The organism is Phreatobacter stygius (genome assembly GCF_005144885.1).
Classification (GTDB): domain Bacteria; phylum Pseudomonadota; class Alphaproteobacteria; order Rhizobiales; family Phreatobacteraceae; genus Phreatobacter; species Phreatobacter stygius.
The window spans coordinates 3281289-3336707 of the sequence record NZ_CP039690.1 but is presented as its reverse complement, the minus strand read 5'-3'; the positions used below and the strand labels follow the sequence as shown (position 1 = coordinate 3336707).

Annotated in this window: 54 protein-coding genes and 2 pseudogenes (2 of these 56 running past the window's edge); 21 read left to right on the top strand and 35 right to left on the bottom strand. The window is 66.3% G+C overall.

Features of this window, described 5'->3' with window-relative positions; genetic code table 11:
- A protein-coding gene (gene gor, locus E8M01_RS15590; protein ID WP_136960949.1) for a glutathione-disulfide reductase crosses the window boundary here: on the top strand, nt 1–1204 show its 3' portion. Its footprint begins 173 nt before the window's first position; the window shows 1204 of its 1377 coding nt (coding positions 174–1377); its start codon lies beyond the left edge, outside the window; the stop codon is at nt 1202–1204.
- An 8-nt stretch (nt 1205–1212) separates the two neighbouring features.
- Here gor and E8M01_RS15585 read toward each other — a convergent pair whose 3' ends face one another.
- Complete coding sequence (locus tag E8M01_RS15585) at nt 1213–2100, bottom strand: LysR family transcriptional regulator (protein WP_136960948.1); 888 nt, start codon at nt 2098–2100, stop codon at nt 1213–1215.
- A 71-nt stretch (nt 2101–2171) separates the two neighbouring features.
- On the opposite strand from E8M01_RS15585, the pseudogene E8M01_RS35995 reads away from it, so the two are divergent.
- From E8M01_RS35995 to E8M01_RS15570, 4 genes and pseudogenes are all read left to right on the top strand, one after another.
- A pseudogene (locus tag E8M01_RS35995) lies at nt 2172–2372 on the top strand (YjiS-like domain-containing protein); the annotation flags it as partial.
- 93 nt (nt 2373–2465) lie between these two features.
- On the top strand, nt 2466–3047 hold the full coding sequence (locus tag E8M01_RS15580; RefSeq protein WP_246088817.1) for a GNAT family N-acetyltransferase: 582 nt from the start codon (nt 2466–2468) through the stop codon (nt 3045–3047).
- A 174-nt stretch (nt 3048–3221) separates the two neighbouring features.
- Nucleotides 3222–3560, top strand: a complete 339-nt coding sequence (locus E8M01_RS15575) for an ArsR/SmtB family transcription factor (RefSeq protein ID WP_136960946.1) — start codon at nt 3222–3224, stop codon at nt 3558–3560.
- The gene (locus E8M01_RS15570; RefSeq protein WP_136960945.1) at nt 3560–4090 is read left to right on the top strand and encodes an SRPBCC family protein; all 531 of its coding nucleotides are present in this window, start codon (nt 3560–3562) and stop codon (nt 4088–4090) included. Before E8M01_RS15575 ends, E8M01_RS15570 begins: the two co-directional genes overlap by 1 nt.
- A gap of 6 nt (nt 4091–4096) precedes the next feature.
- On the opposite strand, the gene E8M01_RS15565 is transcribed toward E8M01_RS15570, so the two are convergent.
- Nucleotides 4097–5803, bottom strand: coding sequence for a methyl-accepting chemotaxis protein (locus tag E8M01_RS15565; RefSeq protein ID WP_136960944.1), 1707 nt, complete (start codon nt 5801–5803; stop codon nt 4097–4099).
- 372 nt (nt 5804–6175) lie between these two features.
- Between E8M01_RS15565 and E8M01_RS15560 the strand changes: the two genes are divergently transcribed.
- The 4 genes from E8M01_RS15560 to E8M01_RS15545 all read left to right on the top strand — a co-directional run bounded on the left by E8M01_RS15560 (nt 6176) and on the right by E8M01_RS15545 (nt 10677).
- Entirely contained in the window at nt 6176–8200 is a 2025-nt protein-coding gene (locus tag E8M01_RS15560) for a diguanylate cyclase domain-containing protein (RefSeq protein WP_342778709.1), read from the top strand.
- A 94-nt stretch (nt 8201–8294) separates the two neighbouring features.
- Complete coding sequence (locus E8M01_RS15555; RefSeq protein WP_136960943.1) at nt 8295–9182, top strand: arginase family protein; 888 nt, start codon at nt 8295–8297, stop codon at nt 9180–9182.
- A gap of 325 nt (nt 9183–9507) precedes the next feature.
- The gene (locus E8M01_RS15550; RefSeq protein WP_170181911.1) at nt 9508–9948 is read left to right on the top strand and encodes an SgcJ/EcaC family oxidoreductase; all 441 of its coding nucleotides are present in this window, start codon (nt 9508–9510) and stop codon (nt 9946–9948) included.
- A gap of 75 nt (nt 9949–10023) precedes the next feature.
- A complete protein-coding gene (locus E8M01_RS15545; RefSeq protein ID WP_136960941.1) occupies nt 10024–10677 on the top strand; it encodes a glutathione S-transferase family protein in 654 nt (217 codons plus the stop codon).
- Nucleotides 10678–10728: 51 nt separating this feature from the next.
- On the opposite strand, the gene E8M01_RS15540 is transcribed toward E8M01_RS15545, so the two are convergent.
- The 6 genes and pseudogenes from E8M01_RS15540 to E8M01_RS15520 form a co-directional block, all read right to left on the bottom strand.
- On the bottom strand, nt 10729–13158 hold the full coding sequence (locus E8M01_RS15540) for a penicillin acylase family protein (protein WP_215908895.1): 2430 nt from the start codon (nt 13156–13158) through the stop codon (nt 10729–10731).
- 94 nt (nt 13159–13252) lie between these two features.
- Entirely contained in the window at nt 13253–14149 is an 897-nt protein-coding gene (locus E8M01_RS15535) for a 50S ribosomal protein L11 methyltransferase (protein WP_136960939.1), read from the bottom strand.
- 56 nt (nt 14150–14205) lie between these two features.
- Nucleotides 14206–14502 (bottom strand): type II toxin-antitoxin system HicB family antitoxin, encoded by a 297-nt coding sequence (locus E8M01_RS15530; RefSeq protein WP_136960938.1) that lies wholly within the window; start codon nt 14500–14502, stop codon nt 14206–14208.
- A 153-nt stretch (nt 14503–14655) separates the two neighbouring features.
- Nucleotides 14656–14718, bottom strand: a pseudogene (locus E8M01_RS35990) (hypothetical protein); the annotation flags it as partial.
- A gap of 217 nt (nt 14719–14935) precedes the next feature.
- Nucleotides 14936–17371, bottom strand: coding sequence for an ATP-dependent helicase (locus E8M01_RS15525; protein ID WP_136960937.1), 2436 nt, complete (start codon nt 17369–17371; stop codon nt 14936–14938).
- A gap of 141 nt (nt 17372–17512) precedes the next feature.
- Nucleotides 17513–18136, bottom strand: a complete 624-nt coding sequence (locus tag E8M01_RS15520) for a L,D-transpeptidase (RefSeq protein ID WP_425467728.1) — start codon at nt 18134–18136, stop codon at nt 17513–17515.
- A 376-nt stretch (nt 18137–18512) separates the two neighbouring features.
- Between E8M01_RS15520 and E8M01_RS15515 the strand changes: the two genes are divergently transcribed.
- Complete coding sequence (locus E8M01_RS15515; protein ID WP_136960936.1) at nt 18513–19487, top strand: Hsp33 family molecular chaperone; 975 nt, start codon at nt 18513–18515, stop codon at nt 19485–19487.
- A 31-nt stretch (nt 19488–19518) separates the two neighbouring features.
- Here E8M01_RS15515 and E8M01_RS15510 read toward each other — a convergent pair whose 3' ends face one another.
- The 3 genes from E8M01_RS15510 to E8M01_RS15500 are packed head-to-tail and all read right to left on the bottom strand — an operon-like array spanning nt 19519 to nt 22259.
- Nucleotides 19519–19953, bottom strand: a complete 435-nt coding sequence (locus tag E8M01_RS15510) for a PaaI family thioesterase (RefSeq protein WP_246088815.1) — start codon at nt 19951–19953, stop codon at nt 19519–19521.
- Nucleotides 19954–19955: 2 nt separating this feature from the next.
- Nucleotides 19956–21470 carry a 3-hydroxyacyl-CoA dehydrogenase gene (locus E8M01_RS15505; protein WP_136960934.1) on the bottom strand — a complete coding sequence of 505 codons (1515 nt, stop codon included), beginning with the start codon at nt 21468–21470 and terminating at the stop codon, nt 19956–19958.
- Nucleotides 21471–21473: 3 nt separating this feature from the next.
- Nucleotides 21474–22259, bottom strand: a complete 786-nt coding sequence (locus tag E8M01_RS15500) for an enoyl-CoA hydratase-related protein (RefSeq protein WP_136960933.1) — start codon at nt 22257–22259, stop codon at nt 21474–21476.
- A gap of 238 nt (nt 22260–22497) precedes the next feature.
- Here E8M01_RS15500 and E8M01_RS15495 point away from each other — a divergent pair, with 238 nt between their 5' ends.
- Nucleotides 22498–23373 (top strand): transporter substrate-binding domain-containing protein, encoded by an 876-nt coding sequence (locus tag E8M01_RS15495; RefSeq protein WP_136960932.1) that lies wholly within the window; start codon nt 22498–22500, stop codon nt 23371–23373.
- A gap of 77 nt (nt 23374–23450) precedes the next feature.
- Nucleotides 23451–24692, top strand: a complete 1242-nt coding sequence (locus tag E8M01_RS15490; RefSeq protein WP_136960931.1) for a hypothetical protein — start codon at nt 23451–23453, stop codon at nt 24690–24692.
- A gap of 3 nt (nt 24693–24695) precedes the next feature.
- Here the strand turns inward: E8M01_RS15490 and E8M01_RS15485 are convergent, their stop codons facing one another.
- The 6 genes from E8M01_RS15485 to E8M01_RS15460 all read right to left on the bottom strand — a co-directional run bounded on the left by E8M01_RS15485 (nt 24696) and on the right by E8M01_RS15460 (nt 29217).
- Nucleotides 24696–25106, bottom strand: coding sequence for an SRPBCC family protein (locus E8M01_RS15485; protein ID WP_136960930.1), 411 nt, complete (start codon nt 25104–25106; stop codon nt 24696–24698).
- A gap of 39 nt (nt 25107–25145) precedes the next feature.
- Entirely contained in the window at nt 25146–25508 is a 363-nt protein-coding gene (locus tag E8M01_RS15480) for a VOC family protein (protein WP_136964659.1), read from the bottom strand.
- A gap of 28 nt (nt 25509–25536) precedes the next feature.
- Complete coding sequence (locus E8M01_RS15475; protein WP_136960929.1) at nt 25537–26388, bottom strand: helix-turn-helix transcriptional regulator; 852 nt, start codon at nt 26386–26388, stop codon at nt 25537–25539.
- 2 nt (nt 26389–26390) lie between these two features.
- A complete protein-coding gene (locus tag E8M01_RS15470) occupies nt 26391–26987 on the bottom strand; it encodes a methylated-DNA--[protein]-cysteine S-methyltransferase (RefSeq protein ID WP_136960928.1) in 597 nt (198 codons plus the stop codon).
- Between the two features lie 82 nt (nt 26988–27069).
- On the bottom strand, nt 27070–28326 hold the full coding sequence (locus E8M01_RS15465; RefSeq protein ID WP_136960927.1) for an MFS transporter: 1257 nt from the start codon (nt 28324–28326) through the stop codon (nt 27070–27072).
- A 99-nt stretch (nt 28327–28425) separates the two neighbouring features.
- Nucleotides 28426–29217, bottom strand: a complete 792-nt coding sequence (locus E8M01_RS15460; RefSeq protein ID WP_246088748.1) for a PhzF family phenazine biosynthesis protein — start codon at nt 29215–29217, stop codon at nt 28426–28428.
- A 193-nt stretch (nt 29218–29410) separates the two neighbouring features.
- Here E8M01_RS15460 and E8M01_RS15455 point away from each other — a divergent pair, with 193 nt between their 5' ends.
- Complete coding sequence (locus E8M01_RS15455; RefSeq protein ID WP_136960926.1) at nt 29411–31066, top strand: lysine--tRNA ligase; 1656 nt, start codon at nt 29411–29413, stop codon at nt 31064–31066.
- 10 nt (nt 31067–31076) lie between these two features.
- On the opposite strand, the gene E8M01_RS15450 is transcribed toward E8M01_RS15455, so the two are convergent.
- Nucleotides 31077–31703, bottom strand: coding sequence for a S24 family peptidase (locus tag E8M01_RS15450; RefSeq protein WP_136960925.1), 627 nt, complete (start codon nt 31701–31703; stop codon nt 31077–31079).
- Between the two features lie 210 nt (nt 31704–31913).
- Here E8M01_RS15450 and E8M01_RS15445 point away from each other — a divergent pair, with 210 nt between their 5' ends.
- The 3 genes from E8M01_RS15445 (at nt 31914) to apaG (ending at nt 33103) form a co-directional block, all read left to right on the top strand.
- Complete coding sequence (locus E8M01_RS15445; protein ID WP_136960924.1) at nt 31914–32261, top strand: DUF952 domain-containing protein; 348 nt, start codon at nt 31914–31916, stop codon at nt 32259–32261.
- Nucleotides 32262–32430: 169 nt separating this feature from the next.
- Nucleotides 32431–32595 (top strand): hypothetical protein, encoded by a 165-nt coding sequence (locus tag E8M01_RS35060; RefSeq protein WP_170181910.1) that lies wholly within the window; start codon nt 32431–32433, stop codon nt 32593–32595.
- A gap of 115 nt (nt 32596–32710) precedes the next feature.
- Nucleotides 32711–33103, top strand: a complete 393-nt coding sequence (apaG, locus tag E8M01_RS15435) for a Co2+/Mg2+ efflux protein ApaG (RefSeq protein ID WP_136960923.1) — start codon at nt 32711–32713, stop codon at nt 33101–33103.
- Here apaG and E8M01_RS15430 read toward each other — a convergent pair.
- The gene (locus E8M01_RS15430; protein ID WP_342778708.1) at nt 33100–34605 is read right to left on the bottom strand and encodes a multidrug effflux MFS transporter; all 1506 of its coding nucleotides are present in this window, start codon (nt 34603–34605) and stop codon (nt 33100–33102) included. The genes apaG and E8M01_RS15430 overlap by 4 nt on opposite strands.
- A 20-nt stretch (nt 34606–34625) precedes the next feature.
- Nucleotides 34626–34967, bottom strand: coding sequence for an ArsR/SmtB family transcription factor (locus E8M01_RS15425; protein ID WP_246088747.1), 342 nt, complete (start codon nt 34965–34967; stop codon nt 34626–34628).
- Between the two features lie 127 nt (nt 34968–35094).
- On the opposite strand from E8M01_RS15425, the gene E8M01_RS15420 reads away from it, so the two are divergent.
- Nucleotides 35095–36321 (top strand): MFS transporter, encoded by a 1227-nt coding sequence (locus E8M01_RS15420; RefSeq protein WP_136960922.1) that lies wholly within the window; start codon nt 35095–35097, stop codon nt 36319–36321.
- Between the two features lie 66 nt (nt 36322–36387).
- On the opposite strand, the gene E8M01_RS15415 is transcribed toward E8M01_RS15420, so the two are convergent.
- The 14 genes from E8M01_RS15415 to E8M01_RS15350 form a co-directional block, all read right to left on the bottom strand.
- On the bottom strand, nt 36388–37167 hold the full coding sequence (locus tag E8M01_RS15415; RefSeq protein ID WP_215908894.1) for an SDR family NAD(P)-dependent oxidoreductase: 780 nt from the start codon (nt 37165–37167) through the stop codon (nt 36388–36390).
- Nucleotides 37167–38201, bottom strand: coding sequence for a phosphotransferase family protein (locus E8M01_RS15410; RefSeq protein ID WP_246088746.1), 1035 nt, complete (start codon nt 38199–38201; stop codon nt 37167–37169). The genes E8M01_RS15415 and E8M01_RS15410 overlap by 1 nt, the downstream gene beginning before the upstream one ends.
- The gene (locus E8M01_RS15405) at nt 38198–39433 is read right to left on the bottom strand and encodes an acyl-CoA dehydrogenase family protein (RefSeq protein WP_136960920.1); all 1236 of its coding nucleotides are present in this window, start codon (nt 39431–39433) and stop codon (nt 38198–38200) included. Before E8M01_RS15405 ends, E8M01_RS15410 begins: the two co-directional genes overlap by 4 nt.
- A gap of 51 nt (nt 39434–39484) precedes the next feature.
- Nucleotides 39485–40180, bottom strand: coding sequence for an ABC transporter ATP-binding protein (locus tag E8M01_RS15400; RefSeq protein WP_136960919.1), 696 nt, complete (start codon nt 40178–40180; stop codon nt 39485–39487).
- Nucleotides 40180–40941 (bottom strand): ABC transporter ATP-binding protein, encoded by a 762-nt coding sequence (locus E8M01_RS15395; protein ID WP_136960918.1) that lies wholly within the window; start codon nt 40939–40941, stop codon nt 40180–40182. Before E8M01_RS15395 ends, E8M01_RS15400 begins: the two co-directional genes overlap by 1 nt.
- Complete coding sequence (locus tag E8M01_RS15390) at nt 40938–42188, bottom strand: branched-chain amino acid ABC transporter permease (RefSeq protein WP_136960917.1); 1251 nt, start codon at nt 42186–42188, stop codon at nt 40938–40940. The genes E8M01_RS15395 and E8M01_RS15390 overlap by 4 nt, the downstream gene beginning before the upstream one ends.
- Nucleotides 42185–43126 carry a branched-chain amino acid ABC transporter permease gene (locus E8M01_RS15385; RefSeq protein WP_215908932.1) on the bottom strand — a complete coding sequence of 314 codons (942 nt, stop codon included), beginning with the start codon at nt 43124–43126 and terminating at the stop codon, nt 42185–42187. Before E8M01_RS15385 ends, E8M01_RS15390 begins: the two co-directional genes overlap by 4 nt.
- A gap of 73 nt (nt 43127–43199) precedes the next feature.
- Complete coding sequence (locus E8M01_RS15380; RefSeq protein WP_136960915.1) at nt 43200–44447, bottom strand: branched-chain amino acid ABC transporter substrate-binding protein; 1248 nt, start codon at nt 44445–44447, stop codon at nt 43200–43202.
- Nucleotides 44448–44589: 142 nt separating this feature from the next.
- The gene (locus E8M01_RS15375; RefSeq protein WP_136960914.1) at nt 44590–45780 is read right to left on the bottom strand and encodes an acetyl-CoA C-acyltransferase; all 1191 of its coding nucleotides are present in this window, start codon (nt 45778–45780) and stop codon (nt 44590–44592) included.
- Nucleotides 45781–45805: 25 nt separating this feature from the next.
- Nucleotides 45806–46732, bottom strand: coding sequence for an SDR family NAD(P)-dependent oxidoreductase (locus E8M01_RS15370; protein WP_136960913.1), 927 nt, complete (start codon nt 46730–46732; stop codon nt 45806–45808).
- A 10-nt stretch (nt 46733–46742) separates the two neighbouring features.
- The gene (locus tag E8M01_RS15365; RefSeq protein WP_136960912.1) at nt 46743–47204 is read right to left on the bottom strand and encodes a MaoC family dehydratase; all 462 of its coding nucleotides are present in this window, start codon (nt 47202–47204) and stop codon (nt 46743–46745) included.
- A 5-nt stretch (nt 47205–47209) separates the two neighbouring features.
- Complete coding sequence (locus tag E8M01_RS15360) at nt 47210–48028, bottom strand: SDR family oxidoreductase (protein ID WP_136960911.1); 819 nt, start codon at nt 48026–48028, stop codon at nt 47210–47212.
- A 79-nt stretch (nt 48029–48107) separates the two neighbouring features.
- Nucleotides 48108–49244 carry an acyl-CoA dehydrogenase family protein gene (locus E8M01_RS15355; RefSeq protein WP_246088745.1) on the bottom strand — a complete coding sequence of 379 codons (1137 nt, stop codon included), beginning with the start codon at nt 49242–49244 and terminating at the stop codon, nt 48108–48110.
- Between the two features lie 15 nt (nt 49245–49259).
- Nucleotides 49260–50450 (bottom strand): acyl-CoA dehydrogenase family protein, encoded by a 1191-nt coding sequence (locus tag E8M01_RS15350; protein ID WP_136960910.1) that lies wholly within the window; start codon nt 50448–50450, stop codon nt 49260–49262.
- Nucleotides 50451–50689: 239 nt separating this feature from the next.
- On the opposite strand from E8M01_RS15350, the gene E8M01_RS15345 reads away from it, so the two are divergent.
- The 3 genes from E8M01_RS15345 (at nt 50690) to E8M01_RS15335 (ending at nt 53568) form a co-directional block, all read left to right on the top strand.
- Entirely contained in the window at nt 50690–52330 is a 1641-nt protein-coding gene (locus E8M01_RS15345) for a long-chain-fatty-acid--CoA ligase (protein ID WP_136960909.1), read from the top strand.
- Nucleotides 52331–52384: 54 nt separating this feature from the next.
- On the top strand, nt 52385–53032 hold the full coding sequence (locus E8M01_RS15340; RefSeq protein WP_136960908.1) for a TetR/AcrR family transcriptional regulator: 648 nt from the start codon (nt 52385–52387) through the stop codon (nt 53030–53032).
- 110 nt (nt 53033–53142) lie between these two features.
- Entirely contained in the window at nt 53143–53568 is a 426-nt protein-coding gene (locus E8M01_RS15335; protein ID WP_136960907.1) for a GFA family protein, read from the top strand.
- Nucleotides 53569–53632: 64 nt separating this feature from the next.
- On the opposite strand, the gene E8M01_RS15330 is transcribed toward E8M01_RS15335, so the two are convergent.
- Nucleotides 53633–54424, bottom strand: a complete 792-nt coding sequence (locus E8M01_RS15330) for a HugZ family pyridoxamine 5'-phosphate oxidase (protein WP_246088744.1) — start codon at nt 54422–54424, stop codon at nt 53633–53635.
- Nucleotides 54425–54557: 133 nt separating this feature from the next.
- Here E8M01_RS15330 and hisD point away from each other — a divergent pair, with 133 nt between their 5' ends.
- On the top strand, nt 54558–55419 hold the 5' portion of the coding sequence (hisD, locus tag E8M01_RS15325) for a histidinol dehydrogenase (protein WP_136960906.1). The gene runs 434 nt beyond the window's last position; only the first 862 of its 1296 coding nucleotides appear in the window; the start codon lies at nt 54558–54560; its stop codon lies beyond the right edge, outside the window.

Here is a 55419-nt window from a genome sequence, read left to right as displayed (position 1 = left end):
ATATCACGAGCATATCGAGGACGCGCGGGGCTTCGGCTGGACGATCGACGGCGCGCGCTTCGACTGGGCAACCCTGATCGCCAACAAGGACAAGGAAATCGCCAGGCTGGAGGCGGCCTACCGGGCCAATCTCGACCGGGCCGGCGTGGAGATACTGCCCCAGCGTGCCGTGATCACCGGCCCGAACAGCGTCCGGCTCGCCGACGGCACGACCGTCACCGCGCGTTATATCCTGATCGCCACCGGCGCCCGCCCGTCGACCGACGAGGCGCTGCGTGGCGGCGAACACATGATCTCGTCGAACGAGGTGTTCCAGCTGGCCGAATTGCCCAAGCGCATCGTCATTGCCGGCGGCGGCTATATCGCGGTCGAATTCGCCGGCGTGTTCGCCGGCCTCGGTTCCGAAGTCACCCTGGTCTATCGCGGCGAGAAGATCCTGCGCGGCTTCGACGAGGACCTGCGCGACCATCTGATGGCCGAATATGCCAAGAAGGGCATCAAACTCGTCATGGGCGACGTCTTCACCGGCATCGACAAGGCAGCCAGCGGCCTGACCGTCCATTTCAAGAACGGCCATGCGCCGGTCGAGGCCGATCAGGTCCTGGCCGCGATCGGCCGCAAGCCGAATACGGCCCGGCTCGGGCTTGAGGCCGCCGGCGTCGCCGTCGACGAGATCGGAGCCGTCAAGGTCGACGCCCGCAGCCGCTCGTCGGTCGCCTCGATCTATGCGGTCGGCGATGTCACCAACCGGGTGAACCTGACGCCGGTGGCGATCCGTGAAGGCCACGCCTTCGCCGACACGATCTTCGGCGGCAAACCCTGGTCGGCGGATCATTCGACCATTCCGACGGCGGTCTTCTCCGAGCCTGAAATCGGCACGGTCGGCGTGACCGAACAGGTCGCGCGCGCCAGCGGCCATGCCGTCGACATCTATCGCGCCGTGTTCAAGCCGATGAAGCACACCTTGAGCGGCCGGGACACCAGGACCCTGATGAAACTGGTCGTCGACGGCGAGACCGACAAGGTGCTGGGTGTGCATATTTGCGGACCCGATGCCGGCGAGATGATCCAGATGGCCGGCATTGCGGTGAAAATGGGCGCCACGAAGGAAGACTTCGACGCGACCATGGCGGTGCATCCGACCGCGGCGGAAGAGCTGGTGACGATGCGGACCCCGAGCGCCAGGCACGCCAAGGCGGCCTGAGCGACGGCTTATGCCGCCGCCGCCCGCAACGCCTCGATCATCGCTTTCAGGGCCCGCCCCAACGGCTTGTCGCGCCGGATGACCAGAACGAGTTTGCGCGACAGCCGCGGCGTCAGCGAGCGCGAGACGAGGCCCGACGGACCGCCGCGTTCAGGCACGGACATGCGCGGCAGGATGGCCGCGCCAAGTCCTGCCGCGACCAATTGCTTGATGGCTTCGACGCTGCCGAGCGACATGACCGGCTTGAGCCGGACATTGGCGCGGGCGAACCACTCGTCGGCAATCCGCCGGGTATTGGCGCCGGGCTCGTAAAGCAGCAGCGGCAGGCGCGACAGTGCCTCGGCGGTGACCGCATCGGGCAAGGCCGGGCCGTCGCTCGACTGGATCGCCACGAACTCGTCGTCCAGCACCGGGATGATCTCCAGCATGCGGCCGGAAACCGGCATGGTGACCAGGCCAATGTCCAGAGTGTTGTCCTCCACCGCCTTGACGACATCGACGGTGTTGCCGGTGCTCACCGTGATCTCGATCGAGGGCAGGCGCTGGCGCAGGCCGCGCAGGATCGGCGGCAGGAGATAGATGCAAGCCGTGGCGCCGGTGCCGAGCCTGACCCGGCCGACCGCGCCGGAGGCATGGCGCGCCATGCTGTCGAGGATGGCAGCCACGACATCGTCGAGCTGGGCGACGTGCAGGAGAAGCTCGCTGCCGGCCGCCGTCGGGGTTGCGCGCCGACCGACCCGCTCGATCAGGCGGCTGCCGAGCCGGCTTTCGAGCTGGCGGATCTGCAGGCTGATGGCTGGCTGGGAGAGCCCCGCACGCTCGGCGGCAGCCGAGAAGCTGCCCAGCTCGACGACATCCGCGAAACTGCGCAGGTGGTCGAGATTGAGGCCGCGCATGGCAAAGATTTCCTCATGCTTCGCATAATCTCCAGAAGCTTCCATTATGGAGCGCATGACCGCAAGATCCAATGACCGGCATGTCATCAGCACTTGGCGCCGGGTTCGGATCGGCTGGACGAGACATGGTTCTGCGGCACATCTTGGCGTTGGAATTGCTGAAGGAGGTCTCCCGCTATCTCCTCGCCTCACCCCATTCCCGGATCCTTCAGCGTCGGGCGCTGAATGAACTGGACGACCGGATGCTGACCGATATCGGCCTGACACGCGCCGCGATCACCGCGGGACGACGGGGCCGCTTGCGGGGCATGATGCATAGCCATGGCGGCGCGGATGCCAGGGGAACATGGATGAGCAAGGTGGATATGGCCAAGGCCGACGGAGTGCGAACGGACGGATCGGCGCGTGGCATCATCGTGCGTGAGGCAACCGTCGCGGACATGACCGCGGTGCAGGCGATCTATTCACACCATGTGCTGCATGGCCTGGCGACCTTCGAGGAAACGCCGCCTTCGGTGGAGGAGATGTTGTCGCGCCGCGCCGCCGTGCTCGGTGCCGGCCTGCCCTACCTGACAGCCGAACGGGACGGACGCATCGTCGGCTACAGCTATGCCACCGCCTACCGGCCGCGCCCGGCCTATCGCTACGCCATCGAGGATACCGTCTATGTCGCCGATGGCCTCGGCGGCCAGGGCATCGGCACGTGCCTGCTGACCGATCTGATCGCGCGCTGCGAACGCGGGCCCTGGCGGCAAATGCTGGCGGTGATCGGCGACAGCGGCAATGCGGGATCGATCGCACTCCATCGCAGCCTCGGCTTCGCGCCGGCGGGAACCTTGCGGTCGGTCGGCTTCAAGCTCGGGCGCTGGGTCGATACCGTTCTGATGCAGCGGGTGCTGTCCCAAGGCGCCGGCGTGGCGCCGGAGCCGTCCACACAGGCTCGTTGAGCCTTCCAGGTCCCGGCCACCGTCTCGGATCAAGCGGATAGGCTCGTCCAAGGCGGTGGCGCTGGCGCTTTCGCGATCGTCCTTTCAATGTCCGGTCGGTGTCGCGCCGGGTCGCCAGGGCATCCCAATAATTTCGTCATTGACTTAATTAAGTGAATGACGAATTCTATCGTCATGTCAGCTTTTGCCGCCCTGTCCGACCCGACCCGCCGCGCCATCGTTGCCATGCTGTCGCAAGGCGAAAGGGCGGTGGCCGACATCGTCGAGCGTTTCGACATCAGCGCGCCGGCCATTTCGCAACATTTGAAAGTTCTGCGCGAGACCCGCCTCGTCAGCATGCGGGTCGACGGGCAGCGGCGCATCTACCGCCTCGACCCGACCGGCCTCGACGAGATCGACGCCTGGCTTGGCGAAGTCAGGGCGTTCTGGAGCGGCAAGCTCGATGCGTTGGAACGCGAGCTGAGAAAACCCCAGGCCGATCAAGGCACACCGAAGAAGCCCAGGAGCAAGTGATGAGTGACCATGGCATTGTGACCGAAGCCGGCGTGGTGGTATTCCGCCGCGTCCTGCCCGGCCCGATCGAGCGGGTGTGGGCCTACCTGACCGAAGCCGACAAGCGCGGCACCTGGCTCGCCTCCGGCGAGATGGATTTGCGCGTCGGCGGCAAGGCCGAACTCTTCTTCGACCATCAGACCCTGACGCCGCACAAGGAGACCATCCCGGAGAAATATGAGGGACTGGAGAAAGGCCATGTGAACCACGGCCGGATCACCCGGGTGGACCCGCCGTATCGGCTGAGTTTCTTGTGGGACAGCCCGGAGCCGACCGGTTCGGAGGTCAGTTTCGAGCTGGCCGAACAGGGGCCGGACGTCCTCCTCGTCCTGACCCACCGGCGGCTCAAGGACCAGGCCGAGATGTGCAGCGTGGCGAGCGGCTGGCACACCCATCTGGGCATCCTGGTCGACAAGCTGAACGGACGCGTGCCGCAGCCGTTCTGGGCCACCCACGCGGTGGTCGAGCGGGATTACGAGAAGCGGATCTGAGCCGCCTCAGGCGGCCCTGACGGTCGCCAGGAACCTGGCCATCTCGCTGCGCAATTGGCCGGCCTGGGCGGCCAGCCCTTCAGCCGAAGACAGGACCTGGGCGGCAGCCGCCCCGGTCTCGGAGACCGCCTGGGAAACACCCGCGATATTGGCGGAAACCTCCGAAGAGCCGGCCGAGGCCTGCTGGACATTGCGGGCGATCTCCTGGGTGGCCGCGCTCTGCTCGTCCACCGCCGCGGCGATGTCGCCGGCCACCGCGCTGATCTCGCGGATCGTCTTGGCAATGCCGGTAATGGCGCTGGCCGACTCGCTGGTGGCGGACTGGATGCCACCGATCTGGTTGGCGATCTCGGTGGTCGCCTTGGCGGTCTGATCGGCCAGGCTCTTGACCTCCGACGCCACGACCGCGAAGCCCCGGCCGGCCTCTCCGGCACGCGCCGCCTCGATCGTGGCATTCAGCGCCAGGAGGTTGGTCTGCGCGGCGATCGCATTGATCAGCTCGACGATTTCGCCAATCTTCTGCACCTTCTCGGACAGGTCCTTGACCCTGACTGCGGAGAGATCCGCCCCGGAGACGGCACCGCTCGCCATGTGTGCCGAGCGCTCGACCTGCGCGCCGATCTCGCGCACCGAAGCGGCCATCTCTTCGGTCGCCGAGGCGACCGTCTGGATGTTGCCGGAGCCCTGTTCGGAGGCGGCCGCCACGGCGCCCGACTGGGCGGCCGCTTCCGCGGCCGTGCCCGACAAGGTCTCGGCTGCCGCCTTGAGCTGTTCGGACGAGGCCGAGACATTGGCGACGATTCCACCGACAGCCGCATCGAATTCATCGGCCATGCGGTTGAGCAGCGCCTTCTGCTCGGCGGCGGCGCGGGCCTTCGCCGCCTCCTGGGCCTCGCGCAGGTCCCGGGCCTCGATGCCGTTCTGTTTGAAGGTCGCGGCCGCCCGGGCGATATCGCCGATCTCGTCCTGACGCGCGGTGCCGTCGACATCGACATCGAACCGCCCCTTGGCCAGAGCATTGAGCAATGCCGTCAGCCTGGTGATCGGCACGGCGATACCGAAACGGCCGACAGCGATGCCCAGCCCGATGCCGGCCAGAAGGCCAAGTCCGCCCAGGATCATCAGCAGCCGCGACATGTCCGTGCCGAGCGCCTCGACCCCTTGAGCGAATTCGTCGACGCGATTGGACTGCATCTCCGTCAGTTCACGCATGGCGTTGCGCACATCGAGGAATGGCTGCCGGGTGGCGGAGAGCACCTCGGCCAGCTGCTTCTGCTGTTCGGCCGTGGCGGTGCCGCTAATGGCGCGGGCGCGATCCTGCAGTGGTCCGAGCGCCGTCTTGTAACGATCCAGCGCGGCCTCGACCTTGGTGAGCGTCTCCCGGGCGGGCTGCCAGGGGCTGGAGCGGATGAGCGCTGCGCGTTCTCCGAAAGTCTTCAGCTCAGCCCGGATGCCGGCGAGACTGGTGTTGACAATTTCGGCTGTCGGGCTCGCGGCCATAACCGCTTCCAGCCGCCCGATCATCATTGCATTCTGGCCCATCCGTGCGGATGTCGTGGCGCGCTTGGCGACATTGGCCATGCGAGCGGTCTCCTCTCCGACGCGCTTCAAGGCGTAGTAGCCGACCCCGGCCATGGTAACGGCCACCAGGTTCAACGCCAGGATGATGATCATCAGCTTTGAAGTGATGCGGATGCGCGCGAGAACCGACATGATCTGCCCCGTGAAACAACTTCAGCCCGGGCCAATATCTTCAATATCAGGCTTAATTTTCCTTTAAGGCGCAAACCGCACCCAGGTTTCGTTCAGCACACTCAAGTGCATTCTTATCGGCATTTCCCACAAGATAGAAAATAGACAACGAAAATAGTTTCGACGGAATCACAGGAGCGAAAAATCGCAGCAGACAACATCAAAGCACCAAGACGAAACATTCGACCCCCGGCCTCTGATTGCTGTCGGCAAATTTATTGCCGGGCGCGAAAACCACAGACCGAAAACGCGCTTTTGATCGTCGAGCATTCTCCCTCCGCTACGTCAACACCGACGCGGGTTCATTCTCGCTTTCCTCCGACAGGGTTTGCCGTGGACGCTCGGCTCACCGGCAAAGCTCATTCTAAACGAGAATTAACGTCTTCCCATTTGTTAAGGTGGGCATGGGATCGTCGCCGCAACGGTCCCATGCCCATGTCCTATATGTCACGCCCCGTCTCGACCTCGATGAAGCGGCACCTGCCCGGTATCGCCGCGGCCTTCGTCATGCTGGTCTGCGGTGCCATCCTGGCCATGGGAGCGCTCAGGGAATGGTCGGCCCGCGACCAGGATCTGCGTGCCGCCGAAGTCGACGCGGCCAATCTGGTGCGCTCCCTGCTCCAGCATGCCGAGGACAGCATCGAGCTCGTGGACAATGCGGTCATCGGCGTCGTCCATCGCCTGGAAACGGAGGGCACCACACCGGCGGCGATGGCGCGGCTGCAGGGCGTCCTTCATTTGCGCAAGGCGACCATGCCGCGGTTGCGCGGCCTGTTCGTCTATGGCGCGGACGGGGCTTGGCTCGCGACGAGCGAGCCGGTCGACGTCGCACGCTTCAACAACAGCGATCGGGACTATTTTGCCCATCACCGCAGTTCGACGGAACGCGGCGCGTTCATCGGGCGACCGGTCAGAAGTCGATCCGGCGGCCAGTGGATCGTCACCGTCTCGCGCCGCGTCCAGACGCCCGAGGGCGAGTTTGCCGGCGTCGTTCTGGCCACGGTGGACATCGCCTATTTCGAGACATTCTACAGCCAGTTCGACATGGGCAAGCAAGGCTCGCTCGCCCTGATCGCGGCCAATGGCACCCTGCTGGCCCGTTTCCCCGTCGATGACAGCTTCATCGGACGCGATGTTTCGGCCTCGCCGGTGGTCCACCATGCCGCTCGCCAAACCGCCGGCACATTGGCCTTCACCTCGGCGCTCGACGGCATCGAACGGCTGAGTGCCTATCGACGCAGCGAACGCTTCCCGTTGATCGTGGTCGCCTCGAGGGGACGTGCCGACGTGCTGGCAAGCTGGCGCGTCGCCGCAGTCGAGCGGATGACCTTCGTCGCCGGGTTGACCATGCTGATCGCAATGCTCGGTCTGTTCCTGGTGCGGCAGATGATCGAGCGGCAGCGGATGGCCCATGTCGTCGAGGCCCGCGAGGCGGATTTCCGCCTGCTGGCCGAAGCCTCCAGCGACATGGTCAGCCGCATCGGTTTCGACGGTCAGCTGATCTATGTCTCGCCATCGGCGGTCCGGGTGGTCGGCTGGAGCGCCGCGGACCTGATCGGCACGCCGGCGCTGAACGGGATCAACCCGGATGACAGGCCGGCAGTCGACCGAACGGTCGAGGCGCTCCGGCGCGGCGACCTGGCGGAAGCAAAACTGACCTATCGCACGCGCCATCGGGAGAAGGGCGAGATCTGGGTCGAGTCCTCGCTCAATGTGACACGCGATCCGCAAACCGCCGAGATCGACGGTGTCGTCGCAGTGTCCCGCGACATGACCGAGCACAAGGAACTGGAGACCCAGCTTGCCGCGCTCGCCACCCGCGACGGACTGACGGGCATCGCCAATCGCCGGTGCTTCGATGAGGTTTTCGAAGCGGAATGGCTCCGGTGCCAACGTGACGGCGACCCCGTATCGCTGCTGTTGATCGACGTCGACCAGTTCAAGAAGTTCAACGACGGCTATGGCCATCAGTCTGGCGACGAATGCCTGCGCCGGGTCGCCGTCGCCATATCTCAGGTCGCCCGGCGTCCCGCCGACAGCGCCGCCCGCTATGGCGGCGAGGAATTCGCCCTGCTCATGCCGAGCACCGATCCGGCCGGGTGCGAACGCATGGGCGAGCGGGTCCGCTTGGCCATCCAGGAGCTCGGCCTGGCGCATCGCGGCAATCCGCCGGTGCATGTGGTGACGGTCAGCATCGGCTGTGCGACCGTCTATCCGAGCGCGGCAACGCCTGACCGAAGCGCGCTGATCGAAGCCGCCGACATGGCGCTTTACGCTGCCAAGCGCGCCGGCCGGAATGTCATCAAGCTCGCGCCGGTGGTCCACCGGCTGTCACCGGCGACACGAAAGACCGCCTGACCGGTGCACTTGCGCAGCCAGCCCACGATGCTTTCATCGCAGCAAGGGCTGGGCTGCCTTGGCGCCGGTCCCCAAAAGCACTGGGCAGGTAATCATGGCCGGTCCCCGCTTCGCGATCATTGAGGCCCCATCGGCGCTCGGGTTGTTTCCGGCCGGCGTCGAGACGCTGCCCGACGCCTTGCTGACGGCGGGGCTCGCCGAGCGGCTCGGCGCGCGACGCGCCGGGCGCGTCACGCCGCCGCCTTACGATCACCGCCGCGACCCGGAAACCCTGCTGCTCAACCCGCAGGGAATCGCCAACTATTCGGTGACGCTCGCCGACGCCGTCGGCTCGGTCCTCGATGCCGGCGAATTTCCGGTGGTGCTCGGCGGCGATTGTTCGATCCTGCTCGGCTGCCTGCTCGCGCTCAAGCGTCGCGGACGCTACGGCCTCATGTTCCTCGACGGCCACGCCGACTTCTACCAGCCGGACGCCGAGCCGAACGGCGAGGCGGCATCGATGGAGCTTGCGCTCGCCACCGGCCGCGGACCCAGGGTGGTAACCGTGCTCGAGGGCAGGCACCCTTTGCTGCACGACGAGGATGTCACGGTATTCGGGCGGCGCGACGCCGCCGAGGCCGAGGTGCATGGCAGCCAGCGCATCGAGGACACTGCGATCAGGCTGATCGATCTGGCTGGCGTCCGCCGGCTCGGGGCCGCCGCGGCGGCCGGCCAGGCCGTCAGCTATCTGTCGCAGCCCGAACGCGCCGGCTTCTGGCTGCATCTCGATGCCGACGTGCTCGATGACGCGATCATGCCGGCTGTCGACTATCGCATGCCCGGCGGGCTGTCATGGGACGAGGTGGGTGTGACGCTCCGGGCGGCGATCACTTCCGGCAAAGCCATCGGCCTGAACGTCACGATCTTCAACCCGAAACTCGACACCGACGGGGCGGCGGCAAAAGGCCTCGTCGAATTGCTGGCAAGGGTGCTTCGACCGTAAGCATCCGATTGCATCCCGGCCGTCCGGAGCCCCGTGCCGCAGCGGGTCACCGGACCGCGTGACCGCCACAACTTTACCTAGCAACACCGCCAGGAAAATCATCAAAAGCTGTAATTCCCGCAAAAATACCGGGAAATTCTACACTACAACCCAAATAGTCGGCAACGAAGCACTTTGCTCCACGCAAAATGCAACAATCTGGAAAGACTTCCGCCCCACAAGATCCTGTCGACTTTGTTGTCGTTCAAAATCCGCATTGCATCCTGCCGCAGATCTCCAATTCACTTTCTAGGAACGGAAGCAGAGAATGCCACCGAGATGGGCTTTGTCCTTTGCCGCAAGTGCATGGCTCTGTTTGTTGCCGGGAGCTGCGGAAGCCGGGCCAAAAGAAGACGCCTATGCCGCATTGCAGACGTGGGAGGCCGCGTTCAATTCAAGCGACATCAACGTGTTGGCGCCGATCTACCTGCCCGATGCGACCGTGCAGGGCATCATCAGCTCGACGCTGATCGTCGGCGAGGCGGCCTTGCGCGAATATTTCATGGCGCCACTGCGCGCCCGGGCTCAGGTCAGGCTCGGCGATATGTCGGCGCAGCAACTCTCCGACGAGGCCGTGGTGCTGACCGGCTATGACGAGTTTTCCGCGACGCTGCCCGACGGAAAGTCGATCTCCATTCCCGGCCGCTACACCTTCGTGATGGTGCGGCGGAACGGCCAGTGGAAGATCGCCCATCAGCATTCGTCATCGCGCTTCAGGCCGCAGTGACCGGCACGCGCCTCCAATCCTGCCCGGCGTGGTAGACAGCTCCTTCCCGGGCCGGATCCGGGAGGAGAAGACGCCATGAACGACACGATCACCCTGTTCCATGCGCCGCAGACACGCTCGACCGGCACCCGCATTCTGCTGGAGGAACTGGGCGCGCCCTATAAGCTGCATGTGATCAACAGAAAGGTCGGCGAGCAACGGAGCCAGGAATATCTGGCGGTCAACCCGCTCGGAAAGGTGCCGGTCATCCGCCACGGCGAAGCGTTGGTGACCGAACAAGTGGCGATCAACCTCTATCTCGCCGACCTGTTTCCCAAAGCTGGTCTGGCGCCCGCGCTGAACGATCCGGCGCGCGGCCCTTATCTGCGCTGGATGGTCTATTACGGTTCCTGCTACGAGCCGGCGGTCGTCGATCGCGTCATGAAGCGTGATCCGGGGCCACCGGCTTTGTCACCTTATGGCGACTTCGACTCGATGTTCGAAATGCTGGTCAAGCAACTGTCGGTCAATGCCTATGTGCTCGGTCCGGATTTCAGCGCCGCCGACGTGCTCTGGGGCACCGCCTTGAAATGGACGACCGGCTACGGGCTGATACCGGAACGGCCGGTGATCACCGACTATGTCAACCGGGTCAATGCGCGGCCGGCCTTCGAGAAGGTCTACGGGCTGGATGTCGAACTTGCGGCCGAGCATCAGGTGGCGGCGGACGCCGCCAAGGCGGAGCAGTAGCCGGCCGCCCGCCAACCGCGCCTCTGTCTTTCCTTTGCTGCCGCTGTGCCGCTAGCGCGGCCGGATGGTCAACGTGCCGATGGCGTCGCGCTCGATGTCGGCGCGCCGCGTCCGCATCGGAATGTAATCCACCCGCGCCCAGCGGTCGGAGAAATTGCGGTAGAGCGATGACGAGACCAATCCCGACTGGCCGGTCGAGTGGATGAACAGTGACCGCTCGAGGTCGGCGAAATCATAAAGCGCCCTGAGGCTCGCGCCATGGCGCGACACGAAGGGCTCCGCCTCGGTCCGAATGGTGTGCCGGTTGACGTTGACCGTATAGGTGTCGCCGGGAACCGGCACACGCAGGTCGAAAAAGCGGGCGAGCTGGGCGACCCGCGCGAACGGCCGGTGCTCGGAACGGGCGTCATGTGCGGCACCCCAACGCCAGGCGGCACGGTCGGCGCCGTAACGTTTCTCCAGATCGTCGAGGGCCAGCACCAGCGCACGGCTGATCAGGCTCTCGCAGGTCGTCGGTTCGGCCGCGCCGCGCCGGTTGCACCAGGCACCCTGGCCGCCCTGGCCTGATAGCACCGCCATCATGAACACCTGTCGCTGGTCCCAGTAGTCCGCGAACAGGGCCGGTCCCAGTTCGTCGGCATAGACCAGACGGGTCAGCTCACGCATCCAGGCGGTGACGACCAGCGGCTCGGCCCGGTCGACGGCCATGGCGCCGTCGAAACCGCGCAGCCGATCGATCACCTGGCGCTCGCGCTGGCCGGCCGCGGGCGCCGCCAGCAACAGCGGCAGGATCTCGCGCACCGCATTGGAGCGGTGGTCGGCCTGGATTGCCCGGAAGCTGTCGAGGGAGTGCTTGTCACGCGCGGTCAGCAGTTCATTGATGCGATTGGCGCGGTGTGGCGAAGCCCATTCATAGGTGATGAAATGGGGATAGCCTTCGGCGGTGATCCGTTCGTTGGCGGTCGCACGGTAACCGCGCTCGGGATTGAACTCCCGCGGCAACTGCTCGAACGGGATGAAGCCGGCCCAATCGTAGCGGGCGTCCCATCCCGGCGCCGGAAACAGCCCGCCCAGGTCGTTTTCGGGTTTGCGCACGGGCACCCGGCCGGCCGCGATGAAGCCGATATTGCCGTCGATATCGGCATAGACCATGTTCTGCTGGGGTGAATGGAAATGGCGCGCGGCGGCCAGGAACTCGTCCCAGTTCCGCGCCGCATTGATGCGGGCGGCGGCCTGGATCGTCAGGTTGTCGGGCCTGAGCGCGGTCCATTGCAGCGCCAGCGCATAACCTCGCGGCGCACCGGCGGTCGCACCGCGCGACGCGCCGTCCGAGATGATCGGGCCGTGCCTGGAGATGCGCACGGTCATCACCTGATCGGCACCGCCACGCACGCGAATGCGTTCCTCCACCGTCTCGAAGCGCCGCCAGCCGTCGGGCGCCTGATAGACCGCGGGATCGCGCGCATCGAGCCGCTCGATATAGATGTCCTGGACATCCGGGTTGGTATTGGTGAAGCCCCAGGCAATGCGCTCGTTGCGGCCGAGGACGACGCCGGGCGCGCCCGGCAAGGTGGCGCCGATCACCGTACCGGACGGCGAGGTCATCCGCGCGAAATACCAGAGCGCCGGAGCCGAGAGGCCAAGATGCGGATCATTGGCGAGCAAGGGCCGGCCGGATTCGGCGCGGGCGCCCGAAACCACCCAATTGTTCGAGCCGACACCTTCGAGGCCGAGTTCCAGGCCGCGGATTGCTTGCGCCGCGCGGCGGGTCTCCGGCGCCAGGCCCCGATAGAGCGCGGTATAGTCGGCGAGCCTCGGCCAGGCTTCGCCCGGATAGGGCGGCAGGATCTCGCCGATCCGGTCCATCGCCATGCCGGACTGGGCCAGCCTCAGCCGCATGATCTCGGACGACAGGTTGCCGCCGAGATCGAGCGCCATCATCAAGGACCAGCCGATCGAATCGACTGGCGACCAGGGCTCGGGTGCCGGCGCGCGCAGGACGTAGAATTCGGGTGGCAGCGGCGCATTGCTGGTCTCGATGAAGGCATTGACGCCGCGCGAATAGGCCAGCAGCTGGGCGCGCGTCTCGGCGTCGATATTGCGGTAGATCGCTTCCGCCGTGCGGCGGATGCCGATGGTGCGCAGGAACCGGTCGGTCTCCAGCCCCGGCTCGCCGACGATCTCGGAGAGCCGCCCCGCGGCGATGCGGCGGTTCATCTCGAGTTGCCACAACCGGTCCTGGGCATGGACGAAGCCGAGGGCCGCCGCCGCATCGGTATCGGTCGCGGCGAAGATGTGGGCGACGCCTTCCTTGTCCCTGATGATTTCGACCGGCCGATCGAAGCCCGGCAGCGTCACGGTCCCGGAAACCTTGGGCTCCACCGCATACCAGTACCAAAGGCCGGCGCCGATCCCGGCCAGCGCCAGCAAGGCGACGAAGAGCCCTGACCATTTCGCGATCCGAAGGGCGATGCGCATCATCGTGTCTCTCCGCACGAGGCGGAGTTGACCATTGGCCTCTCGCCGGAGCAAGCCGGGCCGAGCGGCCCCGGCCGGTCATTTTTGCATCGTCCTGTTACTTCTGCATGGTCAGCGTGACCCAGCCCTCGATCTCCTGGCGCGAGACCAGCCTGAGGCCGCGGGTGCGATAGGCCGAGATCACCATATTGGCGTGGGGCGGAATGATGCCCGACAGCACGACCGTGCCGCCGGGCGCGATCAGGCGGACCAGATCGGTTGCTAGCCCGACCAGCGGACGCGGCAGGATATTGGCGAGCACCAGGTCATAAGGCGCGCCATAACGGAAGCGCGCATCCTTCAACCCGGCGGCATGGATGGCATGGACGTAAGTGCGGGCCTTGTTGAGCACGGCATTGTCGCGCGCCGCGGCGACCGAGACCTGGTCGATGTCGGAGGCGAGCACCGCCACCCGGTGGCGCAAGCCGGCCGCGATCGCCAGCACGCCGGTGCCGGTGCCGACGTCGAGCGGCCGGAAGGCCCGCCGGCGCTTGGCCAGCGCATCGATGGCGCGCAGGCAGCCGAGCGTCGTGCCATGGTGGCCGGTGCCGAAGGCGAGCGCCGCCTCGATCTCGATCGGGATGGCATTGACCGCCACCTGGTCGCGGTCATGGGAGCCGTAAACGGTGAAGCGGCCGGCGACGACGGGTTTGAGACCGTCGAGCGAGGTGCGCACCCAGTCCTTGCTCTCGATGGCATGGAAGGTCAGGCAGGCGGCGACGGCCTCGCCGGCCGCCACCCGCACCAGTTCACGCACATTGGCCTCGTCGGGCTGTTCGCGGAAAAACACCTCGACCAGCCAGATCTTGCCGTCGGGCGCCTCGAAGGCGGCAACCGCCGTTTCGGCCGGGTCGAAGGTCTCCGAGACGATATCGGCGACACGGCGGGCGGCGCGCTCGGAGGTTTCGAGACGCATCAGATGGGTCGGGGAGGTCGGGTGCAGGCCTTCAAGCATGGCGCTTATTAATCGCCCGCGACCGCCATGTCACCTCGGCGGACGATTCTGCCGCCTCACTCCGCTGCGACCCGGTGCGGCACCGGATCAAACGGGATCAAGGCAACGATATATTTCACAACATCATCCGCATGCTCAGGATCGGCCTTGATCTCCGCCAATGAGCGCGGGCTGGGATTGGGCTTTCCGTCGGCCGGAAAATCCTCGAGATAAAGCGCGACCACCTCGCGGGCGTTCAACATGGCCTCCTCAACCGTATCGCCGGCCGAAGTGCAGCCAGGCAAGTCGGGAAACCAGACGCCAACGGCGAATTCGGGCCCTTCATCCTCAACAATCGCGAGATAGTGGATCATGAAACTATGATGCGCCAACGTCAGTCGCCCGACCAGCCGATCTGCTTTTAGATCTTGTCGACCAGCCCTTTGCCGAGGTCCTTGTTCGGATCCGGCACCACCGTCGTCTTGCCGGTTTCCGGGGTCCCGGAACTTCTCATGCGAGCCCTTGCCGCCGATTTGAACCCAACCTTCACGTTCAAGGTGACGGACAATGTCACGACTGCTGCGAAGCATGACCGGGCCTTTCGAATCGGTTGATCCCGGTCAGTACAATATGCGCGGGGGCGGCCAGGTGACCGAATTGGTTGGGCCGCAGCCGCCAAAACCCCAATGTCCCCGATTCTCACAGGCGTGGGAAACAAGCCGATTTGGATTGACACTCGATTTGCATCTGAAGTCAGCGGCCTAACGGACGCTACTCAAGCTTTTCCGCCGGTTATCCAGATAACGATCACGCCGCCTCGACGAAGCTGTCGACCACCTTCTTCTCGCCGGCCTTGTCGAACTGGACGGTGAGCTTGTTGCCGTCGGCCGCGACCACTTCGCCATAACCGAACTTCAAGTGGAACACCCTGTCGCCGACCTTGTGGCGCGAGGGTTCGCCGGTCGATTTGGCGACGAGTTCGCCATCGATGGTGCGGCCGCCGCCGGAGCGTTCGGTCAGCCGGCCCTGGAAGCCGCCGCGGCCCTCCGCGAAGGTCGAGCCGAAGGCCTGGCTGCCGGAACGGCCGGTGAAACGGCCTTGCGCATCGGCCAGCGACTTCTGCGCCTGGGCGCGCTGCCAGCCGGGCGTGGCATAGGTCGAGGAGAAAGCCCCGGCCTTGTCGAACCGGCTCTCGCCGAAGCCGCCGCGGCCCATGCCGCCGTAACCTGACGTGCCAAGGCCTTCGGCAATCGTCACATGGCCTTCCGGCAGTTCGTTGACGAAACGGCTCGGCACCGTCGATTGCCACAGGCCGTGAATGCGCCGGTTGCCGGCGAAATAGATCCTGGCATTGCGGCGCGCGCGGGTGATGCCGACATAGGCGAGCCGGCGTTCTTCCTCGAGGCCGGCGCGGCCGCTCTCGTCGAGCGCGCGCTGATGCGGAAACAGCCCCTCCTCCCAGCCGGGCAGGAAGACAGAGTCGAATTCCAGCCCCTTGGCCGAATGCAGCGTCATGATCGACACGGCATCGTCGCTCTCGCCTTCGCCACGCGCATCGGTGACCAGCGCGATATGTTCGAGGAAGCCGGCGAGGTTTTCGAACTCTTCCATGGAACGGACCAGTTCCTTGAGGTTTTCCAGCCGCCCGGCGGCCTCGGCCGTGCGGTCCTTCTGCCACATCTCGGTATAGCCGCTCTCGTCGAGCACCAGTTCGGCGAGCTCCTGATGCGGCAGCGTGTCGAGCTTGGCGGCCCAGCCGTCGAAGGCGTCGATCAGCGACTTCAGCGCATTGCGCGCCTTGGGCTTGAATTCCTCGGTCTCGACCATGACCCTGGCGGCCTGCATGAGCGGCACGTTCCGGGCGCGGGCATGGTCGTGCAGAAGCTGCAGCGTGGCATCGCCCAGGCCGCGCTTCGGCGTGTTGACGATGCGTTCGAAGGCCAGGTCGTCGGCCGGCTGAGCGACGCAGCGCAGATAGGCGAGCGCATCGCGGATCTCCAGCCGCTCGTAGAAGCGCGGGCCACCGATGACCCGATAGGGCAGGCCAATGGTGATGAAGCGATCTTCGAACTCGCGCATCTGGAACGAGGCCCGCACCAGGATCGCCATCTCGTTCAGGGCGTGGCCCTGGCGCTGCAACTGTTCGATCTCCTCGCCGACCGAACGCGCCTCTTCCTCCGAATCCCAGACCGAGGTCAGTGTCGGCCGCTCGCCGTCTTCGCCGTCGGTGAACAGCGTCTTGCCGAGCCGGCCCTCGTTATGGGCGATCAGATGAGAGGCGGCGGCCAGGATATGGCCAGTCGAGCGGTAATTGCGCTCGAGCCGGATGACGGTGGCGCCGGGAAAATCCTTGTCGAAGCGCAGGATGTTGTCGACTTCGGCACCGCGCCAGCCATAGATCGACTGATCGTCGTCGCCGACGCAGCAGATGTTCTGCGGCCGGCCCTCCTGGCGCTGGGCCAGCAGGCGCAACCACAGATATTGCGCCACGTTGGTGTCCTGATACTCGTCGACCAGGAGGAACTTGAACCGCTGCTGGTAGTGCGCCAGCACATCCGGATTCTCGCGGAACAGCCGGATGACTTCCAGCAGCAGGTCGCCGAAATCGACGGCGTTCAGCACTTTCAGCCGGTCTTGATAGTCCTTGTAGAGCTTGACGCCGAGGCCGTTGGCATAAGCGCCGCCTTCGCCCGCCGGCACCTTGTCCGGCGTGAGCGCCCGGTTCTTCCAGCCATCGATGGCGCCCGCCAGCACCCGCGCCGGCCAGCGCTTCTCGTCGATATTTTCGGCCTGGATCAATTGCCTCAACAGGCGGATCTGGTCGTCGGTATCGAGGATCGAAAAGCCCGGCTTCAGGCCGACCAATTCGGCATGCCGACGCAACATCTTGACGCCGGTTGCGTGAAAGGTGCCGAGCCAGGGCATGCCTTCGACCGCCTCGCCGACCAGGTGGCCAATGCGCTCCTTCATCTCGCGCGCGGCCTTGTTGGTGAAGGTCACCGCCAGGATCTCGCCCGGGAAGGCGCGCCGGCTCGCCAGGATATGGGCGATGCGGGTGGTCAGCACCCGGGTCTTGCCCGTGCCGGCGCCGGCCAGAACCAGCACCGGCCCGTCGATCGTCTCGACGGCGGCACGCTGTTCGGGATTCAGATTGGCGAGATAGCCGATCGCCGCCGCCTCGCCACGCGCGGCCATCGCCCGTTCGGCGAGGCTCGGCTGGCGATGGGTCACGGGGTCGGCCATGGGGCTTGAAGCTTCCGATTCGGTCAGCCCCCAAAATGGGACTTTTGGCGCGGGAATCAAATGCGCCAGGACGAGCGCCTGAAAAAGCAAAGGCCGGCGCTGCCGCCGGCCCTCACCTCGACAGGTCGATCGCAGCCAGGTTCAGCGGGTGACGACCACCCGGGTGCCGACGCGGACGCGGGCGTAGAGATCCATCACGTCCTCGTTGGTCATGCGGAAGCAGCCCGACGACACGGCCGTGCCGATCGTGTGCGGCTCGTTGGACCCGTGGATGCGGTAGAGCGAAGAACCGAGATAGAGCGCCCGGGCGCCGAGCGGGTTCTGCGGGCCGCCGGCCATGAAGCGGGGCAGATCGGGGCGGCGGCGCAGCATCTGCGCCGGCGGACGCCAATCCGGCCACTCGGCTTTGCGGGTGATCGACTTCACGCCGGCCCAGGCGAAGCCCGGGCGGCCGACGCCGACGCCATAGCGAATGGCGGTGCGGCCCGGCTGGACGAGATAAAGCCGGCGCTCCTGGGTGGAAATGATGACCGTGCCCGGCGCATGTCCACCGGCATAAGACACCGTCTCGCGCGGGATGGCGCTGGCGCCGACACGCGGGCCGCCATCGGTGCGCGGCGTCTGGCGCATCGGCTGGCCGGTGGCCGGGTCGATCATGACCTGCTGGGTGTTCTGATTTCCGAAGAACAGAAACTGCGCCTGCGCGGCGGTCGCCGACAGCAGGAGCGTCGCCGTGGTGGCGAGAATTGGCAGAATGCGCCGCATGGATGCACCTTGACCTGTTGAAACAGCGATACCGGCGGAGGCGGCCCGACAAGGCCAGATTGTAAAACACCGCTGACGGTATGAAAGCGGCAAGCTTCGTTGCATTGCAACGGGGCGTCGCGCCTGCCGCCATGGGCAAGGCCATTTTTTCGCCATGACTGTGACCGCGCGGCCACGACTTTTCATCCCGCGCAAACCCGCAAGCCGACTGAATTTTTCTGTTCCGGTCCAGACTCACGGGAACGTGATTGTGGCGGGCTCGCGGCGGGCTGCCGAAGGGCCGCGCCGGGCCTCCCGCGAATCACCTGCGAGCCATGCGCCGGACAGCTGTCAAACCCTCTCGCAATCGGCGCCCGACAGCGCCATATAGCGGCTCATGTCCACTGTCCCCGATCTCACCCACGGCGCCGACGACATTGTCGTGCCCTTTCACGTCGACGAGCTCGACCTGCGCGGCCGCGTGGCGCGCCTTGGCCGCTCCGCGACCACCATCATCGACCGCCACGGCTACCCGCCGGAGGTGTCGCGCCTGCTTGCCGAGGCCACCGCGCTGACCGTGCTGCTCGGCTCGGGCCTCAAATTCGACGGCCGGCTGATCCTGCAGACGCAGACCGACGGCCCGGTCCGCATGCTGGTGGTCGATGTCACCACGCCCGACAAGGTCAGGGCGCTCGCCCGCTTCGATGCTGGCAAGGTTGCCGAGGCGGCCGCAGCCGGCCGCGCCGATCCGGCCAGCCTGCTGGGCAGCGGACAATTGGTGATGACCATCGACCAGGGCGCCGAAACGCAGCGCTACCAAGGTATCGTCTCACTCGACGGCCAGGGACTGGAACAGGCGGCGGACCAATATTTCCGCCAGTCGGAGCAGATCGAGACGCGGGTCAGGCTCGCCGCGGCCGAAGAGCTGGTGCCCGGCGAGAACGGTCCGAGCCGCGCCTGGCGTGCCGGCGGCATGCTGGTCCAGCACGTGCCGAAAGCCGGCAGCGCGATCACCCGCGACCTCGCGCCCGGCGACGCGCCGGACGGCACGCCCCTGCCCGAGCCGGATGAGGCCTGGGCCGAAGCCCGCGCGCTGACCGACACGATCGGCGACGACGAGCTGGTCGACCGCACCGTATCGCCCGAGCGGTTGCTGTTCCGCCTGTTTCACGAACGCGGGGTCCGGGTGTTCGACGCGCAGGGCGTGTCGGACCACTGCACCTGCTCGCGCGACAAGATCGAGAACATCGTGCGCAGCTTCACGCCTCAGGAGCGTCACGACATGGTCGAGCACGGCGCGATCACGGTGACCTGCGAATATTGCTCGACCAGCTACAAATTCGCTCCGGCCGAGTTCGACCCGGCCGAGTGAGCCCTTCATCGGGCGCGGCGGTGGTGCCGCCTCACGGCTTGGGCTTCATCCGCTTGAACGTACCGGTCGCCTCGGCAATCAGCTGCCCCGCCGCATCGACGACTTCGGCACGGGCGAAGATGATGCTTTTGCCGCCGCCGGTGCGCCGGCCGGTCACCGTCAGCTCGCCCTCTTTTGCCGTGCCGAGATAATTGATGGTGAAGGACAAGGTGACGCCGCCCTGCCGCGGCTGGCTCGGATCGGCCGGCGGCGCGCCGAAAGCGGCGTGCCCGGCAACCGAATCGAGCAAGGTGGCGATCAGCCCGCCATGCAGAATGCCGCTTCGGTTCATGAAGTCCTGCCGGATCTCGCAGGTGATCACCGCATGGCCGTCTTCCCAGACCTTGACCTTCCAGCCGATCAGCTTCTGAAAGCCGCTGAGGCGACCGGGGCCGTCGGCCGGTCCGGGATGGGCGCGATCCTCCATCGTCACGGCTCGGGCGTCGCCAGGCTGAGGCCGAGCCCGGCGCGCCGGCGCAGCCAGGGGCTCGCCCGGTAGCGCAGATCGCCCGACAGGCCGTTCAGGGCCGCGAGGATCGCGGCGATACGCTCGGGCCCGACCGCGTCGCCGAGCGCCAGGGGGCCTTGCGGATAGCCGAGGCCGAGCCGCACGGCGTCGTCGATGTCGGCGGGGCTGGCGATGCGCTGCTGGGCCATGTCGGAGGCAATGTTGACGATGGTGGCGACCACCCGCTGGGCAATGAAGCCAGCGGAATCGCGGATGCGGGTGACCGGGGTTCCGTCGGCCGCGAACAGGGCATGGGCGGCTTCGACAAAGCCCGTATCGGCGCCGGGCGCGGCCATGATCACCCGCCGCTTGGCAAGTCCGAACAGCGCGTCGATGGCCACCAGCCGGGTGGCGGGCACCTGCAGTCCCTCGGCCGCGGCGGTCGCGTCATGGCCGAGCGGCGCGACCACGATCAAGGCATCATCCGGCGGCTGCGGACCGCTCGCCACCGGCCAGCCGGCGGCCTGGACTATGGCAACGATCTCGTCACGCCAGGCCGACTCCACCGCCACCACCCAGACCGGCCGCGGATCGGCTCGGGGAATCGCCTGTTCCGGCGGCTTTTCCTGGCCCTCGGGGCCATGGGCATAAAAGCCGTGACCGGCCTTGCGGCCAAGCAGGCCCGCGTCCAGGCGCTGTTTCAGCAGCCAGGACGGCCGGAACCGCGCTTCGCCGTAGAACTGCCGGAACATGCTCTCGCCGACCGGCTGCGACACGTCGAGGCCGGTCAGGTCCAGGAGCTCGAATGGCCCGAGCCGGAAACCGACCTGGTCGCGCAAGGCGCGGTCGACGTCGGCATAGGCGGCGGCACCCTCGCCGACGACGATCTGGAGCGCCTCGGTGCCGAAGCCGCGCCCGGCATGATTGACCACGAAACCGGGCGAATCGATGCAGGCGATGGGACGGTGGCCATATTCTCGGGCGAAGGCTGCGAGCCGGCCGGAAATGCCGGCTGCCGTGCGTGCACCGTCGATCACCTCGACGACTTTCATCAGCGGCACGGGATTGAAGAAATGATAGCCGGCGACCCGTTCGGGGCGGGCGCAGGCGGCCGCGATGGCGGTCACCGACAGCGACGAGGTGTTGGTGGCCAGCACGCAATCGTGGCGCACCACGGTCTCCAGCTCGACGAAGGTCTTCCGCTTGACCTCGAGGTCTTCGACGATCGCCTCGATGACCAGGTCGCAACGCGCGAGATCGGCGATCGAGGCCGCCGGCGTCAGCCTGGCCTTGGCTGCGGCCACGGCCTCGGCGGTCATGCGGCCCTTGGCCGCCAGTCCGTCCCAGGTCGCGCCGAGCTTCTCGACGGCAGCTTTTGCCCCGCCCGGCCGGGCGTCGAACAGCACCACCTCGGCGCCAGCCTGGGCCGCCATCTGAACGATGCCGCCACCCATGGCGCCGACCCCGACGACACCCACTTTCGCAAATTCCGGCATGATTCAACGTCCCTTGAAGTCAGGCGAACGCTTGTCGAGGAAGGCGCCCATGCCCTCCTTCTGGTCCTCGGTCGAGAACAGCAACTGGAAGGCCTTGCGCTCCAGCGCCAGGGCGGCGGCCAGCGGCAGGTCTTCGCCGGTCAGTGCCACGTCCTTGATCTCGGCCAGCGCCACCGGCGGCAGGCCGGCGATCTCGACGGCCAGCGCCTTGGCGCGCTCCATCAGCTCGGCATCCGGCACGACCTCGGTGACCAGCCCGATGCGATCGGCCTCATGCGCGTCGATCACCGCGCCGGTCAGCATGAGTTTCATCGCCTTGAACTTGCCGACCGCGCGGATCAGCCGCTGGGTGCCGCCGGCACCGGGCATGATGCCGATCTTGATCTCCGGCTGGCCGAACCTCGCGCTCTCGGCCGCAATGATGATGTCGGCATGCATGGCGAGCTCGCAGCCGCCGCCAAGGGCAAAGCCGTTGACCGCCGCGATCAGGGGCTTGGGAAACTGGGCGATCACCTGCCACTGCAAATGGGTCCGGCGCGCCATCATGTCGGGTGGCGTGCGGCTCGCCATGTCCTTGATGTCGGCGCCCGCGACGAAGGCCTTGCCGGTGCCGGTCAGGACCACGACACGCACATCCGGGTCGGCGCCGAGCCTTTGAAAGGCCTCGACCAGTGCCGCGCGCGTCTCGGCGTTCAGCGCATTGCGCGCCTCGGGACGATCGATCCTGACCAGCGCCACATGCGGCGCCAGATCCTCGACGATCACGCTCGGCTTGGCGGCCTCGGTCATCTGCGCCCTCCCAGGGCCATCAGGGCATAAGCCCTTGTCACGATAATTCTTTCTGGAGCCCAGCGGGGACACCTGCGGGCGCCCCGCGCATGCCGACTTTTGTTACCCCGCGACGGCGCGAAAGCAACCAGATTTCGACGCGCAGGCCGTATGGTCGGGACGCGGCTCGCGGCAGGCTGCGACTAGGCTATAAGGGAGCCGTTTCGATCAACCGCCCGCATGAGATCCCGTTCGCGCCATGACGCTCCAGGCCGTTCTTGCCCTCGCGATGATCACGGCACTCGCCTGCGGGCCCGCGCGCGCGCAGCAGGCGCCGATTCCGAGCCCGCGTCCGCCGGATGCCGCGCCGCAAGTGATCATCCCGAGCTATTGGGATCCGCGCCGGCGCAGCGAGCGGGTCGACATGACGCGCGTGCCGCAAATCCGCTTCCTGACCGAAGACGATTATCCGCCATTCAATTTCGCCGGGCCCGAAGGCCAGCCGATCGGCTTCAATGTCGACCTCGCCCGGGCGCTCTGCGAAGAACTGAAAGTGCCCTGCACGATCCAGGTCCGGCGCTGGGACACACTTTTGGAAAGCCTCGACCGCAATGGCGGCGATGCCATCATCGCAGCCCAGGCGATCACCCCGGAGATCCGCCGGCGCTACGAGGTGTCCGACCGCTATCTGGAGACGCCGGCCCGCTTCGTCATGCGCCGGGACACCGCACTCGCCGACGCGACCCCCGAAGCGCTTGCCGGCCGCTCCATCGCGGTTGTCACCGGCACGGCCCATGAGGCCTATGTCCAGGCCTTCTTCCGCGGTTCGGCGATCCGCCGCTATCCGACGCTTGTCGAGGCGCGCAAGGCGCTGAGCGGCCGCGACGTCGATGTCTTGTTCGGCGATGGCGTCAGCCATGCCTTCTGGCTGAACGGCCAGGCATCGGCCGACTGCTGCCGCTTCCTCGGCCAGGCCTTCACCGAGAACCGCTATTTCGGCGAGGGCCTCGCCGTCGTCATGCGGCGCGGCAACGATCCGCTCAGGATCGCCATCAACCATGCGCTGCAGCGGCTCTGGGAAAAGGGCATCTATACCGACCTCTATCTGAAGGCCTTTCCGGTCGGGATCTACTAGAGCGCCCTGCCGTGTGCGACCGACGTGGTTCCGCCACAGAGTTCGGGCTTCGTCCGCGCCGACCGAGGAGCGATGTCATGATCAGAACTCTGTTCGCCGGACTGCTGGCGCTCACCGCCTGGGCCTTCGAGACGGGCGCCCGGGCGCAGGACGCCGGCGCCGGCGATCTACTCAGGCGGCATGCCAGCGCCGGCACCCTGGCCCAGGGCGAGGCCGAACTGACAGGCCGGACCCAGGACACCCAGACGGTGGCGGCGCTTGGCATGGTCAAGTTCGCGCGGGCCGTCGAAACCCTTGGCCAGGGGCTCCATCGCCACGGCCTGCGACCACCGCGCAGCGGCAGCATTCCGATCCTGCGCCTGCCGGTGCCGGAAAATGCCAATCCGGAGCCGCTGACCTATGACAAGCTCCGGGCGATCTATGTCCGGTTTCTCGCCGACCTCACCGCGGCCGAAGCCGTGCTGGCGCGCCTGCCCGATGGATCGGTGCGTCTGCCGCTCGATCTCAACGCGATCCGCCTCGACCTGAACGGCGACGGCCAGGCCTCGGCGGACGAGGCTCTCGGCCGGATCATCGCGCGCGTCGGCATGATCGGCCAGTCGCGCGCCGAACCGGACAGCCCGCCCTGGGAGGTCGGCTTCGACCGTGCCGACATGATCTGGCTGCGCGGTTATTCCAGGCTCTTGTCGGCCTTCCTCGAATTCGCGCTCGCCTATGACTGGCACGAGACCTATGACGGCGCCGCCCATCTGTTGTTTCAGGGGGCGGCCGATCCGTCGGGGCCGCGCGCCGCGCCGGAGCCGCTGCGCGACCCGATCATCGGCGGCGATGCCGGACAGCTGGGCGATCTCATCGCGCTGGTCCATCTGGTTCGCTGGCCGCTGGCCGAACCGGAGCGCCTGGTGAAAGCCCGCGATCATCTGAAAGCGGTGATCGCGCTCAGCCGGCAAAGCTGGAAGGAGGTGCTGGCGGAGACCGACGACGACCAGGAATGGCTGCCGGGCCCGAAACAGCGCAACACCGCCTTTCCGGGCCTGGAAGTGACCCAGGAACGGCTCGACGGCTGGCAGGCGGCGCTGACCGAATTCGAGGCGGTGCTGGACGGCAAATTGCTGCTGCCGCACTGGCGCTACCGGCAAGGCATCGATTTCCGTGCCTTTTTCGAACAGCCCAGGCCTTTCGACCTGGTGCTCTGGGGCACCGGCCACGCCGCCCTGCCCTACCTGAAGGATGGTCCGCAGATCACACGGCAGAGCTGGGCGCAGTGGCAGCGCGTGTTCTCCGGCCAGTTCCTGACCTACGCGATCTGGTTCAACTGAGGCTCAGGCGGCCTGGCGGGCGCTCTGCTCCAGCGTCCGTTTCATGACCACCATGCCCTCGGCCATGATGGCGCCGATCGGCGGCGCCAGCTCATGCGGCAGGATATCGGTGATCCAGACGAGCCGGCTGGCGCCGCTGTCCTCGGCGAAGACCTGCAGCGAGCCGTTGTGATGGGTCGCCCGACCTTCGATCGCCGCCCAGGCGAGACGGCGCGCCTGATCGTCGACATCGACGATCAGCTCGCGCAGCATCAGGCCGCTGGCGAAGGTGACCACCCTCAGATCGCCCTCCAGCGTCGTGCCGGTGACAAAGCCCGGCGCCAGCCTGGTGTGAACCTGGCCATAGTCGCGGACCGCCGCCCAGACATGGTCCGGGCCGGCTTCAATCAGAATATCCCTGCGGATCGACGCCATGGCGCGACCTCCCGTGCTCCAGAGGTTTCGGACAAGCGGCTATTTCGTGCAGACCGCTTCGACATTGTTGCCGTCGGGGTCGATCAGGAAGGCTGCGTAATAGGTCGGGCCATAATCGGCGCGGATGCCGGGCGCGCCATTGTCCTTGGCCCCGGCCTTCAGCCCGGCGGCATGGAAGCCGTCGACCGCGGCACGGCTCGGCGCCCGGAAGGCGATGTGGCAACCGGAGCCGGTCCGGTTCTTTTCCGGATGCAGCCAGAAGGCCGGCGCGTCAGCCGGTCCGAAACCGGCATAGGTTTCCTCACGCGGCCCGGCGACGTGACCGAGCGGCGACAGCACGGCGTCGTAGAAACGGACGCTCGCGTCCATATCGCCAACCCGCAAACCGAAATGATCGTACATGGACATGGTGTCCTCCTGGAGTAGGAGGTCAGGCTAGGGCGAAGGCCCCCAGGCGTTCTTGGAATATCTTGCGATCGCCCTTCGCCGCCTTGCGGAATCCGCCCGGCGAGACGCCAGCGGCCCGATGGAAGGTGCGGACGAAATTCGACAGGTCGCCGAAGCCGACATCATAGGCGATATCGGTGATCGAGCGTTCGTCATCGGCCAGCAGCCGTGCCGCGTGGCGCAGCCGCGACTGGACGAGATATTGATGCGGCGTCACGCCGAGCGTCCGGGTGAACAGCCGGAGGAAATGAAACGGGCTGAGGCCGGCCTGGCTTGCGGCATCCTCGAGCCCGATCGGGCGGTGCGAATAGGTGTCGATCCAGAACGCCGCCTCGACCGCGCGACGGCGGTCGCGTTCCACGGCCGTGGCCGGCTTGCGTTTGTGGCCGGAAGCGACATCGATGAAACGGGCGGCGAGCAGATGGCCGACTTCGTCGACACCGACATCGCTGCGGCCATCGGCGGCGGCCTGACCGAGCTCGCCAATGACGGTCAGCGCGGGCAGGGGCGGCAGGACGCCGATGCGCCAGAGATCGGCGCGCGGGCCGATCGCGTCGACCAGTTCGGCCGAAGGCTGAAACGACAGGCATTCGTCGCCACAGACGTGATGGTCATGGCGGCAGACATATTCGTCGCCGGGATGGCCGACAAAGATCGAGCCGGCCACCAGGTCGAACGACTGGCCGCGGCTCGCCACGGCGAAACTGCCGCGGCGGACATAGGACAGCGAGAACCGGTCATGAACCTCGGTGAACGGCCGGTCGTCGGGACCCGCGGTGCAGCGGTAGTCCATCACGAACATCGAAGCGCAATCACAGAGCGTCATGGCCGTCATGGTCAGCCGCTCCGCGATTTCTGGCGCGGCGGGGCCGCGAAGCCGAAGGCGCTGTCGCCGTCGAACAGGGTCGGCTCGGCGCTGGTCCGCGCGCGCTCGATGGTCAGCAGGCGGAACTTGGTCTCGACGCCGCCATTGGCCGAGAAGCCGCCGGTCTTGCCGCCGGCCGCCAAGACGCGATGACAGGGAATGATGATCGGGAACGGGTTCTTGCCGAGCGCCTGGCCAACCGCCTGGGAGGCTCCCGGCTCGCCGATGCGCTTGGCGACCTCGCCATAGGTCAAGGTTTCGCCGGGCAGGATGGCGCGGGCGACCTGATAGACCTTCTGGTGGAAATCCGGCACGCCCGCCATGTCGAGCTGGATGGCATGAAGGTCTCGTGGCTCGCCGGCGATCAGCGCGACGATCTCGGCAATCGCCCGGCTGACGGCCGGTGGCGGCGGCGCTTCACGTGCGTCCGGAAAGCGCCGGGCAAGCCGTGCGCGCGATCGCGCGGCATCACCCTCGGGCAGTTGCGCGCCGATAATCCCGGCCTCGCCCCAGGCAATGGCGCAGAGGCCGATGGCGGTCTCGAACAGTGTGTAGCCAGGCTCTGTCATGACTGCTCCGATCATAGCACCGGCGTCGCGGGCCGCACTTGGAAAATCTTGCTCCGGGCCAGCCCGGATCACACGGGCTGAATCACATGGGCTGACGCCTGCGGCCGATCAAGAAGGTTGCGATCGCCAGCCCCTGCACGACGGCGGCCGCTGCGAAGAACAGCGGCGCGGCACCCGGCGTCGTCTGGGTCAGGTCGCGGATCAGGCCGAAGGCCGCCGGCGCGAAGGCATAGCTCGCCTGGGCGATGGCGACGATCAGCGCGACCACCCGTGGCACGTCCTCGCGGGTGAACTCGACCTGGGCGATGAGCGGCGGCAGCGAGGTGGCATTGCCGATGCCGGAGCCGAACAGGGCAACGCCGAGGAGCAGCAGGGCGACATTCTCACCCGCCGCCAGGATGAACACGACGGAACCGACGATCTGCACGGCATAGGCGAGGCAGCCGACCAGCCGGCGGTCGGCATCGGCGGGCATCAGCCAGCCGACCAGCGTGCGGCCGGCAATGGCGCAAATGGTGGCAAAACCCATGGCAAGGCCGGCATATTGGGCGCCGAGCGCCGGCACCAGCAGCGAGAACAGATGGGCGATCAGGCCAATCTGGGCGAACAGGCCGAGCGCCATGCCGGCCGCCAGCGTGATGAAGCCGAGGTCGCGCCAGAGCGCCGAGCCGGGCAGCGGCCGGGCTTGCGCCGCGACGGCCGAGGCAGGCCTTGCGCCGGCGGTGTCGCCGTCCGGTTCGACCCCCAGGCTCTCGGGCGTATGACGGAACACCACATCGGCCAGAACCCACATGACCACCACCGTGACCAGGCCGATCAACGCGGCGGCGGTCGGAAAGCCGAGGCTGGAAATGGCCATGACCCAGAGCGGCGAAAACAGCACGCCGCCAATGCTCGCGCCGTTATAGGCCATGGACAGCGCGGCCGGCCGCGAGCGCACGAACCAGGGCGAGACGATGGCGTTGACGGCGGCAGCGCCCATCGCCACCCAGCCGCCGCCGCTCAGCACGGTCGCGGCCATCAACTGCCAAGGCTCGGCCGCGACCGCCCAGCCGAAGACGCCAAGTCCCAGGGCGAGTGCGCCGGCCTTGGTCACCGACGGCACGCCAAAGCGCCGATAGAGCGCCGGCAGGTTGGCGACCACCACCGCGCCAACCAGGAAATGGGTGGTGACGGCGACCGAGACCAGGGTCAGCGGCCAGCCGCGGGCCTCGCGCACGGCATGCAGGAAGACCGGCGGCCCATAGAAGCCGAGACCCCAGCCGAAGACCGCCAGGACGAAGGCGCCGCCGACCACGCGCCAACCGAAAAATGGAGCCTGAACGGCCTGAGCGGTCATGTGAAATCCCCCGATGACGATGCCCGACAGTGCCGGTTTGGCGCGGCCGATGCTTCGGTGCGCGCCGAAATGTCGTTCCCGTCAGGGCCAGCCTTGTCGTCAGTCCGGCAAATGGATCGTGGCGGTCATGAAGGTCACCGCCTGGCCGGTCAGCAGCACGCGGTCGCCGGCCAGCTCGCACAGGAGATGGCCGCCGCGTTTCGAGCATTGCAGGGCTGAAAGCCGGGTCTTTCCAAGCTTGCCGGCCCAATAGGGCACCAGCGTCGCGTGGATCGAACCGGTCACCGGATCTTCGGGAATGCCTTCGGCCGGCACGAAATAACGCGACACGAAATCATGCGTTTCCGCCTTGGCCGTGATCACCAGTCCGGGCGGAACCAGCGTCGCGATCGTCATCAGATCCGGCACGAAAGCGCGCAGGGCCGCCTCGTCCTCAAGCTCGACGAACAGGTTCTCGAAATTGCGAAAGGTCGCCCGCCGCCGGTCGCCGAAGATCGCGGTGAGTGCCGTCGGCTCGTCGCCGATCGGCTCGGGCGGCAGGCAGGGCAGGTCCATCACATAGGCGCCGTCCTGGCGCGCCACGCGCAATTCGCCGACCCTGGTGGCAAAGGCGAAATCGCCCGGGATGTTCAGCTCGGTCGCCAGCACATGGGCGGTCGCGAGCGTCGCGTGGCCGCAAAAATTCACCTCCGTCGTCGGCGTGAACCAGCGCAGGTCCCAGCCCTTGCCGCTTGGCCGCGCGAAGGCCGTCTCGGCAAGGTTGTTCTCCTCGGCGATCGCCTGCATCGTCTCGACCGCCAGCCAGTCGTCGAGGACCAGCACGGCGGCCGGGTTGCCGGCGAAAATGCGCGAGGCAAAGGCGTCCACCTGGTACATCGTGTAAGCCGGCATCGGAAAACCTTCCTGTCGAAAGCGACGGTTCGACGAACTATCCCGGCGGTCGCGACGCTTTGGAAACGCCAATTTGTGATCCGCCTGACCAAGGATTGAAATCGGTCAAGGGCTCGCTTTCATTGACGCCCCGGTCTGCTTGGCCCTATTGCATCGCACCCTGATCCCGCCCGACCTGTCCGGAAACCTGCCCATGCCCGCCGCCGCGCTGACGCTCACGCCCGCCTTGTTGGAGGCCGCCAAGGTCTCGACCGCCTGGCCGTTCGAGGAAGCGAAAAAGCTGGTCGCCCGGCTCGCCAGGACGCCGAAGGTCGGCCCGGTGGTGTTCGAGACCGGTTACGGCCCCTCGGGCCTGCCGCATATCGGCACCTTCGGCGAAGTGGCGCGCACGACCATGGTGCGCACGGCTTTCCGCGTCCTGACCGAAGACAAGGTCCCGACCCGGCTGATCGCCTTTTCCGACGATCTCGACGGCCTGCGCAAGGTGCCGGACAATGTGCCGAACAAGGAGCTCCTGACCCAGCATCTCGGCCGGTCGCTGACCGCGGTGCCCGATCCCTTCGGCACCCATGCCTCGTTCGGCGAGCACAACAATGCCCGCCTGATGGGCTTCCTCGACCAGTTCGGCTTCGATTACGAATTCGTCTCGTCGACGCAGATGTACCGCTCCGGCGCTTTCGACCAGACCTTGCTGGTCGCGCTCGAGCGCTTCGACGCGATCCAGGCGATCATGCTGCCGACGCTCGGCGAGGAGCGCCGCGCCACCTATTCGCCGTTCCTGCCGATCCATCCGGAATCCGGCGTGGTCATGCAGGTGCCGATCGAGGAGCGCCATGTCGGCAAGGGCACGATCGTCTGGCGCGATCCCGTTTCGGGCACCCGCTATGAGACGCCGGTCACCGGCGGCCATGCCAAGCTGCAATGGAAGCCCGACTGGGCCATGCGCTGGACCGCGCTCGGCATCGATTATGAAATGGCCGGCAAGGACCTGATCGATTCCGTCACGCAGTCGAGCAAGATCTGCCGGGCGCTCGGCGGCACGCCGCCGGAGGGCTTCAACTACGAACTGTTCCTCGACGAGAACGGCCAGAAGATCTCCAAGTCCAAGGGCAATGGCCTGACCATCGAGGATTGGCTCGCCTATGCCTCGCCGGAGAGCCTGTCGCTGTTCATGTATCAGCAGCCGAAGAGCGCCAAGCGGCTGTTCTTCGACGTCATTCCGCGCAATGCCGACGACTATCTGACCTTTGTCGAGAAATACCCGGCGCAGGACGACAAGACGCGCCTGTTGAACCCGGCCTGGCACATCCACTCCGGCAATCCGCCCAGGGTCGACGTGCCGATCTCGTTCTCCATGCTGATGAACCTGGTTTCGGTGTCGAACGCCCACGAGCCGCAGGTGCTGTGGGGCTTCATCCGCCGCTATGCGCCGGATGCGAGCCCCGAGAAGAACCCGAAGCTCGACGAGCTCGCTGGTTATGCCGTGCGCTATTTCCACGACTTCGTGAAGCCAACCAAGGTCTACAAGGAGGCCGACGCGGTCGAACGCGGGGCGCTGCAGGCCCTGTCGGCCGCGCTCGCCGCACTGCCGGTCGACGTCAGCCCGGAGGATGTCCAGGCAACGGCCTATGATGTCGGCCGGGCCATCCCGCGTTACCAGGACCTCAAGGCCAAGGGCGCGACGCCGGAAAAGCCCGGCGTGTCGTCGGAATGGTTCGCGACCATCTACAAGGTGCTGCTCGGCCAGGAGCGCGGCCCGCGCTTCGGCTCGTTCGCCGTGCTCTACGGCATAACCGAGACGCGCGCGCTGATCGCCAAGGCGCTGGCCGGCGAATTCGTCAAAGGCTGAGCCATCCGGCCTACTGGCTGACCCACATGATGCGGGCCATCCAGGCGATATCGGCGACCGCGAAAACGCGGTCGGGGTGGTCGGTGTTCAGCGACGCGAGCTCGATCGTCTTGTTGGTCTGGCGCTTCAGTTCCTTGGCCATGATCTCGCCGTCGCGGGTCTGCACCACGACCCGGTCGCCGCGCCGGACGGCCGCCGAGGGCGAGACCACGATGCGGTCGCCGTCGCGATAGGCCGGCAACATCGAATCGCCCTGGATTTCCAGGGCAAAGACCACCTCTTCGCCGATCTCGGGAAAGCTGACCTCGTCCCAGCCCTGGCCGGCGGGAAAGCCGTTGGCGTCGAAAAAGCCGCCGGCGCCGGCCTGGGCAAGGCCGAGGATCGGCAGCACCCTGGTGCGCATCGTCGAGCGGCCGACAAGACTGACGAAGTCGCCGAAAACGGTATTGGTCGCATTCAGCACCTTGGCGATCGATTCGGTCGATGGCCAGCGCTCGCGGCCGTCGTTCATCACCCGTTTCGACCTGTTGAAGGTGGTCGCGTCGAGACCGGCACGCTTGGCCAGGCCCGATGGGCTGAGACCATGGCTCTCGGCAAGTTTGTCGATCGCAGCCCAGATATCGGCATGCGAGAACATCTGCTTCTCCCGCTCGCTCGCCCGGCCGAACGCCGATGCGATCATCATCACCCAAAAGGAAGACCGTCCGTCAATAGGACTGTTCACCTGGGGGTCGTCAATGGAGCGAGATCAGATTCGCCATGCGCCAAACTCCTGGTCTTTGCCCTTGCCCTCGTCGCAGAAGCACGCCAGGAGCAGCGTCGATCCCTGTCGCCGGAGCTCCGCACGATGACCATGACCATCTACAAGATCGCGCAGCGCGCTGCCTGGGACGAAGCCCGCGCAGCCGGCCGCTTCGCCGGCGCGCCGGTCGACCTGGCGGACGGCTATATCCATTTCTCCACCGCCGGGCAGGTTGCCGAGACCGCGGCCAAACACTTTGCCGGGCAGGACGACCTGGTGCTCGCCGCCATCGACGCGGGCGCACTCGGACCGGCGCTGAAATGGGAGGCGTCGCGCGGCGGCGCCCTGTTCCCCCATCTTTATGCCGAACTTGCCATGACCGCGGTCAGATGGACCAAGCCGCTGCTGCTCGGGCCGGACGGGCAGCATCAATTCCCGCCGCTCGAGCCCTGACCGCGCGCGGCGAGATAACCAAAAGGCAATCCGGGCCGCGCCTGAGATGAGGCAAATCGCCGCGAACCCCCAGGCCCGGAGCGGGAACATCGAGAGCAACAGGGCCATGGCGACAAAGACCACGATGGTCTCGGCGCCCTCGGCCAGGCCCCGGAGATAGTGCAACGACTTGTCCGCCGCGGCGCCGAGCGGCAAGGCCGAGGACAAGACCGGCAAACGTCACCTGGTCGGCGCCGACGCCCAGGCGAACCAGCACCGCGGCGGCGGCGTCAAGGGCAGGATCGGTCAGGCGGCGCAACCGGCGATCGATCGTGCCGGCGTCCATGGCCGTTGACAGCGCGGCCTCGCTCCGCACACTTGGCCCCGCCCGGTCCTCTCACGCGGGCGACAGCCCATGTGAGAAAACCGGGTTGGGGCCAAGGCCCCCCGCACAGCCGTCGAGGGCTCCCATGTATCGCGCGCTCACGCGTGGCATCCAGATCACGGTCACGCCCCAGTACCTGCCCGAACGGTCGTCGCCGGAGGATAGCCGCTATTTCTGGGCCTACCGAATAGAGATCCTCAACCTGTCGGCGGACCGCGTGCAGTTGCGCACGCGCTATTGGCACATCACCGACGAGACCGGCCAGGTCCAGGAGGTCCGCGGCTCGGGCGTGGTCGGCGAGCAGCCGGTGCTCGAGCCGGGCGGGGCCTTTGAATATACGTCGGGCTGCCCGCTCAACACGCCGACCGGCATCATGGTCGGCCACTATGTCATGGTGACCGACCGGGAAGAGAGTTTTCAGGCCGAGATCCCGGCCTTCTCGCTCGACAGCCCGAATGCCAGGCGGACGATGAACTAGCGCGTCGCCTCGACCACCGGTGCCTGGTGCGGCTGGAACAGGCGGCCGCGTTCGGCGATCAGCACCATGGCCAGCCCGATGACGCCGCAGACGGCAAATCCGAGCGTGTTGGGGACCGACGTGCCGTCGAAATGCTGGCCGATGAAGAAGCCGAGAAGCGCACCGCCGACGGTTGTGACGAAGCCCTGAACCGAGGAGGCCGTGCCGGCCACATGGCCGAGCGGATCCATCGCCATGGCGCCGAAATTGGACGCGACCAGACCGAAGCAGAACATCGTGCAGGCTTGCATCACGGCGAAGATCCAGAGCGTCTCGGTGATCGTCATCGCGATTGTCGCATGGATCACGGTGATCGCGATGAAGGCGAGCAGCGCGGCGTGCGACACGCGGCGCATGCCGAGACGTTCGACGATGCGCGAATTGAGAAAGGACGCGAGCCCCATGAAGGCCGCGATGAGCGCGAAGATCAGCGTGAACAGCTGCGGCGCCTTGAAGACATCGACGAACAGCTGCTGGGCGGTGTTGATGAAGCCGAACAGGCCGCCCAGGATGAAGGTCATGGCCAGCATGTAGCCGACCGCGAGACGGTTGGTGACAGTCTGGGCAAAGGCATGGGCGATCGGCCCGAGCGCGATCATCACCCGGTCTTCGGGATGCAAGGTCTCCGGCAGGCGCCAGGCCGCCCAGGCCAGGACGGCGATGCCGAACAGCGCGAGGACGGCGAAAATCCAGCGCCAGATGCCGAACAGGACAATGACCTGGCCAATCGACGGGGCCAGGATCGGCACGGTCAGGAAGACGATGAAGGTCAGTGACATGACCCGCGCCATCTGACGCCCGGAATAGCAGTCACGGACGATTGAGACCGCGAGAACACGCGTGCCGGCGGCGCCGACGCCCTGCAGCACGCGCGCGATCATCATGGTGTCGAAGGTGTCGGCGAATGTCGCCATCAGGCTTGCCGCGACATAGATGCCCAGCCCGGTGAGCAGCACGATCCGGCGGCCGAACCGGTCGGCGAGCGTGCCATAGACGATCTGCGCCGCGCCGAAACCGAGCAGATAGGAGGTGATGATCCATTGCCGCCCATTCGGCGAGGCGATGCCGAGGGCGTCGCCAATCTCCGGCAGCGCCGGCAGCATGGCATCGATGGCGAGCGCATTGGTCGCCATCAGCGCGGCCATGAGCCCGACAAATTGCACGAAGCTCAGGCCGGCATGACGGCTCGGATCCTGGGGATTGGACGCTGACATGATGGGAAACGCCTGCATGGCCGGCGCGGAGGCCCGGCCAGCGAAAGGTGTGCGAGATTGTGTCGAGGCCGGCAGGAATACAAAAAAGCGGTGCCACTTCGCCAGCCGGCTTTGCGCGGGGCTGATGGCAGAATTAGGGAGATCGCGAGTGGCGGGTGGCGCGTGGGGATGATGTCGGCAGCGCCGTGAATCACCCCTCGCCTCAGTGACGGAAATGCGCAGGCCCTGTGTCTTGAGCGCAGGCGCCACTCGCTACTCGCCATTCGCCCCTAGTCACAGTCCATGTCGATGGCGGGCAGCGACGACCGGCTGCGCCGGGCGGCATCCAGGACGGCATCGAGCAGGCCCGGAAAGCGCCGGTCGAGATCGTCGCGGCGCAGGCGGATGAAGCGCGAAGTGCCCTGCAGCCTGACGCGGGTAATGCCGGCATCGCGCAGCCGGGTGAAGTGATAGGTCAGGTTCGACGGCGTGCCGAGTTCCTGGAAGCTGCCGCAACGCGCCTCCAGTTCCTCGTTGTCGGCAAGGCTCAGGCAGATCGCCAGGCGCGTCGGCTCGCTCAGCGCCGCAAACACCGTTGCGGCATCGATCGCGTCGATATCGGGGTGAGGCACGGTCTTGATCATCCGCCAGATGTAGCGACGGAGCGGCTCGCCTGCAATCTTCAATGATCATTGAAATTCAGTTGACATTGGCTCCGATCTTCGTAATTTCAATAATTATTGAATTAATGATGACGATATGTCCCAGCTCGTCTGGCTTGCTCTCGGCGCCTTCGCGATCGGCACCGAAGGTTTCATGATCGCAGGCATCCTGCCGGCCATCTCGACCGATCTCGGCACGACGGTCGAACGAAGCGGACATCTGGTCACCGCCTTCGCCGCCGCCTATGCGATCAGTTCACCGATCCTGTCCTCGCTGCTCGCCGAGGTCGCCCGCAAAAGGCTGCTGCTTGCAGCTCTCGCCGTTTTCGCCGTCGGCAATCTGGCGGCGGCCGCCACCTCGAGCCTGCCGGTGCTGATGGCCGCCCGGATCGCTATCGGCATCTCGGCCGGTGTCTTCATGCCGACGGCGAACGCGGTCGCGATCAGCCTCGTCGGCCCGGAACGGCGCGGACGCGCCATCGCGGTCGTCACCGGGGGCCTGACGCTCGCCACCGCGCTCGGCGTGCCCCTGGGCACCCTGGTGGCGGCGCTCGGCAACTGGCGGCTCGCCTTCGTCATGGTCGGCGGGCTCGCCGTCCTCGGCATCATCGGCCTCGCTTTCGGCCTGCCCCGGGAGCTGCCGCTCGGCTCCAGCACACTGGCGGAGCGACTGGCGGTGGCACGTCAGCCGCGGGTGCTGCTGGCGCTCGCCTCGACGCTGATGTGGATCACCGGCGCCATGACCATCTACACCTATATCGCTCCGTTCCTGGCGGCGCATGCCGGCATCACAGGTGCGGTTCTCAGCGTGGCGCTGGTGATCTTCGGCGTCGGCGCGGCGATCGGCAACGGCATTGGCGGCCGGATCTCCGACCGTTTCGGTCCGATGCGCACCGTCGGGTTGGCGGTGGCCGGCCTGCTGGCGATTTTTCTGGTGACATCGATCATCGCTCTGACGGTTCCGGCCGGTCCGGTCGCGGCGGCGATCTTTTTCGTCCTGATCGCGCTCTGGGGCGCCATCGGCTGGGGCGGCTATCCCGCCCAGTCGGCGCGCCTCGTTGGCCTCGCGCCGCAGGCGGCCATGGTCACGCTGTCGCTGAACGCTTCGGCGCTCTATCTCGGCATCGCGCTCGGCGCGGCACTCGGCTCGCTGGTGATCAGCTACGGCTCGCTGCCGATGCTCGGTGTCGCGGCCGCTCTGTGTGAGGCCACGGCGCTGGCGTTCATCGTGCTGGCGATGCGCATGGCCAGGAACGACCACCAGCCCGCCGCGGACGACCGCGCCGCGCCGCCCGCCCCGGCGGCGCCAAGACGCGCGGCCTGAGGCATGCCGGATCGGCCGGCGCGCGTCACGCCGCGCGCGCATGCCGCGTTCGGACGGGATTGCCGCTCAGAGCGCGGTCAGGCCGCCGTCGAGGACCAGCGCATGGCCGGTCATGAAGGAGTTTTCCGGCGAGCAGATCCACAGCATGGCCTGGACGATTTCGTCCGCCGTTCCCGGCCGCCGCATCGGCACGGCCTGAACCAGGCGCGCCAAGGCCTCTTCCTTCGACGCGTCCTTGTGGATCAGGGCGTCGGTGAGCATCGGGGTCTCGGCAAAGGCCGGACAGATGGCATTGACGCGCACGCCCTTGCGCGCGGTCTCGGCCGCCGCCGTCTTGGTCAGGCCGATCACCGCGTGCTTGGCCGCCGCATAGGCCCCGAGCAAAGGCGCGCCGGTAATGCCGGCGACGGAAGCCGTGTTCAAGATGACGCCGGAGCCCTGCTTTTCCATCACCGGGATCTGGGCTTTCAGGCCATGAAACACGCCCATGACATTGACATCGAGCATCTTGCGCATCAGCGCGTCGTCGGTGTCCTGGATCTTCACCGAGCCATGGGCGATGCCGGCATTGTTCAGCGCGATGTCGAGCCGGCCGAAGGTTTCGACCGCCGCGCGCACCAGTGCCTCGACCGCCGCCGCGCTGGTGACATTGGTCACCCGCGTCACCACCTTGGCGCCGGCCTTGCGTGCCATCTCGGCGGTCACTTCCAGGGCGTGATCCTGGATGTCGCCCAGCACGAGATTGGCTCCTTCGCCGGCAAATCTTTCAGCCGCGCGGCGGCCGAAGCCGCTGGCCGCGCCGGTGATCAGGACCACCTTGCCCTGGAAACGTCTGGCCTCGGTCATCATGCTTGCCTTTCGATCACATCCAGCGCCATGCGGGCGAGGACCGGCACGTTCTTCCGCGCTTTCATCGCTCGCTCGGGGTTCGAGGCATTGCCCGACAGCGCGCGCTTGAGCACGCCCTGCAGGATGGCGCCGAGACGGAAGAAGGCGAAGGCGAGGTGGAACGACCAGTCGGGGATCTCGCCGATGCCGGTCCGCCGGCCATAGAGCGCGACATAGTCGGCCTCGGTCGGGATGCCGGAGGTCATCCGGTCGACGCCATCAAGGCCGCGGAAGCTGCCGACATTGGGCAGGCGCCATTGCATGCACTGATAGGCCAGGTCGGCGAAGGGATGGCCGACCGTCGACAATTCCCAATCGACAATGGCGAGCAGCCGCGGCGCGTCATGGGCGAACAGCATGTTGTCGATGCGGTAGTCGCCATGGACCAGGCTGACCCGGCCGTCATCGGCCGGCAGAGCCTGTTCGAGCCAGGCGATCAGCCTGTTCATGTCGGGGATCGCCTCGGTCTCGGAGGCCCGGTAGTTTTCGGTCCAGCGGGCGAGCTGGCGGGCAAAATAGTTACCCGGCTTACCAAAATCCGACAGGCCGACCTTGGCGACGTCGACGAGATGCAGCGCGGCCAGCGCCGCGTTCATCGCGTCATAGACGCCGGCGCGATCGGCCGGCGTCGCATCCGGCATGGCCGGGTCCCAGATCACCCGGCCCTCGACATATTGCATGACGAAGAAGGAGGTGCCGATGACCTGGTCGTCCTCGCACAGCACATACATGTCCGGCACGGGCACATCGGTTGGACCGAGTGCCTTCATCACCCGATATTCGCGGTCGATCGCATGGGCCGATTTCAACAGCTGACCCGGCGGCTTCTTGCGCAGCACCGCCTTGCCACCCGCATGGGTCAGGAGAAAGGTCGGGTTCGACTGGCCGCCGGCGAATTTCTCGGCCGTGACCGGGCCCTTGAAGCCCGGCCAATGCGCCTCGAGATAAGCCGCCAGTGATGGCTCGTCGATGGTCATGACCGGTGCGGTCAAGGCTCAGGCCCCCGGTTGACGTAACGCTTCAGCTCGGTGCGGGCGACCTGCCGGCGATGCACCGCGTCCGGACCGTCGGCGAAGCGGAGCGTCCGCAGGCCCGTCCACATCTTGGCCAGCGGCGTGTCCTGGCTGACCCCGGCGCCGCCATGCATCTGCATGGATTCGTCGACCACCTTGAGCGCCATGCGTGGCGCCACCACCTTGATCTGCGAGATCCAGTGCGCGGCTTCCACCTTGGAGACGTTGTCCATCATCCAGGCGGCCTTGAGGCACAGCAGCCGGGCCATCTCGATCTCCATGCGGCATTCCGCGATGATGTCGAAATTGGCGCCGAGATCCATCAGCTTCTTGCCGAAGGCCTCACGCGTCGCGGCGCGCCGGCACATGAGTTCGAGCGCGCGCTCGGCCTGGCCGATGGCGCGCATGCAGTGATGGATGCGGCCCGGTCCGAGCCGCCCCTGGGCCACCTCGAAACCGCGGCCGCGGCCGAGGATCAGGTTGTCCTTGGGCACCCGGACATTCTCGAAGCGGATATGCATGTGGCCGTGCGGCGCGTCGTCGTTGCCGAACACCTGCATCGGCCGGAGCACGGTGATGCCCTTGGTGCCGGCCGGCACGAAGATCTGCGAATGGCGCTTGTGCTTGTCGGCGTCGGGATCGGTGACGCACATGGTGATGTAGATCTTGCAGCGCGGATCACCGGCACCGGAAGCCCACCACTTCTCACCATTCATCACCCATTCGTCGCCGTCGAGGACAGCCGAAAGCGAGACATTGGTGGCATCGGACGAGGCGACCGACGGCTCGGTCATCAGATAGGCCGAGCGGATCTCGCCGGCGAGCAATGGCTTCAGCCACCTGTCCTTCTGCGCCTGGGTGCCGTAACGCTCGATCACCTCCATGTTGCCGGTGTCGGGCGCCGAGCAGTTGAAGGTCTCGGCGGCCAGGTGCGAGCGGCCCATTTCTTCGGCGAGATAAGCATATTCGACGGTGGTCAAGCCGTAACCCTGTTCGGAGCCGGTCAGCCAGAAGTTCCACATGTTCTTGGCCTTGGCCTTGGCCTTCAGCCCTTCGAGGATGTCGATCTGGCGCTTGGTCATGGCGAAGCGGTCGCCGGCCTTGCCGATCTCGGCCTCATATTCATGTTCCAGCGGCACGACCTCGTCACGGATCATGGCGCGGACTTGCTCGACGAGCGGTTTCACACGATCGGACATCCCGAGGAACATGAGCTTTCTCCTTACACCTTTGAAAAAACGAGCGGCGTGAACCCCGTGGGCTCACACCTCGAGCCATTCCTTGCGCACGGCCTCATTGGCCTTGAGGTCGGCGGGCGTGCCTTCGAAGACGATCCGCCCGTGGCCCATGACATAGACGCGATGCGAGATATCCAGCGCGATCGACAGCTTCTGCTCGACCAGCAGAATGGCAACCCCGCGCCGGGCGATCTCGACGATCAGTTCGCCGACCTGGCGGACGATGAGCGGCGCCAGGCCCTCGGTCGGTTCGTCGATCATCACCAGGTCCGGATCGCCCATCATGGTCCGGCACATGGTGAGCATCTGCTTCTCGCCACCCGACAGGACGCCGGCCGGCGCCTCGGCGCGGGCGGCGAGGTTGGGGAACATGTCGAGCGAGCCCTGGATGGTCCAGCGTCCCTCGGCCCTGGCATCCTTCATGCCGAGCATCAGGTTCTGCCGCACCGTCAGATCGGGAAAGATGTCGCGGTGCTCGGGCACATAGCCAATGCCGAGGCGGGCGATGCGATGGCTCGGCAGCCCGGCGATCTCCCAGCCCTTGAACCGGATCGAGCCCCTGGGCGCCACCTCGCCCATGATCGCCTTGACGGTGGTCGAGCGGCCGACGCCGTTGCGGCCGAGCAGGCTGACCACCTCGCCGCCGCCGATCGAGATGTCGACGCCCTGCAGGATATGGCTCTTGCCGTAGAAGGCGTGAAGCTGAGAGACCTCGAGCATCAGACGGCCTCCTCGCCGAGATAGGCTTCCTTGACCTTTTTGTCGGCGCGGATCTGGGCTGGCGGCCCGGAGGCGATGATCTGGCCATAGACCAGCACCGAGATCCGGTCGGCCAGGCCGAAGACCACGCTCATGTCGTGCTCGACGATGATCAGCGTGCGTCCTTCCGTGACCTTCCTGATCAGGTTGACCGCCCGTTCGGTCTCATGCGCGCTCATGCCGGCGGTCGGCTCATCCAGCAGGATCACCTTGGCGCCACCGGCTATGGTGACGCCGATCTCGAGCGCCCGCTGGTCGGCATAGGACAAGAGGCCCGCCGGCGAGTTGCGCACCGGAGCCAGGCCAATGAGTTCGAGGATTTCCTCGGAACGCGCCGAGACATCGCGCAAGCCCGCGATCGAGCGCCAGAAGACATAACGATGGCCGAGCGCCCAGAGCGTCGCGCAGCGGATATTCTCGTAGACGCTCATGTTGTGGAAGATATTGGTGACCTGGAACGAACGGGACAGGCCGCGGCGATTGATCTGGTAGGGCGGCGTGCCGCCGACCGATTGGCCGTCGATCAGGATTTCGCCCGAGGTCGGCGGAAAGGCGCCCGAGATCAGGTTGAACAAGGTCGACTTACCGGCGCCGTTGGGCCCGATTATGGCATGGCGCTCGCCGGCGGGAATATCGAGATCGACCGAGCGGATGATCTCCGCCAGGCCAAAATTCTTGGTCACCTTGCTCAGCGTCAGGGCAGCCTGGGACTTGGCACTCATGGCGCGACCTCCTTCAGGCGAAGGGCCGCACCGAGCGAGCCTCGCCGTCGCCACCTGACGGCCACGACGACAATGGCGAGCCCGAGGGCAATGAGGCCTGCGGCAATGGCCCAGCTCGACAGCGCGGTGTGCGGGAAAGCGGAGCCGAAGGCGGTGAAGGGACGGCCGCCTTCGCGCACCCGATAGGCCATCTCGATCGCCATGATGGCGCCGCCGAAAGCGACGATGGCGCCGAGCGCGCCCATGAGCCAGCCGGGCAGCTTTTCGGCAAGTTCGCCCTTGCGGACGGCGTTGAGGACCTGCGCCACGATGCCGCCGATGCCATAAGGCGCGAACATCACGACAACCACGAAAAGCAGGCCGAGATAGAGCTGCCAGACCTTGGTGAAGTCCGACAGCATGGACTGCATGAGCGAGATCAGCACGGCGCCGATGATCGGGCCGAAGAACACCGCGGCGCCGCCAATATAGGCCATCAGGAGCACCGCGCCGGAATTGAGCGCGCCGAGCTTCTCCGGGGTGATGATCTCGAAATTCACCGCCGACAGCGAACCCGCGAGACCCGCGAAGCCGCCCGATATCAGGAACACCAGATAGCGCACGCGTTGCGGATCATAACCGATGAAGGCGACGCGGTCGGGATTGTCGCGCACCGCATTGGCGAGCCGGCCAAGCGGCGTCTTGGTGAAAGCCCACATGGCGAGCGTCGCCGCGAAGACCCAGAAGGCAATGAAATAATAGACGTTGATCTGCGGCCCGAGCGAGAATCCGAACCATTCCGGCCCGGCCGAACGATCGCCGGATACGCCCTCCTCGCCGCCGAAGATCGAGACGAACATGAGCCCCGACGCGGCGATCAGCTCGCCGACGCCGAGCGAGATCATGGCGAACGGCGTGCCGGAACGGCGGCAGGAGAACCAGCCGATGACCGCGCCTGCGGCCATGCCGGCCATGAAGCCGACCACCGGCAGGGCCGCCACGGGAATGCCGAGGCGTTGCGACTTGATCGCCGCCATCATGTGGATCGCGGCATAACCGCCGAGACCGAAATAGACGGCATGGCCGAAGGACAGCATGCCGGACTGGCCGAGCAGCATGTTGTAGGCGAGCGCGAACACCACCCAGACGCCGATGATGTTCATCAGGGTGAGCGAGGTGCGCGAGGCAAACACCATCGGCAGGACGATCAGCAGCACGGCGAAGCCGAGCCAGATCAGCAGGGTCTTGAAGGTCGAGGCGCCGGTCATGATTCACGAGCCCCCATAAGGCCGCGGGGCCGGAAAATGAGCACGAGGACGAGGATCAGGAACGGCAGCATCGGCGCGACCTGGGCGAGCGTGATGCGGCCGAGATCCGAGCGGTTGGAGACCAGGATGCCGAACCTTGCCAGGAGATCGGAGAGGGAAGCGTCGACGGCGACCGCGAAGGTCTGGATCAGGCCGATCAGGATGGAGGCGACAAAGGCGCCGCCGAGCGAGCCCATGCCGCCGACCACCACCACCACGAAGACGATCGGCCCGAGGGTGAGGGCCATGGCCGGATCGGTGACCAGCAGCGCGCCGCCGATGACGCCGGCAAGGCCCGCCATGGCGCAGCCGACGGCGAAGACGCCCATGAAGACCAGCGGCACATTGTGGCCGAGATGGCCGACCATGTGCGGATTGGACAGCGACGCCTGCACGATCAGGCCGACGCGGGTCCGCTTCAGCAGGGCCCAGAGCGCCACGAACATGGCAATGGCGACGACCATCATGAAGATGCGGAACGCCGGGTAATGCGTGCCCCACAGCGTGAACAGTGGCTGCTGAAGGATCGGCGGCGGGGTATAGGGCAAGGGGTTCTTGCCCCAGATCAGCTTGACGATCTCCTCGATGAGATAGGCAATGCCGAAGGTGAACAGGAGTTCGGCGACATGGCCGTTCTTGTGCACGTGGCGCAGCCCGAACCGCTCGACGACGGCGCCGAACAGCCCGACCACCAGTGGCGCGAGGATGAGCGCGACCCAGAAGCCGGTAACCGAGCCGAGCGTGAACGCCACATAGGCGCCGAGCATGTAAAAACTGGCATGGGCGAAATTGAGCACGCCCATCATCGAGAAGATGAGCGTCAGCCCGCTCGCGAGCATGAAGAGCAGAAGACCATAAAGCACGCCGTTAAGCGTGGAGAAGACGATCGTCTCCATCAGGGAGAGCCTCCGGAACCGGCCAGGACGGGGGCACGACGGACCGGGACGACCCGGCCCGTCGCAAGGGTTCCGATCAGGCGCCGGGGCGGCGCATCTGACAGGTCGAGGCCATGGAGGTGGCCGGCCCGTCGATCCGGATATCGGTCTTGAAGCCGAGGCCGGTATTGTCGACGTCGAATTTGACGTTTTCCGACAGGGTCGAGATGTAGAGCGGCTGGATCAGCTGGTGATTGTCCTTGCGCATCGAGGCCATGCCGGTCTCGATCTTGATCTCCATGCCTTCGAGCGCCAGCGCCACGTCGCGCGGCTCGACCGACTTGGTATCGTTCATCGCTTTCGACAGCATGTCGAACATCACCTTCACCCGATAATAGTAATAATCGAGCTCGCGATGCTTGGCCTTGAAGCTGCGGACGATGTCGTCCATGCCGATGTCAGGGATATTGGCGTGCCATTCGGTGATCTGCCGGACCAGGCCGACCGCCGACTTGCCCATGCCGGCAACCGCGCCAAGACCACCGCCGTAATAGGTGAAATAGGGCACATTGAAGCCGGCGTCCGAAGAGGCCTTGATGAGCAACTGCATGTCGTTGCCCCAGTTGCCGGTGATGACAGCCTGGGCGCCGGCCGCACGCATCTTGGTGATATAAGGCGAGAAGTCGCGCACGCGGGCCAGCGGATGCAGTTCGTTGCCGACGATCTGGATGTCCGGACGCTTGGTGCCCAACATCTTGACCGCCGCGTCGGCGACCGCCTTACCGAACGAATAGTCCTGGCCGATGATGTAGATGCGCTTCAGGTCCGGCAGGCCCTTGATGTAGTCGGTCAGCGCCGACATCTTCATGTCGGAATCGGCGTCGAAGCGGAAATGCCAGAACGAGCACTTGTCGTTGGTGAACATCGGGTCGACGGCGGCGTAGTTCAGATACATCACCGCCTGGCGGGGATTGCGGGCGTTGTGCTTCTCGATCGCGTCGACCAGGGCCGAGGCCACCGACGAGCCGTTGCCCTGCGCGACATAACGAATGCCCTGGTCGATCGCCTTTTCCAGCTGGACGATCGATTCCTGCGGATTGAGCTTGTTGTCGAGGCCGACGACCTCGAGCTTGCGCCCGCCGGCCACGCCGCCGGCGGCATTGATCCGCTCGCATTCGAACTCGAACTGCTTGAGGCCGCCATCACCGACCGGAGCCATGAAGCCCGACAGCGGATCGATATAGGCGATACGCACCGGTCCGGCCTGCGCCGAAGCCGGCAAGCTGGTGAGCGCCGCGGCGGCAAGGCCCGAGCCGACAACCTGGCGGCGGGTGAGCTTAGACATGGTTTCCTCCTCTAGCGCGGCATTCAACCGCTATCGGCGGCGTATCGCCGCGCCGTTTCCTCTGTTCAACCGGCCGCTTGGCGCGGCTCTCATTCGGTTGGAAAGGCGGCTTGCAAGCCGCCTTTCCCGACAGTCAATCAGGTCAGACGACCTCGAACAACCCTGCCGCTCCCATGCCGCCGCCAATGCACATGGTGACCACCACATGCTTGGCATTGCGGCGTTTTCCTTCGATCAGCGCGTGGCCGACCAGGCGGGCGCCGGAAACACCGTAGGGATGGCCGACCGCGATGGCGCCACCGTCGACATTCAGCCGGTCATAGGGAATGCCGAGCTGGTCGCGGCAATAGAGCACCTGCACGGCGAACGCCTCGTTGAGCTCCCACAGATCGATGTCCTCGACCTTCAGGCCATGGCGCTTCAAAAGCTTCGGCACGGCGAAGACCGGGCCGATGCCCATCTCGTCCGGCTCGCAGCCGGCCACCGCGAAACCCTTGAAGATGCCGAGCGGGTTGATGTTGCGCTGCTCGGCCATCTTGCCGTCCATGACGATGGCCATCGAGGCGCCATCGGAGAACTGGCTGGCATTGCCGGCCGAGATGACGCCGCCTTCGATCGCCGGGCGGATCTTCGACACGCCTTCATAGGTGGTGTCGGCCCGGATGCCTTCATCCTCGGTCAGCGTCACCTCTTCCTGCCAGGTGCGCACGACCTCTTTTTTGTCGTTCATCTCCGCCATGGTCATGGTGGTGGTGAACGGCACGATCTCGTCGTCGAACTTGCGGCCCTGGCGGGCGGCGGCGGCACGCCGCTGGCTCTCGACGCCATATTCGTCCTGCAGATGGCGCGAGATGTTGTAGCGCTTGGCCACGGTCTCGGCGGTCTGCAGCATCGGCCAGTAGATTTCCGGCTTGTGCTGCTTCAGCCAGGGGTCGATCAGGTTCGACTTGTTGGCCTGGTTCTGCACCAGCGAAATGGATTCGACGCCGCCGGCGGCGAAGATCTCGCCCTCGCCCGCGATCACCCGCTGGGCGGCGGTGGCGATCGTCTGCAGACCGGACGAGCAGAAGCGGTTGACGGTCAGGCCCGAGACGGTCACCGGGCAGCCAGCCGACAGGGCGATCTGGCGGGCGATGTTGGAACCCGTCGCGCCTTCCGGATTGGCGCAACCGACGATGACGTCCTCGACCTCGCCGGGATCGATCTTGGCGCGCTGGATGGCATGTTTGGTGGCGTGTCCGCCCATGGCCGCGCCATGGGTGTTGTTGAGCGCGCCCTTCCAGGACTTGGCAAGGCCCGTGCGGGCGGTGGAGACGATGACGGCTTCACGCATGGCTCTCTCCTCTAGGGTCGCATCTTCAGCGCGGCGGCAGGGTGACACCCTTGGCCGCGGCGGCTTTCATGGCGAATTTGGTGGTTTGCTCGAAGGCACCCTGCAGCGCCTTCTGGCCGTTCGGGTTGGAGATGTCGTCGAAGCGCGCGGCGATCGTCTCGGGCGTGCGCTCGGCCTCATCGAGATAGATGCCGTCGGTTTCGTAGATGATGGTGCGGGCATAGGCGCCGGCGCCGGCGCACAGGATGACGCGCGACGGCGCCTTGTCGCTGACCAGGAACAGCACGCCGGGGGTGATCGATTCCGGCGTCAGCAGGGCCAGCGCCTCGGCCGCCATCAGATCCGAGGTCATGCGGGTCGCCGCGGTCGGCGCCAGCGTGTTGACGCGGATATCGTTCTTGGCACCTTCCATGTGCAGGACGTTCATCAGGCCGACCATGGCAGCCTTGGCGGCACCGTAGTTGGACTGGCCGAAATTGCCGTAGAGGCCGGACGAGGACGAGGTGAAGACGATGCGGCCGTAATTCTGCGTCCGCATGATCTCCCAGACCGCCTTGGTGCAATTGACGGTGCCCATGACATGAACCGCCATCACCGCCTCGAAATCGGCGAGCTCCATCTTGGCGAAGGTCTTGTCGCGCAGGATGCCGGCATTGTTGACCAGAATGTCGATGCGGCCCCACCTGGCCATGGTCTTGGCGACCATGTCCTGGACCTGGGTGAAATCGGCGACATTGGCGCCATGCGCCATGGCCTCGCCGCCGGCCGCGACGATCTCTGCGACCACCTTGTCGGCGGCTTCCGAGGAACCGCCGGTACCGTCGCGGGCCCCGCCGAAATCGACGATGACGACCTTGGCACCGCGCGCGGCGAGCCCCAGGGCATGAGAACGGCCGAGGCCGTTGCCGGCCCCGGTGACGATGGCGACGCGCCCGTCGAAACGAATGGTCATGCTCAAGTCCTCACATCAGATAAGCGAGCGTGACCCAGTCGGCGACGACCGCCGGCTTGTCGCCACCGTCGATCTCGACGGTCACGGCATAGGTCAACTGGTGCTGCTTGGGGTTCTTCGATTCGAGCCCCTTCAGAACGAAACGGCCGCGCACCTTGGCGCCGGCCTTGACCGGCGAGATCATGCGCAGCTTGTCGAAGCCGTAATTGACGCCCATGGCGCGGCCGGTAATGGCCGGCAGGGCGTCGATGGCAAAGGCGGACAGCATCGACACGGTCAGGAAGCCATGGGCAATGGTGCCGCCGAACGGCGTCATCTTGGCCTTGACCGGATCGATATGAATGAACTGGTGATCGTGGGTCAGGTCGGCAAAGGCGTCAATCGTCGACTGGGGAATGTCGAACCATTTGGAGACGCCGATCTCCTCGCCGATCTTGCCCTTCAGCTCATCGATGGTCAGTTCGCTCGCCATGGCAGTCATTCTCCTCCAAACAGCTTGTGGCCGCTATCGACGCTGATGCCGCCGTCGACCGGCAGGATCGCGCCGGTGGTATAGGCGCCGCCGCGGCCGCACAGGAACAACAGGCAGCCCATGATATCGCTCGGCCGGCCGATGCGGCCGAGCGGGCTGTCCTTCGCCGCGCGGGCCTGGCCGGTGTCGCTGCCGAGCGCAAATGCGGTCATCCGGCTGATGAAAGGTCCGGGCGCGATGGCGTTCACGGTGATCTGCTTATGCGCCAGTTCGATCGCCAGGATCTTGGTCAGATGATGCACGGCCGCCTTCGAGGCGGCGTAGGAATAGGCGCCGGCACCGACCGGCTGGGTGCCCATGACCGAGCCGACATTGACCACCCGCGACGGATTGTCCGCGGTGGCCGACTTTTCGAGCAACGGCAGCAGGTCGCGGGTCAGGCTGAACAGGCCGGCGACATTGACCGACATGACGCTGTCCCAGGCCTTGAACGGGAAGGTCGGCAGGGGCTCGCCCCAGGTCTTGCCGGCATTGTTCCAGAGGATGTCGAGGCGGTCGGTGCGGGCGCGGACCGCGGCGCTCAGATCATGGACCCCCTGGTCGGTGCCGACATCGCCGGCAAAGCCCTCGGCCGAGCCGGCGCCACCGAGCCCGTTCAATTCCTTGGCGACCACCTCGCAGGCCTCGCCCTTGCGCGAGGCGATCAGCACGCGCGCGCCGGCCATGACCAGCGCCTCCGCGCCCATGCGGCCGATGCCGGTCGCCCCGCCGGTGACCAGCGCGGTCTTGCCCTTGAGGCCGAAGAGGTCGTCGAGAAAGGTCATGGCAACACCTCAGATCCTGATCGTCTTGCCCGGCCGCATCATGCGCGCTCGAACCGGTCTTGGAAAATACCCGCCCGGTTCAAAAGCCGCGCGCCAGCGCCACCCGGTCGGCGTGGAAGTCGGCATCGCCATAGAGCTCGGCCGCGACCTGCATGCGCTTGGCGAACAGGCCGATATCGATGGCATCGGTCATGCCGATGCCGCCATGCATCTGGATCGCCTCCTGGGCGGCGAGCCTCGCGACATCCGCCGCCTTGGCCTTGGCAAGCGACACCGAGAGCGCTGCGTCCGCCGGGTCGCGGTCGAGCGCCTGGAGCGCCGACAGCACCGCCGACCTGGCGATCTCGATCTCGCAGAACAGGTGGGCGGCCCGGTGCTGCAGCGCCTGGAAGGCGCCAATGGTGCGGCCGAACTGCTTGCGTTCGCGCAGATAGGCGACGGTCCGGCCGAAGGTTTCCTGGGCATTGCCGGTCAGCTCGGCGGCAAGGCCGGCGCGGCCCGCGCCCAGCACGATCTCGATCAGGCCAAGGCCCTGGTCGAGCTCGCCGACGAGATCGGCGCCGGTCACCTGGACGTCGTCGAAGGTGAGGCGGGCAGCGCCCCGGGAATCGAGCGTCGCGACCCGTTCGGTCGAAAGCCCGCGGGTCTTGGGATCGATCAGGAACAGGCTGATGCCGTCCTTCTCGCCGGGCGTGCCGGCGGTGCGCGCCGCCACCAGGATGGCGTCGGCGACATGACCGTCGGCGACCTGGATCTTTTCGCCCGACAGCTTGAAGCCATTGCCGGAGGCTTCCGCCTTCAGCGCGGTTTTGGCCGGATTGTGCTTGCGCCCCTCGTCGACGGCGGTGGCGATGATCGCCTCGCCCGCGGCGATCGCCGGCAGCCAGCGGTCCTTCTGCGCCGGCGTGCCGGCTCTCGACAGCGCGGTGGCCGCCATGACGGCGGTCGACAGGAATGGCGAGGCGGCGAGCGTCCGGCCCATCTCCTCGCAGATCAGGCCGGCACCGACATAGCCGAAACCGAGGCCGCCGGCCTCTTCCGGCACCAGGACGCCGGCCCAGCCCATATCGGCCATGTCGCGCCAGAGCGCCCGGTCGAAACCGTCGGCGACGTGCTGGTCGCGCAGCTTGCGCAGCGACGCGACCGGGGACTTCTCCTGGACGAAGCCGCGGGCCGCGTCCTGAAGCATGCGCTGGTCTTCATTCAGAACAAGCATGGCGAACTCAAACCCTCAAGCCGACGGCAGATCGAGCAGGCGCTTGGCGACGATGTCGAGCATCACCTCCGACGTGCCGCCCTCGATGGAATTGGCCTTGGTGCGCAGCCAGGCGCGGGGCAGTTCGCCGTCGTTCGAACGCGCGCCTTCCCATTCCAGGCCGCCATGGCCGGCCAGCCGCATCATCAGCTCGTAGCGGCGCTTGTTGAGTTCGGTGCCGTAATATTTGAGCACCGAGGACTTGTCGCCAACGCCGCGGCCGCCGGCGGCGGCCTCGTCCTTGTAGCGCGCCATGGTCAGCGCGAAAGCCAGCGCGTCGACCTCGGCGCGCGCCGTGTCGGTGCGCAGGAAGGCATCGTCGAGCCGGCCCGTGGCATCGAGACCGATCTCGTCGGCCGCGACCTGGCCGGGCGACCGGCCGCCGAGCAGGCCGCCGGCACCGCCGCCGATCATCTCGCGCTCATGGGTGAGCAGGTATTTGGCGATGTCCCAGCCGCGGTTGAGCGTGCCGACCAGATTGGCCTTGGGCACTTTCACGCCGTCGAAAAAGGTCTCGCAGAACGGCGACTTGCCGGAGATCAGGGTGATCGGCTTGGTCGAGACCCCAGGCCAGGTCATGTCGAACAGGATGAAGGAAATGCCGAGGTGCTTGGGCGCGGCCGGATCGGTGCGCACCAGGCAGAAGATCATGTCGGCCTTGTCGGCGTAGCTGGTCCAGATCTTCGATCCGGTGACGATGAAATGGTCGCCGCCATCCTCGGCCTTGGTCTGCAGCGAGGCGAGGTCGGAGCCGGCATTGGGCTCGGAATAGCCCTGGCACCAGCGGATCTCGCCACGGGCGATCGGCGGCAGATATTGCTTCTTCTGTTCCTCGCTGCCGAAGGCGAGCAGCGCCGGGCCAAGCATCCAGATGCCGAAGCTCTCGAGCGGCGAGCGGGCACGGATCGCCGCCATCTCCTCCTTCAGCACCTTGACCTCTTCGTGGCTCAGGCCGCCGCCGCCATAAGCCTTGGGCCAGGCCGGCACGGTCCAGCCGCGCGCCGCCATGCGTTCCAGCCAGACCCGCTGGGCATCCGACTGGAAGGTCCAGTTGCGGCCGCCCCAGCAAATCTCCCCGTCGCCACGAATGGGCGAACGCATCTCCTTCGGGCAATTGGCCTCGAGCCAAGCACGCGTATCCCGCCGGAAGGCTTCCAGCGCATCCATCGGCGTTCTCCCTGTGCCCGGCTTTTTTCCGCCGGCGCCGCTTTCGTTCATTGACGGCCCCGCTCAGGCGGGGACATACTCCAGAGTATGTTCGGGCTGAAATGGCTTGTCGAGGGGTTTCCTGCTGCACCTGCGAAACTTTTTCATCGGCCATTGGACCGAGGGTGAAAAAGCCCCAGGCGCGAACTAAGACTTGATCAAGCACCCACCAAGGGTGCGATCCACAGGGAGGATGGCGCATGCTACGCGGTTTGATGATGGACACGCCGCTGAACGTTTCGGCGGCGATCGAATACGGCGCCGAGATGCATCCGGACGCGTCGATCGTGTCGGCGACCATCGAAGGCGGAATGCACCGGACGACCTATGGCGAGACCTTGCCGCGGGTCGCCAAGCTGGCCCATGCCTTGACGGCGCTGGGCGTGAAGGAGGGCGACCGGGTCGCGACGCTGGCCTGGAACGGCTACCGGCATTTCGAGCTCTATTACGCCATTGGCGGCATCGGCGCGGTCACCCACACGATCAATCCACGGCTGTTTCCCGAACAGCTCGTCTATATCGTCAACCACGCCAAGGACCGGGTGCTGTTCTTCGACATCAACCTGGCGCCGCTGGTCGCCAAGATGCGCGCCCATTGGCCAAAGGACATGATCTATGTCGCGATGACCGATGCCGCCCACAAGCCGTCAGGCGAAGGGCTCGACGGCATCCTGGTCTATGAGGATCTCCTGGCCGGCCAGCCCGACAGCTTCGCCTGGCCGCGGGTCGACGAGAATGCCGGCTGCTCGCTTTGCTACACGTCCGGCACGACCGGCGAGCCGAAGGGCGCGCTCTACAGCCAGCGCTCGGTGATGCTGCACGCCCTGTTCACCTTGACCTCGGGCATGTCGAGCCTCGGCTCGGGCTCAACCATCCTGCCGGTGGTGCCGCTGTTCCACGTCAATGCCTGGGGCTTGCCCTATACGGCGCCGATCGTCGGCATCAACCTGGTCATGCCGGGCGTCAAGCTCGACGGGCCGAACCTCTACGATCTCCTGGAGGCCGAAAAGGTCACCTCGTCCTGGGGCGTGCCAACGGTCTGGATGGGATTGCTCGCCGAGATCCAGAAGCGCGGCCGCAAGCCCGAACACCTCAACGAGGTGATCATCGGCGGTTCGGCGGCGCCGCGCGCCATGATCGAAACCTTCGAGACCATGGGTGTCGGTGTCATTCACGGCTGGGGCATGACCGAGATGAGCCCGGTCGGCACGCTCGGCGTGCTGGCGATGAAGGATCGCGGCAAGCCGTTGCAGCAGCGTATCGACCTGAAGGCACGCCAGGGCCGGCGCATGTTCGGCGTCGAGCTCAAGATCGTCGACGAGGCAGGCCACCGCCTGCCCCATGACGGCGAAGCCTCGGGCGAATTGTTCGTGCGCGGACCGGCGATCATCTCGGGCTATTACGAGAATGCCGAGGCCAGCGCCAAGGCCCTCGACAAGGACGGCTGGTTCGGCACCGGCGATGTCGCCAAGATCACCCCGGACGGCTATCTGATCATCGTCGATCGCACCAAGGATCTGGTGAAATCGGGCGGCGAATGGATCTCCTCCATCGATGTCGAGAATGCCGCCATGGCGCATCCCGGCATCGCCGCCTGCGCGGTCATCGGCGTGCCCCATCCGAAATGGCAGGAGCGGCCCTTGATGGTGGTGGTCAAGGCGGCCGGCGCCGAGCCGAAGAAGGAAGAGATCATCGCGACGCTGGAGAAGGCGATCGCCAAGTGGCAAATGCCCGACGACGTCGTATTCGTCGAGCAATTGCCGCTGACCGCCACTGGCAAGGTGTCCAAGCTGACATTGCGCAAGCAGTTCGCCGATCACCCGCTGCCGGATGCCGGCTGAGGTCTCCCGCACCCGAACTCGCCAAACCCCGAGACCGCTATCGTCAAGACAGTCATGTCCGTCACCGCTCCGGAAATCGCAGCCAGCGACATCGTTCCCCTGGACCGCCGCGAGGAAGTGCTCGCGGCGGCGGCGGAATGTTTCATGCGCCGCGGTTACGAGCAGACCTCGATGGATGACGTGGCGGAGGCGCTGGGCGCGACCAAGGGACGCGTCTATCACCACTTCCGCTCGAAACCCGAACTGTTCTTCCAGGTCTATCGACGCGCCATGGATATCCTGATGCAGGCCTGCGAACCAGTCGTGGCGCAGGGCGGCAGCGGCGAGCAGCGGCTCCACGGCATGGCCAAGGCCCATACGCTCTGCATGATGGAGACGCGCACGTTTCAGCGGACGCTGACCATGGGCGTCGATCTCTATCGTTTCGGCGAGACCAGCCCCGAGCACAAGGCGGTGCTCGAGGAGCTGATGGGCCTGCGCTTCGTCTATGAGGACCTGTTCCGCCACACGTTCGAAGCCGGCATCGCCGACGGCACACTGGCCGTGCCGGACCCCTCGCTCGCCATGCGTACCCTGCTCGGCGCGCTCAACTGGGTGACGGTCTGGTATTCGCCCCGCCCCGGCGAGACGCGCCGGCACCGAGAGCAACTGGCCGAAGAAATCGTCGAGACCGTGCTCGGCGGCTACCGCGCCCGGCGCTAGCGAACGGATCCGCTCGGGCCGATCGCCGCGGCATCGCAGCGAAAGCCGGTTGCCAGTCCGGACGGCACCGGCTTGGCTCGACCCATGCCAACTTGAGAAGGGCATTCAGAATGGCGAAACGTATCACCGGCCGATGCTTCTGCGGGGCGGTCCAGTTCCAGTTCGACGAGCCGCCGCTTGTCGCGCGCGCCTGCTGGTGCAGGGATTGCCAATACCTGTCGTCCGGCAACGCGTCGGTCGGCGCGATCTTCAGAACCGAAACCTTCACGACCACCGGCGAGGTCCGTGAATATTACAGCACCGCCGATAGCGGGGCTGCGATGCGTCGCCGCTTCTGCCCGAAATGTGGGACGCCCCTGTTCAGCGAAGACCTGAGCCTGCCCGACTTCATGGTGGTCAGGGCCGGCGCGCTCGATGATCCCGAGCTGAGCCGGCCACAGAGCACGATCTGGACGGCATCGGCGCCCAGCTGGGGCTTCGTCGATCCGGAACTGCCGAGTTGCGGCGGACACCCTGCCCCGGCCGGCAAGACGTAGCGCCGCATCGTCGCCCACGACCGGTCGCGGGCACGCGGCCTGAACCGGGCCCTTCCGGCGGGCCTCAGCCGGCCCTGCCTCTGGCCTCGCGCACCATCTGGACCAGCGTCTTGTGCAGGCTCTCGCCTGATGTCACCCGATGCGGAAACAGCACCCGCGCCGTGCGGTCGTTCGCCGCGAGGTCGAAACCTTCGGGATCGGCGCCGGTCATCCGCCACGGGCCCGGCTGTTCGCCTGCCAGCACTGTCGCATAGACCGACACCGCGTCGGCATGGTCCTCGTTCATATGGGCGATGGCGCCGGCTTCGGAAGCGATCAGGCCTTCGGCATCACCGACATCGATGATCAGGTCGCGGCCGGGCAAGTCGGCGGCACGGGCGAAGCCGCCATTGAGGTGGCCGGCGGCGACATCCAGGCGCCACAGGCTGAAATCCGGAAAATCGGCATAAAGCGCCGATTTCGGATTGCGCGCGACGAAGCGCGCCTTGGCGCGCGCCCGCAGCGCCTCATCCTCGATGCGGTCGAACCGGCCGAGCACGGTCAGGCGCGGATGCGCCAAGGGGTCGCCCTTGCCGGTGCGCGCGAGCAAGAGGGAAGCGCGCGGATCGGCCTTCAGATTGGCGGTGTGGCTCGACAAGTTGGAGATCATGATCAGCGGCGCGCCGTCGAAATCGGTCGCCACCGTCACCAGCGTCGTGACGGGATGGCCGGTATTGCGGTCGAGCGTGCCGAGTGCCGCAGTGCGAACCGATCGCAGGAGATCCCTGGCCCATTCGACCGGTTTGAAATCGGCCGGCTGCGGCGCGTTTTCCGGGATGTTGCCGGGCATGGCGCCAGGCTGGGTCTTGATGTCCATGACTGTTCTCCTCGCGCGGCGGACCATGCCGACCCCGGGCCTTGCAGGCAAGCCTCCAGCACGGGCGGGCCGGCGGGCGGACTTGACGCCCGGCGGCGGCTCCCGCATGGCTCCAGGCCTCGAGGATCTTGCCATGCCGCTCCGCCTTTCGACCCGCACAAATGATTTCGCCGCCCGCTTCGCCGAACTGCTGGCGATGAAACGGGAGGTCTCCGAGGAGGTCAGCCAGACCGTCAAGGCGATCGGCGCCGAGGTGATCGCGCGCGGCGACGACGCGGTGATCGAACTGACCGCCCGTTTCGACAAGCTGACGCTGACGCCGGCCACCATGCGCGTCTCGGCGGATGAGATCGCCCAGGCGATCGCCGCCTGCGATGCGCGGACATTGGAAGCGCTGAAGCTCGCCGCCGAACGGATCCACAGCTATCACCTCAGGCAGAGGCCCAGGGACGACCGCTTCACCGACGCACTCGGCGTCGAGCTCGGTTATCGCTGGACCGCCATCGAGGCGGTTGGCCTCTATGTGCCTGGCGGCACCGCGGCCTATCCGTCATCGGTGCTGATGAACGCCATTCCGGCCAAGGTCGCCGGCTGTCCACGTATCGTCATGGTGGTGCCGGCGCCCGGCGGCGTGCTCAATCCCCTGGTGCTGGCCGCCGCCGACCTCGCCGGCGTCGACGAGGTCTACCGCATCGGCGGAGCCCAGGCGGTGTTCGCGCTCGCCCATGGCACCGCGACGATCAAGCCGGTCGCCAAGATCATGGGGCCGGGCAATGCCTTCGTCGCCGCAGCCAAGCGCCAGGTGTTCGGCACGGTCGGCATCGACATGATCGCCGGCCCGTCCGAGGTGCTGGTCATTGCCGACAAGACGGCCAATCCGGACTGGATCGCCGCCGACCTCCTGGCCCAGGCCGAACATGACACGGCCGCACAATCGCTTTTGATCACCGACGACCCGACGCTCGGCGACGCGGTGGTCGCGGCGGTCGAACGGC

What these genes read in the sequence shown, in the direction of transcription:
- E8M01_RS15585 (WP_136960948.1), bottom strand. Translation starts at nt 2,100, where the DNA reads ATGCGCGGCCTCAATCTCGACCACCTGCGCAGTTTCGCGGATGTCGTC.
- E8M01_RS15580 (WP_246088817.1), top strand. Translation starts at nt 2,466, where the DNA reads ATGGCCAAGGCCGACGGAGTGCGAACGGACGGATCGGCGCGTGGCATC.
- E8M01_RS15575 (WP_136960946.1), top strand. Translation starts at nt 3,222, where the DNA reads ATGTCAGCTTTTGCCGCCCTGTCCGACCCGACCCGCCGCGCCATCGTT.
- E8M01_RS15570 (WP_136960945.1), top strand. Translation starts at nt 3,560, where the DNA reads ATGAGTGACCATGGCATTGTGACCGAAGCCGGCGTGGTGGTATTCCGC.
- E8M01_RS15565 (WP_136960944.1), bottom strand. Translation starts at nt 5,803, where the DNA reads ATGTCGGTTCTCGCGCGCATCCGCATCACTTCAAAGCTGATGATCATC.
- E8M01_RS15555 (WP_136960943.1), top strand. Translation starts at nt 8,295, where the DNA reads ATGGCCGGTCCCCGCTTCGCGATCATTGAGGCCCCATCGGCGCTCGGG.
- E8M01_RS15545 (WP_136960941.1), top strand. Translation starts at nt 10,024, where the DNA reads ATGAACGACACGATCACCCTGTTCCATGCGCCGCAGACACGCTCGACC.
- E8M01_RS15540 (WP_215908895.1), bottom strand. Translation starts at nt 13,158, where the DNA reads ATGATGCGCATCGCCCTTCGGATCGCGAAATGGTCAGGGCTCTTCGTC.
- E8M01_RS15535 (WP_136960939.1), bottom strand. Translation starts at nt 14,149, where the DNA reads ATGCTTGAAGGCCTGCACCCGACCTCCCCGACCCATCTGATGCGTCTC.
- E8M01_RS15530 (WP_136960938.1), bottom strand. Translation starts at nt 14,502, where the DNA reads ATGATCCACTATCTCGCGATTGTTGAGGATGAAGGGCCCGAATTCGCC.
- E8M01_RS15525 (WP_136960937.1), bottom strand. Translation starts at nt 17,371, where the DNA reads ATGGCCGACCCCGTGACCCATCGCCAGCCGAGCCTCGCCGAACGGGCG.
- E8M01_RS15520 (WP_425467728.1), bottom strand. Translation starts at nt 18,136, where the DNA reads ATGCGGCGCATTCTGCCAATTCTCGCCACCACGGCGACGCTCCTGCTG.
- E8M01_RS15515 (WP_136960936.1), top strand. Translation starts at nt 18,513, where the DNA reads ATGTCCACTGTCCCCGATCTCACCCACGGCGCCGACGACATTGTCGTG.
- E8M01_RS15510 (WP_246088815.1), bottom strand. Translation starts at nt 19,953, where the DNA reads ATGGAGGATCGCGCCCATCCCGGACCGGCCGACGGCCCCGGTCGCCTC.
- E8M01_RS15505 (WP_136960934.1), bottom strand. Translation starts at nt 21,470, where the DNA reads ATGCCGGAATTTGCGAAAGTGGGTGTCGTCGGGGTCGGCGCCATGGGT.
- E8M01_RS15500 (WP_136960933.1), bottom strand. Translation starts at nt 22,259, where the DNA reads ATGACCGAGGCCGCCAAGCCGAGCGTGATCGTCGAGGATCTGGCGCCG.
- E8M01_RS15495 (WP_136960932.1), top strand. Translation starts at nt 22,498, where the DNA reads ATGACGCTCCAGGCCGTTCTTGCCCTCGCGATGATCACGGCACTCGCC.
- E8M01_RS15490 (WP_136960931.1), top strand. Translation starts at nt 23,451, where the DNA reads ATGATCAGAACTCTGTTCGCCGGACTGCTGGCGCTCACCGCCTGGGCC.
- E8M01_RS15485 (WP_136960930.1), bottom strand. Translation starts at nt 25,106, where the DNA reads ATGGCGTCGATCCGCAGGGATATTCTGATTGAAGCCGGCCCGGACCAT.
- E8M01_RS15480 (WP_136964659.1), bottom strand. Translation starts at nt 25,508, where the DNA reads ATGTACGATCATTTCGGTTTGCGGGTTGGCGATATGGACGCGAGCGTC.
- E8M01_RS15475 (WP_136960929.1), bottom strand. Translation starts at nt 26,388, where the DNA reads ATGACGGCCATGACGCTCTGTGATTGCGCTTCGATGTTCGTGATGGAC.
- E8M01_RS15470 (WP_136960928.1), bottom strand. Translation starts at nt 26,987, where the DNA reads ATGACAGAGCCTGGCTACACACTGTTCGAGACCGCCATCGGCCTCTGC.
- E8M01_RS15465 (WP_136960927.1), bottom strand. Translation starts at nt 28,326, where the DNA reads ATGACCGCTCAGGCCGTTCAGGCTCCATTTTTCGGTTGGCGCGTGGTC.
- E8M01_RS15460 (WP_246088748.1), bottom strand. Translation starts at nt 29,217, where the DNA reads ATGCCGGCTTACACGATGTACCAGGTGGACGCCTTTGCCTCGCGCATT.
- E8M01_RS15455 (WP_136960926.1), top strand. Translation starts at nt 29,411, where the DNA reads ATGCCCGCCGCCGCGCTGACGCTCACGCCCGCCTTGTTGGAGGCCGCC.
- E8M01_RS15450 (WP_136960925.1), bottom strand. Translation starts at nt 31,703, where the DNA reads ATGTTCTCGCATGCCGATATCTGGGCTGCGATCGACAAACTTGCCGAG.
- E8M01_RS15445 (WP_136960924.1), top strand. Translation starts at nt 31,914, where the DNA reads ATGACCATGACCATCTACAAGATCGCGCAGCGCGCTGCCTGGGACGAA.
- apaG (WP_136960923.1), top strand. Translation starts at nt 32,711, where the DNA reads ATGTATCGCGCGCTCACGCGTGGCATCCAGATCACGGTCACGCCCCAG.
- E8M01_RS15420 (WP_136960922.1), top strand. Translation starts at nt 35,095, where the DNA reads ATGTCCCAGCTCGTCTGGCTTGCTCTCGGCGCCTTCGCGATCGGCACC.
- E8M01_RS15415 (WP_215908894.1), bottom strand. Translation starts at nt 37,167, where the DNA reads ATGACCGAGGCCAGACGTTTCCAGGGCAAGGTGGTCCTGATCACCGGC.
- E8M01_RS15405 (WP_136960920.1), bottom strand. Translation starts at nt 39,433, where the DNA reads ATGTTCCTCGGGATGTCCGATCGTGTGAAACCGCTCGTCGAGCAAGTC.
- E8M01_RS15400 (WP_136960919.1), bottom strand. Translation starts at nt 40,180, where the DNA reads ATGCTCGAGGTCTCTCAGCTTCACGCCTTCTACGGCAAGAGCCATATC.
- E8M01_RS15395 (WP_136960918.1), bottom strand. Translation starts at nt 40,941, where the DNA reads ATGAGTGCCAAGTCCCAGGCTGCCCTGACGCTGAGCAAGGTGACCAAG.
- E8M01_RS15390 (WP_136960917.1), bottom strand. Translation starts at nt 42,188, where the DNA reads ATGACCGGCGCCTCGACCTTCAAGACCCTGCTGATCTGGCTCGGCTTC.
- E8M01_RS15380 (WP_136960915.1), bottom strand. Translation starts at nt 44,447, where the DNA reads ATGTCTAAGCTCACCCGCCGCCAGGTTGTCGGCTCGGGCCTTGCCGCC.
- E8M01_RS15375 (WP_136960914.1), bottom strand. Translation starts at nt 45,780, where the DNA reads ATGCGTGAAGCCGTCATCGTCTCCACCGCCCGCACGGGCCTTGCCAAG.
- E8M01_RS15370 (WP_136960913.1), bottom strand. Translation starts at nt 46,732, where the DNA reads ATGACCATTCGTTTCGACGGGCGCGTCGCCATCGTCACCGGGGCCGGC.
- E8M01_RS15365 (WP_136960912.1), bottom strand. Translation starts at nt 47,204, where the DNA reads ATGGCGAGCGAACTGACCATCGATGAGCTGAAGGGCAAGATCGGCGAG.
- E8M01_RS15360 (WP_136960911.1), bottom strand. Translation starts at nt 48,028, where the DNA reads ATGACCTTTCTCGACGACCTCTTCGGCCTCAAGGGCAAGACCGCGCTG.
- E8M01_RS15355 (WP_246088745.1), bottom strand. Translation starts at nt 49,244, where the DNA reads ATGCTTGTTCTGAATGAAGACCAGCGCATGCTTCAGGACGCGGCCCGC.
- E8M01_RS15350 (WP_136960910.1), bottom strand. Translation starts at nt 50,450, where the DNA reads ATGGATGCGCTGGAAGCCTTCCGGCGGGATACGCGTGCTTGGCTCGAG.
- E8M01_RS15345 (WP_136960909.1), top strand. Translation starts at nt 50,690, where the DNA reads ATGCTACGCGGTTTGATGATGGACACGCCGCTGAACGTTTCGGCGGCG.
- E8M01_RS15340 (WP_136960908.1), top strand. Translation starts at nt 52,385, where the DNA reads ATGTCCGTCACCGCTCCGGAAATCGCAGCCAGCGACATCGTTCCCCTG.
- E8M01_RS15335 (WP_136960907.1), top strand. Translation starts at nt 53,143, where the DNA reads ATGGCGAAACGTATCACCGGCCGATGCTTCTGCGGGGCGGTCCAGTTC.
- E8M01_RS15330 (WP_246088744.1), bottom strand. Translation starts at nt 54,424, where the DNA reads ATGGACATCAAGACCCAGCCTGGCGCCATGCCCGGCAACATCCCGGAA.